The sequence below is a fragment of the Bordetella hinzii LMG 13501 genome (assembly GCF_001548475.1).
GTDB classification, from domain to species: domain Bacteria; phylum Pseudomonadota; class Gammaproteobacteria; order Burkholderiales; family Burkholderiaceae_B; genus Bordetella; species Bordetella hinzii.
The window spans coordinates 114308-171978 of the sequence record NZ_LRUJ01000005.1; the positions used below are offsets into that span (position 1 = coordinate 114308).

The following is a 57671-nucleotide window of genomic DNA, read 5'->3' on the forward strand; positions in this document are numbered from 1 at the left end:
AACTACCACATCGCCCACTTTCACAGCGGGCGCGTTTTCACCACGGACCGCACTGACTATTCCTCGCTCGTTCAGCCCGCTGCCCTCGAATTCAAGCGTGATGCCCAACTCGGCTGCCGCCCAGGTAATGAATTGGCGAACACTGTGCTGAACCCCCGTCGCAACAACGAAATCCCTGGCGGTTTCCTGCTGCAACATCATCCACTGCATGCGTACATAATCTTTGGCATGGCCCCAGTCGCGAAGGGCATCCAGGTTACCCATATAGAGGCAGCGCTCCAGCCCTTGGGCTATATTAGCCAAGCCACGAGTAATTTTTCTTGTCACAAAAGTCTCTCCGCGCCGCGGCGACTCATGGTTGAACAAGATACCGTTGCAAGCATACATGCCGTAGGCTTCTCGATAGTTCACGGTGATCCAGTAGGCATACAGTTTGGCCGCAGCATAGGGACTACGGGGGTAAAAGGGGGTTGTTTCTTTTTGCGGGATCTCCTGCACTAGCCCGTACAACTCGGATGTTGACGCTTGATAAAAACGAGTTGTTTTCTCGAGCCCTAGAAACCGGATCGCCTCAAGCAGTCTCAGGGTGCCCAACGCATCAACGTCAGCCGTATACTCGGGGGACTCGAAGCTTACGGCGACGTGACTCTGAGCCCCCAAGTTATATACCTCGTGAGGCTCGACCTCGGCAATTATTCTCGTCAAGTTTGACGAATCAGTTAGATCGCCATAATGAAGCCTTAAACTGGCTTTCCCACTATGTTGATCTTCATAGATGTGGTCAATCCGATGTGTATTAAAGGACGAAGCTCTCCGTTTGATCCCGTGAACCTCGTAGCCTCGTTCGAGCAAAAACTCCGCCAAGTAGGAGCCGTCTTGACCGGTCACTCCGGTAATTAAAGCCTTTTTACGCATAGAACACCAACACGAAATGAATTTGGACAGGTGAAGTTCACCTGGACGTATAGGTCAAAGCAACCTGGGCACTACCGGGAGGCAACTTGCGGCGCCGATAAGCTACTACTTCTTTGCTGAGTCAGATCATAAAATTTATCTAGCAATTCGCCGGCCACTTTTCGCGCGTCGAAATTAATTTTCGCAAAAGCCATCCCTTCCTGCCCGATGCGTCGGATCGCGTTGCGATCGAAGATCATACTCATGGATTTCGCCCATTCAGCAGGATCCTCTCCATCAATCAGAATCGCGTTTACACCATGCTCGAGCGATTCGCCGAAACCGATCTTCGTGCTCAAGATAGCCTTACCAATCAGCATGGCCTTTACCAAGCGAGATGGAAGCCGGTACAAGTTAAATCTGTCAGGAAGTCCGGGCGAACAAATGACATCGGATAGCACCAAATAGCGCATATACTCGTTATCGTCGGGGGCGCCCAAATCAATAAACTGAATCCGCACGTCCAAAGTTTGTCGCGCGAGCTCTGAGACGTTTAGTTTTGAACGCCCAGACACTACAACCAGGGAAACGTCATACCTCCCTTCCCGCTCGCAAAGAATATTCAGCGAGCGGAGGAACAGCTCGAACTCTGGGGAGTAGTCATAAATCGTGCCGCCTAAAAATAGAACGACATTCCCCTCTTTTACTGGCCCCAGCCGCTCCTGTCGAATAGGCGCCAATCGTTGTTCAGTCAACTCTCTCATATCAGCGACCGGCGGCACGACCATAGTCGGCGCCCCGAACTCGTCTGTAAGGCGGCGGGCAAATGGATGCCAGATCGCGGTGTTTAGCGATGAGCAGTGATAACAAAGTGCCCGTAGCAACGGGTCTACCCAACGATCATAATCGGGATTCATCAATACCTTGGCTGTATGAACCCAGTCGTTGAGCTTAATGAATTTCAGAATCTCATGGTGAGATAGACGCGGTTTGTCCAGAACCTGAATCAGGTCTTTATTTGCTTTCGGATGGCGCGCCAGATAAACCTGAACATCGTCATCCTCGGACTGCAATGCCAGTTTCGCATTGGTCAAATACAGCGCCTCAAGGGCCGCTCTTTGAGCCCGTGTTCGTACGCCATTTTCGTATATGACATCGGGCGCAAAATCGACTATCCGCTTCCTCAGTGTTTTCGCCAGCCGGACCCCGTCAAACTCTATTTTTAGCCATTCGATGCCTTCATAGACTTTATTTTCATAGGCTTCCGCCAATACCAGGACCTCGGCATCCAGTTTTTTTAGCTCAAGCGCCAGAACCTGAAAGTAACGACCGGTAGCTCCAAAACGCCCCGATGGGATAATGAACAATATCTTCAGTCCGCTTGTTTTGGCGCTGATCTTTCTGTGTCCTTGTATAACAGAGACTGCCGGAGGCTTATTTTGATGCAAATGATCAAGAAGTTGCTCCAGTTCACAAGGCCGCCCGACATCGATGGCGTACCTACTATATTCGATATAAAAAATATAGAATAATTCCTGCAGACTCCGTTTTCTCCGCGGACGCAACGGCTTCACATGATCTGTTGTCAGGCCCCAGCCGGTGTAGAAAGAAACGCCAAAACAATGCACCTCTTTACCCAGCATAAGCGCTTCGAAGCCCAACTGGGAGACGCACACAAAAACCTTATCAACTTCAGATAGCACATTGAACGGATTGATATCGCTTTTCAACAGATATACGTTCTTGGGCAGCTCCTTAGGCAGAATTTTGGATAGGCAGGATTCTTTACCGCCGCCTACTGCGTCTGGATGGAGCTTCACCAAAATATCGTGTTCAGTATGTTCGAGCGCATACTCCCACATCCTCTGAAACGAATCTTGATTCGCCAGCCCCATGGAAATCGAAGCGTCGCCAAACCTTTGATCCACTAGTAGGATTTTTTTCCGTGCCGAAACTTCGATAAGATCGGCAAGCGGAATGTCGGGCGCATGATTGTATTTTGTCAGTTTACGTTCGATAATTGTCTTGATTAGAGAGTCCGCGCGGCTGGCATCCTCGGATGAGATAGCAAAATCTTCCGAGTTGAGATCTCGCTCCATAGACGACTCGTTGCGAGCATCGTAATACATTGTCCCGGGGCATAGAATTATCGAGTGCTGAATCGAGTCATTCAATGCCAGGTCGAACGAGGAGATGAAGCCATACTCCATTCTGATCACGGGGCGCGACGCGCGACTCGCTGCCTCCTCAACAGCGAGGTTTCCGGCACCTTTCCCCATCCCAAATGCATAGAAAAAATGCGCGCCGCCGAGGTCATCCGCTTTGGCTGAGAATTTCAACGGTCCAGCTCCAAGCATGGTGGGGACGAGGGTATTCATCCCGGCTGGCTTCCACGGAATTGCGGTTACCAAATCTCTACTAGTCAATGCCATAGGGCTGGGAAGCGGGGCAGCCGATTGACTCTTGGACTGGAAGTTGATCCACAATCTTTCCAGGCCGTCAATCATTGAGCGTCTCTTCTGCCGAATAGTAAACAGCTCAGCAAGACTCAGGACACCGAGTTGATGGAGTAACCGGTCCTTTGTAATTGGGTCGACCCCCCCAATATTAAGTAGGACATCGGTATATATTGAATGGAACATTACGCACCCCGCGGCCTGGAAAACAAAATATTTTTTAATCGACGTCAGACAATTTTTTCGTACCAATCATCCCATTTCATCTCGGTACGTCGATAACCGTTTCTTGTCATAATATTAAATATATCTTCTCGACGAGCACCGAAATTATGCTCGATGGTTAAGTACCTCACATCCCAACTTGAAAATGGGAATCCACTAAGCACTTCGTACTCGCCGCCTTCTATATCAATACTTATATAGTCTATGGTGTGCGGCGCCTCATGTTCTTTCAACAAGTCATGAAGCGATATTGTGCGCAATTTTGCGGTCCGACCTAGATCGCGATACAGCCGGCGCTTATCCCCGTGCTTATCGTCTGACATATGTTTTTCATTCCCGCCATACACATCCGCAAAAATAAACTCCACCTCTTCGCCGGTGTTTTTACCTATACATGAGTCGACTACGGTACAGCTTCGGTTTATCTTCAACCTAGAGAAAAATTCTGGATTTGGCTCCGCGCATATACCCGTCCAGCCATATTTTTTCTCGAGCAACCAGGTATTGCTCAGCAGCACTCCATCCGTCGCGCCGAATTCAACGAAATACCCGCCTCGTTTGAATTTACATTTTTCGATTACCCACATATCTTGACCCAGTTGGGACATTGACCCTGTTTGAGCATGCCGCTTCGAGGTCTCATTCTCTATGGGCCCAGATTGCGATAGCGCGGCGCTCAATAGGCCTCGCTGCTGCGCAAGCGCCAACTCGCCACGAATAGTGCGCAGTTCACTTGAAAATATTTCAATTTCGGCAGTAGCCGGTCTGCCAGCCGACATTTCCTTGAGTTGGGCTTCCATAACCGCATATGCGTCCTGTATGTTGCCGGCTTCGATGTTGGCCAACATCAGATCGGCTTGCGCTCTGGCCAGTGGCTGTTCATCACTCGATTGGCAAGCCGCAGCGAGGACTAATTGTTTTATGGCCGCTCGAGGATCTTGCAGCGCCAGTTCTGCAACGGCAAGATGTCTGTGTATGCTGCTAAATAGCAGTTGAGCCGCATCCTCCAAAGATGCGCCCCATTCACGGGCCTGCTCAATGCATTCCATACCTTGGGCCCTCGAACCACCCCGAATTTTCGCCACGCCCAGGTACAAAGCAAGACGGGATCTGTCGGTAGTCTTCTCTATCTGGGTCAACTTGACGGCCTTAACCGCATCCCACCGTCCGGAGGAGCATTCGTCTATTATGAACTCAGAGATATTCTTCTGATTTGTTGTATGCATCCTCGGCCTTGCATTCGAGAATTAACGGAGGTTCTCTTGCATGAAGATCTGTTTTAGCAGATCGACTTGAGAAGAGGCGCGTGTAATTTGTTCCTTGGCTATGGCCTGCTGATTTATTTGTCGAGCGATAGAGTCGCCGATGTCAGCTATACGTCGTTTCAATTTCTCGATTTCATCGCCATGTTTTTTGACGATAGCTTCAAGTTGGGCCATAGTTTCTGCCATGCTGGAATCAACTGCACCCACTTTTCGGGAAGCATCCTGTGGCTGCTCGGGTACCACTATCGCTTTTGCATCTACCCCGGAACTTCCCTCTGTTTCCCCCGGCACTACGGTTTGCGCCGCTTGGCTTCGTACATACAATGCATGACCTACTCTCGGATGGTCGCTCGACTGCGTAATTGCGTGATGGAAACCTAGTCCGCTTAAGCTGGAATCCACGGCCTCCTGCCCGCAACGCGACAGCAACTCGTCCGGAATAGATACGACCGAGCTTGGGATGACGACACGAGCCAGTACCACGTTGACCCGATCAAGAAGTGCTGTCGCGCCTCGAAGCATCTCGCCGCTCGGCATACAGTCGATGATCAACCAGTCGCTAGGGAACATCGCCAGAAGTTGCTTCAAAGGCGTGCCCTGAACCTCTCGTCGCGCTGTCGTCTTCAGGTTGGCCCATAAGGGAATCAAATCTTCCGGCGCCAGAATTCCGCTCTCGTCGATCAGCGATGATTTAAAGAAGCTGAACTGGGATGCGGTTTCGGCGACCACCGCCTGCCGTGTTTGGAACCGCCCCTCTTTGGTGGCTAATAGTTGCCGCAGAGCTTGGTACTGATCGTCCTCGGCCTCGATAAAGACCTTTTTGCCACACTCCATTTCTTGGACGAAGCGTGCTAGATCACCGGATCCGTCTCCAGCGCCCACCAACAGCACACTGGCAGGACGGTATACCGCCTGAAGAATTCTTAACCAGTCCCTTAGCACTGGATCAGCCCTTTGAGCGTTCAGCATCGCCTTCCTCATACTGTCTTCTGTTTGCGATCTTTCTTGAATTTCTTGGCTTCTTTCAGAAGCGCAAATGGCAGACCAAGCCATGCAAGCGGTCGGTTTCCACGCTCGACAAGAATCAATCCAAGCCGATATGAGAGATGCTGCTTGACACGCTCCGCCTCGTGCGAATCGGAGAATTCATTCAGAGGCGGGAGCCCCTCCCCGATAGATTGCTTGCGCCAGAACTCCCTCGTTTCTCGCGCAACTCTCCACGGCAAACTGATCGTAGCGCCGTGTTGAACTACTAGACTGCCCAAGCGATACGGAAGATCCTGTTTCACGCGCTCTGCAGCCCCACGACGAAGCGGCGCAGTCTGTGACACAGAGCGAATTGTTTTTATATTTTCTTGAGCTCGGCGCTCCAATTCGTCCTGCAATTGTGCTATCTGGTTTACTAACAACTGAGCTTTGGCCTCGGCCAGTTCGTCGACCGCACCTGCCGCATGCTGCGCGCTATGTGTTTCCAACAGCTGCATTTTTCGCTGTGCCTCTGCAAGCGCGCCTTTGTAACCTTCGGCCAATTTACGCGATAGCGCCAACTCCGCCTCGTAGCTATCAGCCCTCCTGGATGCCGATTCGCTCGTGACTGCCATTTGCCTGAACGCTTCCTCCTTAGACCGTAGCTCCTGGTCGACATACCTCAAAGCCTCGTCTTTAACATGCAGCTCATCTCGGCTTTGCTGGAGAGCCTGTAGACTGACTTCGAGGTCGCTTTGCATCGCGTGCAGCGCCGACTCTCGCATGTGTAGCGCCTGGTTCGTCCGGACTAATTCTTCGTGGCTATATTGCAGTTCTAGCAAGGTCGAATCGAGTGCTTCTGCCTTTGCCTGGGCTTCTTCCTGAGCCTGTTTTATTGCCAGGACTTGAGCTTGGATCTCCGCCTCTTTGGCTTGGATGTGGTCATCCTGAGCCTTCAAACGGCTGTTCACTTCCAGGCTATATGCGCCAAGCCGGGTAATCAGTAACTCAAGTGCCCGGCGTTCGCCTTGCATCTGGACCCATGCATCCAGCGCGCTCTCCTGGATGGCAGGCGTATTCTGTCCTGCCTCCAACGGAAGATTTGCGATCGCCTGGAGCTGATCGTATAGCTTCCAGCATTCAGGCCTGGCTCCGATGACTTGTCCAGCCAGGTATGAATCCGCGCGACCAAGCTTCCCCGATATCTCAGGAATCTCAATTTTTGCGGCCTCAAGCGCCACTAGAAGGTCGGGCGGCAAAGAGCTGGACAACTGTGCAAGAGGCAGCGCCTCGGGCCAGGCCACGTTGTCTTTGTAAAGAAGTTGTCCACCCACTCGCGCCTGCAATTGTTCCAAATAGCTTTCAAGTGCCAAAGGGACCTGTTGCGAATGAACGAGCAGACATCTGTCCGGATGCGTCAGATAGAATCGGCGGATAGCGTTGTTATATGCCAGCCAACTATTGATCCGTTCATGCGCGTCGTCTGCAGACCGAACAGAGCCGCCAGCACACCCGCTCAATAGACGGCCTGGGCTGTCATATACCAGCACAAACGTCATACGCGGTTCTAGTTCTCGCCAGAAATCCAGCAGGTAGACAGTGTTGGGGTCTGCCCAACCCCAGACAGACTGACCGATGTTTGCCAGAACGAGATCTAAGGCAAGCCCGTTCCATATGGGCCCCACCTGAAGCTGTGCAAACGGGCTTTCCGCAGCATCTTCGACGATCCCGTGCGCTCGGCAAATTATCTGCGTGATCTCTGCTGGCGCCAGGCCATCTTTTTTGGATGGTCGAGGGCGCGCCATACCACAGCGAGAGAGAACATCCTCGACCTGATACAAGCCCGAATTTTCGTGCCCCAATATCGCTATTTCGTTCATTTTATTATTCCGACGCGCCGCCCATCGGCAGCACATAGAGTACTCGAATGATTTTTTTCGAATCTATCCGCGTTGGTAGGCCTGAATCCCGGCTTCTACATCCTCATACTCTTCGACAAATCCTTTCTTCAACAATAGTACGTAATCGCACATTGCGCGGACCTGCCCCATACCATGAGAAATAAGTAAAACATTCGCCGTACCAATCCTGTCATGAAAAACCGCGGCGGCTTTCTCCCGGAAATGGGCATCCCCCACCGACATAGCCTCATCGATTAAATAATAATCAAAATCAAAAGCGAAGCTGAGTCCAAAGCCGAGCCTGGCTCTCATCCCAGACGAGTACGATTTCACTGGCTGGTCAAAATATTGGCCGATTTCGGCGAATTCTTCCACATATCGTATAACTTGCTTCATCCTCTCGCCTGAGGCTCCATATACCCTGGCGACGAATTTCGTGTTCTCCCTGCCCGTCAGCGACCCTTGGAATCCACCGCTCAATCCCACCGGCCACGAAATAGTTTTGTTGGTGTAAATAGTCCCGCTATCGGGGGTATCTATTCCGCCAAGAAGTCTCAGCAAGGTGGATTTTCCAACTCCATTATTTCCCAGAATCGCGACATTTCGCCCTTCGGGGATTTTCAATGACAGATTACGAAAAACGTACGATCTGCCTTTGCTGGACTGATACGATTTCGTAACGTTTCTGAGTTCTATCATATGGCCACCAGATTTAGGCGACGCGCGCGATAAAGGGCCAATCCGACAAAAATCAAACTGATCGCCCAACACCAGGGATAGTAGAGATTGACGTCAGTAATTTTCGGATAAACAGAAAACAAACTTTGATGCATCCCCTCGATAACGTGCAGAAACGGGTTCCATAATATCCATTCAAGATACTTTTTCGGAATCATCCACACCGGGACTATTACACCAGATATAAAATATAGGGGAGTAAAGGCCAGCCTGAATATGGTTTTCACTTCAGGAACCGCCTCTCCCACAATGCAGAAAAGCAATGCCAAACCGAAGGACATTGCGATACCCGCCCCTAAATACGCAAACCATGCAAGGGGTTTATGAATGGCAAAGGCATAGCCGCCCCACGCACTCAGCACCAGCATGACGAGAGCGTATATACAGAGCATCAACGAAGACTCGACAATTACCCGAGAAAAAATTGCGTCGAACGGTTTTATCTGCCGATAGGAAAACAATGCCTTGTTGGCGCTTACAGCCTCCATACCTTTCAAGGCTACGTTCTTGAACAACAAGAACGGAATCACGCCTGCGGCCAGAAAAACCGGCAGTTGGACAAGATATCCTTTGTGAGCCCGGATCAAGGTGTAGATGCTGATCAAGATGACAATATGGGCCAGGGGCTCGAAGATTAGCCAGAACGCCCCAAGTCGATTTGCGCCCAGACGCCCTCGCACTTCGCGAAGTACCAAGGCGAAAATTACATCACGAAGAATAATTAGCGGAGGGCGTTTATTCATTTTTATGAATTATTAAAAATCCGCGTTAATAGTTCGACCCAACACCAACACCTGCACGATCGGCGAGATTATTTTCTGCCACTCGTACACAGCGGCATTGGTGACGTAAACTGCATCCTCCGGTTGCACCAAGAACTGTCGCGCCAGAAACATTGCCGCGGGTTCCTTAAGATTTAGGCGAAAGACCTTCGCCTTGGGCGGCTGTTCGCTTGATGCCGCCGGGCCCATTTGCTCATCCAGACGGAACACAAACACGCCGGCCGAATCTGCCTTCGTCTCATTCAATCCTTTTACTGCGCCCAGCACCTCCAAGAGGCTAGGATTATTGGACGGCAGATCGTGTAATCCGGGGTCGCCGACTGCTCCCATCGCTACGAACCGCTTGCGCGCCCGCTCTAAGACAACCTCGGCACCAGGTGGAATCACTTGGTTCTTGCCCGCGAGCAGGTCTTGATAATTGAAGTTATAGGAAGACTCTCCAGTACGCACGACGACACGAATCAGGTGTGGCTCGAGAACTGGCCCACCGGCGCGATTTATTGCATCCAATAAGGTAAGCGGCCCTTGCAACGCGGAGAACCGGCCTGGTGTCTTTACGGCGCCTGCCACCAAAACCGATCCAGACAAATCGCCAGTTAGGGAAACCTGAACTTGCACATCGGAAGTCATCCCCTTCAAACGCTTCCGTATCAGGTCCTCGACTTCTGTCGGGCTGAGCCCCACCACATGTTGCCGTCCGACATATGGCAGCGAAATTATGCCTTTACTGTCCACACGCACGTTGTCAAATACGGTCCCCCCGACAGTCAAGGGAGCGAATATCGCGCCTTCCTGCGCAGTGTCGGCGATCATTACTCGGAGCACGTCGCCGGGAACCAAATGAATATCCGGAACGGCGGGAAACACGACGGACTTTCCCGGATCAACCTCCGGGGCACGAATATAAGGCGCGATGGTCTGTGCGGTGAGGTCGATGACCACGTAATCCTGAGACTGGTCCTCGTTCATAATCGCATGTCTCGACGGACCCGCAGAGGAAAGAATACTTCCACAGCCGGCCAATGCAAGAAAGGAAGCCAAAGCGGCTGCGCGTACAACAATTGGAAAGTATTTGCTGTTCATGGGTTACCCAGAAGTCCGTCAATCCCGATGATCTTGAATAGTCGCGATAATAAACCTAACAATTCCATACATCAGAATTAAAATGACGAACAACGTAGCTAGGTTATATATCCGTTCCGGATAGATAGGACTATCTGGCATATTGGGAGAAACCACTGTCACTAGACTGCGGATTTTTTTACTTGCTTCGATCCGAGCAGATTCGACAGAGCCAACTGCAAATTTGTAGGCTTCTTCGGCTATTGCCGCATCTATTGTCAGATTTCTATAACGAGAAGCCACAACATTCAGTTTATCTCCTCCTGCTTGCGACACGAGGCGTTGAGTCTCGGCCGAGAGCTGCTGCTCGATGGCATAAATGCGATTTTTCTGCTGTCTCACCTGCGGGGTATTGGAATCCAGCGTCGCAGTCAGCCCTTTGAGCGTGGTGCGTTCCTTCGTGAGCGTCGCCTCCAGTTCGGCAATTACACTAGCACGCGCCTTTGCTGCAGCTTCGGCATCAAGCAGGTTGTTGTTGCTTTGGAAGTGCAGCATTTCTTCCCGCCTATCCTCGTAGGCTTTTCGAGCTTTGGCCAATTCATTCTGCGAAAAGGCCATTTGTTCCCGGGCCATGCGATGTGATATTTCATTCACAAAGCGCTCACTTTCGCCAAGAATCACTTTCAGAACCTGGTTGGCAAACTCCGGTTCAAAGGCTTGCACCTTGACGGAAAGTAGCCCCGTTTCTTCGTCGAAACTGGCGGTCACAAGCCGGCGATAATAATCGAGCCTATCCTCTTCCGGAGCTGTCTTCGTAAGCCAGTACAACGGGTCAGACCACCGACCGGAATAATGATCCGACCAATTCAATTCGCGTTCCAACACGTCGAGCATGTCTTGCGACGTGAGAAACTCACGCAAATAGAGAGTCTCCTCCCGCGACGTCGGGTTCAGCCCCGACAGCATGACGGCGAGTCCAGGCATCTGGGGCGCCTCGTTATTACCCACTTGTCGCACTGCGACCTGTGCAGCGCTGACGTAACGATCAAACGCAAAGACGACGTAATAGACCGTCGCCAAGATCATGGGGACTATGACTATGCCGACAAATAATTTCTTGGCGCTAATTTTTTCTAGATTCATTTTTTGTAATATATCCAGCAGCCGCGGCCAGTATTGCCCTTTTTGCCGCAAACCCTATCGGACCGATTTGGGAGTCGAGTGTCAAAGATCTAGGTTATTTCCGGTGCAAAGGTTCGTACCGCCTCCCGGGCAGATTCGTGAATTTACTCTCCACTCGCCACTTTCCATTAGTCCACACTTGCTCAGGAAAAGCGCTGCTAGCGTTGAAACGTTGAGGGTTCTCGCTTCATTCTCTTCGCCTTTGCGGTTATGCCAAATCACGTAATCCGATCGGCCCGAGACCGCCCCAAGATGTCGATATACTTTTGGCATAATCGGCACATGATCCCCGAACAGGCAAAGCCCGATGGGTTGCTTTGCCGACCCAAAAAAAGAACTTAATTTTTTGAACATCAAATCGGCATTACGAAGGTGATGCAAATATGCCACTAGGTCCTCGCAGTGCTTTGGAAGCTTGCCGACGATTACGTCCGCCTCTTTTTCTCGATCAATCTTTTCCCAGTGCAGAGGGCCGTGGTTCTCCATTGTGATGACATGAACGAAAACCGGGCGTTTATCTCCGTTGCGCTGTAATAGGTCTATCACGAAGTCGGCTAACGCGCTGTCGCCAACATAGGCCCCTACTCGCTCCGCCCGTTCGAACGCCCTCAGGTCTATAAATTCGTCGAATCCTAGCGCAGGTAGTACGCGATCTCGGCGATAGAAGTTCCCGTAATATGGATGCACACAGATAGTTCGGTAACCAATTGCCTTTAGGTAATTCGCGAGAGTGGGAACTCCATGTCTTCCAAGCCGACGATATGGGTTAAATCGATGCACACCCAGATCATCGGGGTTCATCCCGGACAGGAAGGCAAACTCCGTTCGGACGGTGTTGGCCCCTCTCGCAGCCACCTCTAGCTCTCCGTGCGCCAACGCTCCGGCACGGAGCTTGTCGAACTCGCTGAGCACATCCGGTTTAACGACCGAATAAGCACGCCGTACGTCGAAAAAAGACTCGCTCTGGATGCTTATAAGGTCAGGCAGTTCTGCGCCTAATGGAGGGAACGGCACCGAAGAAAATGGTGCTTGCTGTTGCATCCGACTGATCGGTGCCCTCTCCGCGCTACCATACGCCCATAACGCTGGAACAAGTCCTAGCTGCCGCACATCTGCGGCTGCGTCAAAATTAACGACCAGCCGCCTCCCTGCCCACCAAGCGAGCAGCAGGCCGGCGGCGCCGATGCCCAGCACGACCGGATAGAACCGCATTAAAGGCACACCCGGGCGTATCGTCGATGGAAGGTCGATCGACACACGATGCCAGGCAGTACCCCCCGCTGTAATAGGCGCCTCAAAGACCAACCCCGACCACAACGCCAGCCCATAACCGCCCGCCGCGGCCAGCGCTCCCCACCAGCCCAAAAAAGGCAAATACAGCCGGGGATGTTTTATCGCGTCGGTGAAATACTCGAAATCGGGGTAAACGAATGGTTCCTGCAGGGCCTGGTACTTGGCCCGGCTGACCAGGATGATCACCAGTTGTATGGCCAAGACATTAGCCACGGCAAAATATGGCCGGCGGAACAAGGCCAGCTCCAGCGCGAAAGCGATCAGCCAGACGCCTAGATGCGTGAAGTTGGCGGCCCAGGGCCGCCCCCAGGGCGCCGCGGGGCGGGGCAGCAACAGACACTCCACGGCCCAGCTGAGCAGCAGGCCGAGAAAGAACGGCGGCAACAGAGGGATCCAGAAGGCCTCAAGCACCGTAGCCCATCCTGCGCAGGATCCAGCCGGACACGGCGGGATGGATGACGGCGAGGAGGAAAGTCCCCAGGTTCAGCGGAAACGGAAAGCTGATGCGCGCCTTGTTGGCGGCCAGTCCTCGGCGAATGACGCGCGCGGCCTCGGGCGCGGTCCATAGAAAGGGCTTGGGACCAGGCATGTCGAAGCACATCTGCGATTCGACATAACCGGGCATCACCACGTTGACGCGCACACCTTGGGCAGCCAGATTGTCGCGCAGCGCCTCGCCATAGACTTTCACCGCGGCCTTGCTGGCGCTGTAGCTGGGAGTCTCGGGCAAGCCGCGCCAGGCGGCAAGCGAGCTGATGAGAGCAATCTGACCGGCTCCACGCTCACGCATGGCAGGCAGCACGCCATGCACGGTGGCGAATACCGCGCGCACATTGACATCGAGCAGGCGTTGTACGTCCGCCCACGCTTCCCCGGCGTTGCCGGCACCGACATTGATATTGACGCCCGCATTGGCGATGACGAGATCAAGGGCATGGCGCCGGGAGACGTCAAGCAGCCATCGGGTCAATGCTTCATGATCGCGCACGTCCAGCGCCTGGATCTCCACACGGGCGCCCAAGGCGGTGAGTTCCGCTTCGAGCTCCTGCAGACGGGCCTGATTGCGTCCTTGAAGGATGAGGGTCTCGGTGCCTGACTGTGCATATTCACGCGCGAGAGCAGCACCGATGCCGCCGGTCGCGCCCGTGATCAACACACTGTCGGGTACTCCGCGCCGAGTACCATTTGAATTCTTCATGCCCCCATCCCGTCAGTGCCTGCCTATGTCCAATCGGGAGGACGGCAAAAGAGCTGGAAGACCGCATGGATCGCACCGCACACGCTAGAGCCGCCCACGACGCACGTGAAGCGGGGGCAGGCAGACCTAATAAAGAATTGCAATTCTCTGAAATAGGACACGGTGGGCGGATGCTGCGGTTAAGGACCTGTTTTGCCTTCTAACTGGAAATCCCGGAACGTTCTGGCGTGCTAGGCCTCGGGAAGGCAGCATTGTAATGCACCGTAGGACAGATTTCTCTTTAATTATGATTAATTGAAACTATTTATTTAGTGACAAGGTATTTTTGTCAATATAGGGATCCTTCTAATCTGAACTGGACGGGGGACCCACTCTCCCGGGGCTGACCGGCAATATGCCCAAAATCAAACCCGCTTTTGATGACCGGCGCACAAAAGCAAAAACGCCACACATGAAACATGTATGGCGTTTTTTGCCGCTCTAGGCTGCCTGGGACAAGGCGCCTGGAGCAAGATTTGGTGGTGGGTCGTGCGCGACTCGAACGCGCGACCAACGGATTAAAAGTCCGCTGCTCTACCGACTGAGCTAACGACCCGACCGAAGCCCGAAATTATGGCCGATGCCGGCCCTTTTGTCAAAAGACGGCTTGCGGGCAAGAAAAACCCCGCCTCAGGGACGGGGTGGCCGGCAAGCGGCGGGTCGCGCGGGATTACCAGGCGGCGATGACGGCGCCCTTGTACTTTTGCAGGATGAACTGCTTGGTGGCGTCGCTTTGGTAGATGCCGATCAGTTTCTTGATCTCGGGGCGATCCTTGTCGGCGCCCCGCACGACCAGCACGTTGGCATAGGGCGAGTCCGGCGCTTCTTGGGCGATGGCGTCCTTGGCCGGATCCAGGCCGGCTTCCAGGGCGAAGTTGGTGTTCACGGCGGAGGCGTCGGTGTCATCCAGCGAACGCGGCAGCTGGGCGGCATCGAGTTCGATGAAGCGCAGTTTCTTGGGATTTTCGACCACGTCGATGGGGGTGGCCTTCAGGCCGGCTTCCGGACGCAGTTTGATCAGGCCCTTGGACTGCAGCAGCAGCAAGGCGCGGCCGCCATTGGTCGGGTCGTTGGGGATGCCGATGCGCGCGCCGTTCTGGAGCGCGTCCAGCGATTTCACTTTCTTGCTGTAGATGCCGATCGGGAAGATCACGGTCTTGGCGACGCTGACCAGGCCGTATTTGCGGTCGGCGTTGGCGTTGTCCAGATAGGGCTGGTGTTGGTAGCTGTTGGCGTCCAGGTCGCCGGCGGCCAGGGCCACGTTGGGCTGGACGTAGTCGGTGAATTCGATCACCTGCAGCTTCAGGCCTTGCTTGGCGGCCTCTTGCTTGACCACTTCGAAGATCTGCGCGTGCGGGCCGGCGGTCACGCCGATCTTCAGCGGCTTATCCTGGGCCAGGGCGGGCTGGGCCAGCACGGCGGCACCCAGGGCAAGGGTGGCCAGGGACTTGAGAAACTTGATGCTCATATTGCGATGGGTTCCGGTAGACGAGAAGGGAAAAGCCATGATCAGCGATGCGACATGCGCCGCACCAGCCAATCGCCAAAACTCTGTACGGCTTGCACGAGGATGATCAGGACCAGCACGACGGCCAGCATGACTTCGGGCAGGAAGCGCTGGTAGCCATAGCGGATGCCCAGGTCGCCCAGGCCGCCGCCGCCGATGGCCCCGGCCATGGCCGAGTAGCCGATGAGGCTGACGATGGTCACGATGGTGGCGGCGACCAGGCCCGGCAAGGCTTCGGGCAGCAGGACTTTGCAGATGATCTGCAGGGGGCTGGCGCCCATGGCGCGGGCCGCGGTGATCAGGCCCGGGTCGACTTCGCGCATGGCGTTCTCGGCGATACGGGCCATGAAAGGAATGGCCGCGACCGACAGGGGCACGATGGCGGCGGTGGTGCCGATGGAGGTCTGGGCCACCCAGCGGGTAAACGGGATGATGGCCACCATCAGGATGACAAAAGGCACCGAGCGCGTGGCGTTGATGATGACGCCCAGCACATGGTTGACGGACAGGTTCTGCAAGAGCGCCCCGCGGCCGGTGACGATGAGGGTGACACCCAGGGGGATGCCGACCAGGACGGCGATGCCGCCCGCCACGCCGACCATCAGCAGGGTCTCAAGCAGCGACGTGATAAGCAGATCGATCAGTTGCGGGCTCATGGGCAATTTCTTCTATGGTGATGTCATGGTCGGCCAGCGCGGCGAGCGCGCCCTGGACCGCCTGCGGCGCGCCTTGCGCCAATACGAACAGCGTGCCGACGGCCACGCCCTGGATGTCATCCACACGGGCCTGGATGAGGCTGATATCCAGCGCGTGCTCGCGCGCGAGATCGGAAATCAAGGCGCCGCCCGCGTTTTTGCCCGTCAGCGACAGGCGCCACAGGCGCACGGCGCTGCCCGGCCGGGCGGCGGCCTCGGCGGCGATGCGCTCGCGCACCACGGCCAGCGTGCCCTCGGTCAGGTCGGATGCCGTGGCCGCCGACACCATGGCCCGGGTCACCTCATGCTTGGGCGAAGCGAAGACATCCTGGGTGCGGCCGATCTCGACGACCTGTCCGTGCGACAGCACGGCCACGCGGTCGCAGATTTCGCGCACCACTTCCATCTGGTGCGTGATCATCACGACGGTCACCCCCGTCTTGCGATTGATGTCGCGCAGCAGCGCCAGGATGTTGTGCGTGGTTTCGGGGTCCAGCGCCGAGGTGGCTTCGTCGCTGAGCAACACGTCCGGGTCATTGGCCAGGGCGCGCGCGATGCCCACGCGCTGCTTCTGCCCGCCGGAAATCTGGCTGGGATAGCGGTCGCGCAGATGCTCCAGCCCGACCAGGGCGAGCAGGCGCTCGACCTTGGCCGGGATGTCCTGGCGCGGCACGCCGGCGATTTCCAGGGGCAGGGCCACGTTGCCGTAGACCGTGCGGCGCGACAGCAGATTGAAGCCCTGGAACACCATGCCGATGCGGCGGCGCTGGCTGCGCAGCTGGGCTTCGGTCAGGCCGGTGAGTTCCTGGCCGCCTATGCTGATGGCGCCCTGGTCCGGGCGCTCCAGCAGGTTGATGCACTGGACCAGCGTGCTCTTGCCGGCGCCGCTGGGCCCAATAATGCCAAAGACCTCGCCCTGCTCGATCAGCAGGTCGATGCCCCGCAAGGCCTCGAAGCGGCCATGCGGCGTGGCATAGGTCTTGGATAGATTTTGGATATGAATCATGGCATGTGATTTTGTCTTGCCGCCCTTCTGAAGAGAACGACTGTTTATTCCTCTTTTAATAACCAATGGTTATATAGAAGGACGTAGACCCGAACCACGCACGGGCGCGGATCGGGTCAGGAGGAAACCGTCGGAAAGAGACCGGCCACAGGGCCGGTATCGGATCAGCGGGCTCGGGAAATGCGCACTTCCGCCCCACGCCGCTTCACTTCCAGGCCTTCGGACGGCAGGATGCGCAGGCCTTCCAGCCCCTTGATGTAACTGGAGCCCTGCATCTGCATCACGCGGATTTTATTCCGCATGACGACCGGGTTGTGGACCGGCATGCCAAACATCCAGACTTCATCGAGGATGCGGGCCGAATTGAACTCGCCCGTATGCTGGGCCACCGGCCCCAGGCAGAGCATATGCCCCTCGCGGCCGAACACCGGGAACTGGCCCAGGCCACAGTCCAGCGTCCACGTCGTGCCGCCCTCGTAGCGGTGGCCGGTGTTCAGATCCCACCAGGCCTCGCCCTTGGGCAGATACACGCGCACCTTGCCGCCCGGCTCCAGTATGGGCGCCACCAGCAGGGCCGGGCCCAGCAGGTATTGCAGATCCCAGGCATGGGCGTCGGGGTCGTTCGGGAAAGACATCGCCATCGAACGCTGCACCGGCAGGCCGGTGCGCGCGGCGTCCTCGATCGCCCCCAGCACATAGGGGATAAGACGATAGCGCCATTGCATCCAGGTCTGGACGTGCGCCAGCGTCTCCGGGCCGAAAGCCCAGGGCAGCAGCCCCGGCACGCCCTGGAAGCTGAAGTTGGCGGAGAACACATTGGCGGTCAGCCAGCGCACATACAGCTCGGGGGTCATGCCCTCCAGGCTGGCCGTGGCCGACCCAAGGTTGTGCACCTGGACCGGAAGCCCGCTGGCGCCTATCGACAACGCGGTGCGCAAGGTGTGCTGCAGGCCCGCCCAATCGTTGCTCACCTGCGGCCCGGACTGCCAGGGCAGGCGCTGGGCGGCCGGAAACAGGTCGGTGCTGGGCACCACGCCCTCGGGCGGCACCTTGTGCCCCGCCACCGCGTCGAACAGGGCGCGGCGCGCCAACAGCGGGTAGATCGTGCGCAGCGCCGGGCCGGTCTCGCCGTTGCGCGCCGACACGCCGTCGGGGATGGCGATCTGGGCATTGCAGGCCGGCGTGTCCAGGCCGTCGTCGACCAATTGCCGATGGCGTTCGACCCAGAGGGCATAGGCATCGCGGTAGGTCAGGTCCAGCAGGCCGTAAGGCTGGCCTGCCGTGGCGTCATTGCCGTCAAAGACCTGCGCGCTGCCGTCGTCGCGCGTCAGCAGCCAACCGCGGTCCTCGAGCTCTTCGAAAAGCGGGGTGTGCTTGAGCACGGCCGGAAAGCCATGGCCGGCGACGTGCGCATGCAGCTTATGGAACAGCGCCAGCGTCTGGCGCGCATCCGGAAAACGCGGGGCGTCCCATTCGATGGCGGATTTATCCGCCTGGAAACCCCAGGCGGCGGGCAAGGCCAGCGTCACGGCGTCCAGCGCCACCTGCTGGGCGCGGAATTGCTCGACCAGCGCGGCCGTCTCGGCCGGCATCTGGCCCGCCGCCTGCTGCAGCCAGGCGCCCATGGCCCAGAGCACAGGCTGGCCGGCGCGGCCGGTCAGCGCGGAATACTGGTTGAGGATTTCAGCGGGGTCGCCGGCGAACAGAAACACGTCGAGCACCGGGTCATCCAGCGTCAGCACGTAGCTGTCCTCGTCCGGCGCCACGCCCACGCTATGTTCCACACGGCGCACGGTATTGGCGTAGACGCCCCAGCCGCGGGGGCTCCAGGCCAGCGGCAGGGCGCGGTGCTCGGGATCATCCGAAACCACGGATTCCTGGCGGCGGTTCAGGTCGCCCGGCGTTTCGCCCAGGCCATAGACAGCCTCGCCATCGCGCAGCGCGAAAGCCACCGTCCACACCGCTTCGTCGGCCTCGTCCAGGGCGTTATGCCCGAAAGGCGGATTGTGCGGAGACAGCGAGGAAGCGAGGACCTCGGTCTCGCCGCGATACAGGGCCAGCCGCAAGGGATCCGTGCGCAGTTCCAAGGACACGTCGCCCTGGGTGATGCGCCAGCCTTGGGCGTCGTCACGCGGCGCGATCGTCGCCTCGCCGACTGCCTCCTGGCGCGCCAGCAGCATTTCCGCCACGGCGCGCGCCCGCGCGCCGGGTTTGTCGTCCGTCAACAGACTTGCCTCGCCACCGCGCAGGCGAAAGACGCCCGGCGCATGCGCCTCGACCACTAGATGCAAGCCACCGCCTGCGTCAAAGTCAATGCGGCTGGAGCGGGATGTCAGCAACTCGATGGTATCGAGTTGGTTAGTATGAGCAAAGTCGTACTTCGGCGGCACAGAGCATCCCCCGGCTTTAGCCAAAAACCAATAAAAGTCGTTATTTTGACGGATTTGGCCCCCGAAATAAACTCGGTCCCTGTTTCGCCCTTGAAGTCGTATTTCGGCCGGGCGCCACCATCCGCCGGCAAGCGGCGTTGCGAGTACGTATTCACTCTACGCCCAGGATGGCTTTTTGAGGGCAAATCGGGAACAAAAATCCATTAACGGCTTTTAATTTTCCCTAAATAACGACATATCCCCGCTCAACGCGGGGCGATCGAGGCCAGCAAATCGGTCTCCAGCGGCAGGGGTTCGCCGCAAAGCCGCGCCGCGATCACGTCCCCCATGAGCGCCGACCAGCTCAAGCCGCGGGAAGCATAGCCGGTGGCCAGGCTGATGCCGGGAGCTTGCGGCAGCTCGCCCACCGCCGGCAGCCGGCCGGGCAACACGGCCCGCCAGCCGGCCCAGCCGGACAGGGCGTCCGGCAGCGCGACCAGTGGATCGCCCAGCAGCCCCGCCACCTTGTCCAGGTTGGCTTGCCGGCCCGCGCGGCTGATCTCGCTGGCCGACGCGCCGTGGACATAGGTGCTGCCCGCCACGCAACAACCCTCGACGGCGGGCAGGAGATACCCCTCTCCGGCGATGATGCAGTGGGGCCCGCCGCCAAGCAGCGCGGCGGGTATATGGCTGACCTCTCCTGCCAAGGCATGCATCTGCGTCAGGCGAGGCAGGCCGTCGAGCAGCCCGCTGTCCTGCAGGACGGTCCGCGCGCCCAAGGCGTTGGCCAGCACGATCTGCTCCCCTTCCGCGATAAGCTGACCCTCGGCGTCCAAGGCCTGCCAGGCGTGGGCGCCGCGGACCAGCCGGGCCACGCGCCCGGCGATGCGCGTGATCGCCGGCCGGGCCAGCAGGGCGTCGATCAGTGCCTGCGGACGCACCAGCAGGCCGTCGCCGAAGTACAGCCCGCCGCGCGCCACCGGCAGGCCCGCCAGCGCCGCGGCTTCCTCGCGCCCCACTTCGCGCACCCACTCCGGCGGCAAGGCCAGAATGCGCAGGGTTTCGGCCAGGTCCGCGGTGCGCCCCGCGTCGCGCTCCAGGTGCAGCGTACCCACCTTGCGCACGGCCGCCAGCCCCGTCCAGCGGCGCACCGCGCGCTGGCTGCCCGCGCGCGCCAACCGGGCCCGGGGATTGTCGTCGCGGGCCAGCACCGGGGTCAGGGCGGCGGCCAGATGCCCGCCATGCGCGGCGGCCGGCTCGGCCACCAGGTTGACATCCAGGCCGCGCAGGGCCAGGGCATGGGCCACGCCGGCGCCCGCCAGCCCGGCGCCGACCACAATCACGGGCTGGCGCGGCGCTTGCACGGGCCGGGGAGCATGCCTGGCCGCCCAGGCGGCGCGGCGCCCCACCGTCATGTGATGCTTGCCGCCGAACCCGGGCACGCGCTCGATTTCGAAACCGGCCTCCTGCAAGGCCCGGCGCACGGAACCGGCGCTGCTCCAGGTCGCCAGGGTGGCCTGGGCATGGCCCAGGCGCAGCAGACGGCGCAGCAGGGCCGGCTCCCACATGGCGGGATTCACCTTGGGCGCGAAGCCGTCCAGGAAAAAGGCATCCACGCAGGCCGACACACGCGGGACCATCTGCTCGATGGTGCCGAAGGCCAGGGTCAGCGTGACCGCCCCGGACTCGAACTCCAGCCGGTGCAGGCCGGGCAGCAGCGCCGGCCATTGCCCGGCCAGTTCACGCGCCAGGCCGCGCAGGGCCTGGGGCACCTGGCTCTCGCACAAGCCGCGATAGGCCTCCCGCGAAAAGGGATGCCCCTCGATGGACAGCATGTGCAAGCGGCCGCAACGCGCCGGATCCTCCCGCCAGGCCTGCCAGAGCGCCAGAAAATTGGTCCCCAGGCCGAACCCGGTTTCGCACACCGTGAAGGACTCGCGCCCGCGCCAGCGCTGCGGCAGGCCATTGCCCTGCAGAAACACGGCCCGCGCCTGGCCCAATGCATCGGTGGGGCCGTTATAGACATCGCCGTACTGGCGGCTGAACAGACGGCCGTCATCGTCCAGGTCGGTAAGCGCAGGTGTCAGAGGAATGTAAGCGGAAGACATGAAATTTGCGGACATCCAGTCCGCCCATCAGCAATGCGTTGGCCTCAAACCACGCCAAAAGATTAAATTGTCGTGAAAAAACAGCGTCCGAGTTGCCTGGGCTTACACTCGACTCATGCATAGCTCAGAGACTCTCTCCCCCAAGGCGATGCTCGATCTCGGCGCCGCCATTGACATCGCGGTGAGCGCGGCACACGCGGGCGCGGCCATCTTGCAGTCGTACGCACATCATCGCAGCGACCTCATCATCGATCACAAGGCCCGCAACGACCTCGTCTCGCAGGCCGACCGCGAAGCCGAGGCCGCCATCCTGGAAATCCTGCGCGAACGCAGCCCGGCCTTCGGTATTGTCGCCGAGGAAACCGGCGGCGCGGCCCAAGGCCCGGCGACCTGGTATATCGACCCCCTGGACGGCACCACCAACTTCCTTAGCGGCATTCCGCATTACGCCGTCTCCATCGCCCTGGTGGCGCATGCCGGCACCCAGGCCTCGCCCGGCGCGCCCCTGCAAGAAGACACGCCCGTGATCGGCGTGGTCTACGACCCCAATCGCGAAGAGCTGTTCGCCGGCGTCTACGGCATCGGCTCCTGGCTCAATGGCCGGCGCATTTCCTGCTCGCGCACGCCGCGCCTGGAAGACGCCGTGCTGGCCACCGGCTTCCCCTTCCGAGATTTCTCCTTCGCTCCCGAATACATGCCCATGCTCAACGACGCCATCTGCCGCGTGCGCGGCGTGCGCCGCATGGGCGCGGCGGCGCTGGACCTGGCCTGGGTGGCTTGCGGCCGCTATGACGGCTACTGGGAAATGGGCCTGGCGCCCTGGGATGTCGCCGCGGGCACCTTGATCGTGCGCGAAGCCGGCGGTGTCTGCCGCGATATGGACCGCCAGGACCCCTGGCCGATCGCCGGCCGGCTGGTGGCGGGCAATCCGGCCGTGTGCGAATCCTTGCACGACATGATCACGCCCCACCTGAAGCTGCCTGCCTGAAGGCGCCCGGGGCATTCCCGGGCGCGCGGGCTCATCCCCGGCCGGCCAAGACCTCGTCGCGCAGCTCACGCCGCAGGATCTTGCCCACGTTGCTCTTGGGCAGTTCATCGCGGAATATCACGGCGCGCGGACGCTTATAGCCGGTCAACCGGCTTTCGCACCATTTGAGAATGTCGGCTTCGCTGACCGAAGGATCGCGCCTGACGACATAGGCGCGCACCGCCTCGCCCGAATGCCCGTCGGGCACCCCGATCACGGCGCATTCCTGGACCCCCGGGCAAGCGGCGATGACCGCCTCCACCTCGTTCGGATAGACCTTGAAGCCCGAGACCGCGATCATGTCCTTCTTGCGGTCGACGATGCGCGTATAGCCGCGTTCGTCCATGATCCCGATGTCGCCCGTGCGGAAGAAGCCGTCGGCCGTCATGACCTGGCGGGTCTCCTCCGGCTTCTGCCAATAGCCCACCATCACCTGGGGGCCGCGTATCGCCACTTCGCCGCGTTCGCCCAGCGGCACTTCATTGCCCTGGTCGTCCAGGATGGCCACGTCGGTCGAAGGCAACGGCAGGCCGATCGACCCGGAATACGCGCTCGAATCGGTGGGATTGACGGTGGCCACCGGCGAGGTCTCCGACAGGCCATAGCCTTCGATCAAGGGATGGCCGGTGATCTGCAGCCAGCGCTCGGCCACGGAAGGCTGCACCGCCATGCCGCCGCCCAGGGTCAGGCGCAGGCCGGAGAAATCCAGGGCGGCAAAAGCCGGATTGCCGGCCAGCGCGTTGAACAAGGTGTTGACGCCCGGAAAGACATTGACCGGCGCGCGCTTCCAGGCCCCGATCAGGGCGGCCTGGTCGCGGGGATTGATAATCAGCAGATTGCGCATGCCGGCGTACATGCCGAACAGCCCGCACACCGTCAGGGCGAACACATGATAAAGCGGCAAGGCGCTGATCACCGTCATCTGCGGACCGCCCAGGTCCCCCAGCACCGGCCGCGCCATGGCGGCGACCTGCAAGACGTTGGCAACCAGATTGCCATGCGACAGCATCGCCCCCTTGGGCACGCCCGTCGTGCCGCCGGTATATTGCAGCACCGCCAGGTCGTTCATGCCCAGCGCCGGCGCCGAGAAGCCCCCGCGGGCGCCTTCCTGCAGGACGCGCAACCACGGCCACGCCCCATCCACATGCCATGCCGGCACCAGCTTCTTGATATGCCGCGCCGCGAAATTGACCAAGGGCGCCTTCAGGCCGCCCAGCAAGTCGCCGGGGCCCACCACCACCACGTGCTTGAGCGCGCCGCGATTGCCCACGGCCTGCAAGGTGGCCGCGAAGTTCTCCAGGATGACGATAGTCTCCGCGCCGCTGTCGAGCAGCTGTCGCTCCAGTTCGTCGGCCTTGTACAGCGGATTGACGTTGACCACCACCATGCCGGCCCGGAAAGTGCCCAGCAACGCCACCAGATAGGCCGGCACGTTGGGCATCATCAGGGCCACCCGGCTGCCACGGTCCAAGCCGCGGGCCTGCAGCCAGGCGGCGAAGGCCCGCGCCCATTCGTCGATCTGGCGAAAGCGGATATCGCTGCCCATGGCCGTGCAGGCGATGCGCCCGGCATGGCGTTGGCAAGCCTGGTCCAGCAGGTCGGTCAGCGAGGTATAGGGTTCGGTGGAGATCTCGGCGGGAACGCCCTGCGGATAGTGCGCGAGCCAGGGTCGCAGCATGGTGTTTGCCTCCATTTAGTTTGTTTTTTGTTTGATGATACCCTTCAAAAGTTCCTGCTCCTACATAGAGATTCCCGCATGAAGATCCTCGAACCCATCCTCGCCTGGCGCGAAGAGATCGCCGCGCTCAGGCGCGATATCCATGCGCATCCCGAACTCGCTTTCGAAGAATTCCGCACTGCCGACCTGGTGGCCCGGCGCCTGCAGGATTGGGGCATCGAAGTCGATCGCGGCCTGGGCGGCACGGGCGTGGTCGGCATCATCAAGGGCAACCAGGCGGGGCCGCGCGCCGTAGGCCTGCGCGCCGACCTGGACGCCCTGCCCATGCAGGAGGTCAACACCTTCGCGCATGCCAGCCAGCACAGCGGCAAGATGCACGCCTGCGGCCATGACGGCCACACGGCCATGCTGCTGGGCGCGGCGCGATATCTGTCCCAGCACCGGGATTTCGCCGGCACGGTCTATGTCATCTTCCAGCCCGCCGAAGAGGGCGGCGGCGGCGCCAAGCGCATGATCGACGACGGCCTGTTTACCCGCTTCCCCATGGACGCGGTGTTCGGCATGCACAACTGGCCCGGCATGCGCGCCGGCCAGTTCGGCGTCACGGCCGGCCCCATCATGGCTTCGGCCAACGAGTTCGTCATCCGCATCACCGGCAAGGGCACGCATGCCGGCATGCCCCATCTGGGGGTGGACCCGGTCATGACAGCGGTGCAATTGGCCCAGAGCCTGCAGACCATCATCACGCGCAACCGCGCGCCACTCGAAGCCGCCGTGCTGTCCATCACCCAGATCCATACCGGCAGCGCCGACAATGTCGTGCCCAACGATGCCGAGATGCGCGGCACCGTCCGGACGTTCACGCTGGAAACCCTGGACCTGATCGAGCGCCGCATGGAAGAAATCGCCCGGCATACCTGCGCGGCCATGAATTGCGACCTCGAGTTCGAGTTCATGCGCAACTATCCGCCCACCATCAATCACGCCGCCGAGACCGCCTTTGCGGTCGAGGTGATGCGCGACATCGTGGGCCGCGACAATGTCTTCGACAAGGTCACGCCCACCATGGGCGCGGAAGACTTCGCGTTCATGCTCCAGGAGAAACCCGGCTGCTATGTCTGGATAGGCAATGGCAGCGGCGACCATCGCGACGCCGGGCATGGCGCCGGCCCTTGCATGCTGCATAACGGCAGCTATGACTTCAATGATGAGCTGATCCCGCTGGGTGCCACCTACTGGAGCCAACTGGCGCTCAAGTGGCTGGCGCAGCCGGCCGCGCCTCAGACGGCCGCCTGACAGGCGGCCAGGAAACGCCGTGCCGCGCGCGAGCAGGCTTGCGCGTGCGGCACCAGGATGCTCAGTGTGCGCGTCATGGCCTCGGGCGCGATGCGCAGCGCGGCCAGGGTGCCATCCTCGTGGCGCATGGACATCACGGACACGAAACCCACGCCCAGCCCGGCGCGCACGGCCTGCTTCACGCCCTCCACGCCGGCCAGCTCCAGACCCGCCACCACGGGCAGCGCAGCCTGCTCAAAAGCCTGTTCCACCAGACGCCTGACGCCCGAGCCCGGTTCGCGCATGACCAGGGGTAGCGCCGCCAGTTCCGCCAGGGTCGCGCTGCCGCGCCGCGCCAGCGCGTGGTCGGCGCGCACGATGGCCACGACTTCGTCGCGCCGCCAGGCATGGACTTCGGTGTCGGCGGGCAGGCCGGCGGGCACCTGCCCTTCAATGAAGGCCAGGTCCAGCAGGGGCAGCCGCTCCACGATCTGGCGGGTGTTGCCATCGGACAGATGCAGACTGACCGAGGGGTAGTCCGCCCGGAACTGCGCCACCAGGGCAGGCAGCAGGTAGCTGGCCGGCGTCGTGCTGCCGCCCAGGCGCAAGGATCCGGTTTCCAGGCCGCGCCAGGCATCGCGCATGGCGCGCGCCTGCCCATAGACCTGACGCAGTTGCCGGGCGTGGGCGGCCAGGCGCTCGCCGGCCTCGGTCAGGGCGATGCCGTGCCCGCTGCGGCGATACAACGGCTCGCCAAACCATTCCTGCAACATGCGCAGCTGGCCTGACAGCGCCGGCTGGGACAGATGCAACTGCTGCGCGGCGCGGCTGATATTGCCGAGGTCGGCCACACAGGCAAAGCTCAGGAGTTGCTCGGGTGTCATAGAAACTATCGGAAATTCTTATATTACATATAGAAAATAAAGATTTTTCAGATAACTGGCAAGGCCGTAATATTTCCTCCAGTTATTTAGTTATCCCCTACCCATGTCCACCGCAGCCCTTCCCGCTCCCACTCCCTGGCGCGACAAGCTCAACGGCGTGCTTTTCGTCGCCCTCATGGCCGGCGCCGTCGTGCAACTGGCCGATATCCCCGCCATCAAGCAACTGGGCTTCTCGCCGCTGGTGGTCGGCATCGTGTGCGGCATGCTTTACGGCAACTTCCTGCGCGGCACCATGCCGGCGGACTGGGGGGTGGGCGTCAATTTCACCGCCCGGCGGCTGTTGCGCATCGCGGTGGCCTTCTACGGGCTGAACATCAGCATCCAGCAGATCATGGCCGTCGGCCTGCCCGGCCTGGCGGTCTCCGTGGCCGTGGTCGTGGGCACCCTGGTCATCGGCACCGTGGTCGGCCAGCGGCTGCTGGGGCTGGACCGCGACACCGCCATGCTGACCTCGGCCGGCAGCGCCATCTGCGGCGCCGCGGCCGTGCTCGCCTTCGAGCCCACTCTGCGCGCCGCGCCCCACAAGAGCGCCGTGGCCGTGGCCACGGTAGTGCTCTTCGGGACGCTGTCCATGTTCCTGTACCCGGTGGCCTACCACGCCGGCTGGCTCGATTTCGATACCCAGGCCCTGGGCATCTATATCGGCGGCACCATACACGAGGTCGCCCAGGTCGTCGGCGCGGCCAGCAATATCGACCCGGCCACGACCGAAGTCGCCACCATCGTGAAGATGACCCGCGTGGCCCTGCTGGTGCCGGTGCTGCTGGTGTTGGGCATGTGGCTGCGCAGCCGCAGCAGCGGCGAGTCCGCCCACGGCGGCGGCCGCCTGCCGGTGCCCTGGTTTGCGGTCGGCTTCCTCGCGCTTGCCATCGTCAACTCGCTCAATATCCTGCCCGCCGAACTCGTCACCGCCATCCGCCGCCTGGATGTCTTCGTGCTCACCATGGCCATGACGGCCCTGGGCATCGAAACCCGCTTTGCGCAAATCCGCAAGGCCGGCCCGCGCGTGCTGGCGCTGGGCTTCATTCTGTACATCTGGCTGCTGGCCGGCGGCTACGGCATCGTCAAACTGGCCGCCTGATCGCCGACCCCGGGTCCCCGTAACACGCCCGGGTCGCTTTTTTCCTGCATAATCGGTCGGTTCGCCATCAGGAGCCGGCCATGACGACCAAATCCCAGTTCACCACCCTGCCTGCCGGCCGAGAGCCCGTCTTGCGCGTCATGCCGATGCCGGCCGACGCCAACATCCATGGCGATGTGTTTGGCGGCTGGATCATGTCCCAAGTCGATATCGCGGGCTCCATCCCGGCGGCGCGCCGCGCCGCGGGACGTGTCGCTACCGTGGCCGTCAACGCCTTCCAGTTCAAGAAACCCGTTTTCGTCGGCGACCTGCTGAGCTTCTACGCCCAGGTCGTCAAGACCGGGACCACGTCCGTCACGGTCGAAGTCGAAGTCTATGCGCAGCGCCAGCGGCTGGACGCCGAAATCGTCAAAGTCACCGACGCCACGCTCACCTACGTCGCCACCGACGAGGCCCGCCGCAGCCGCCCGCTGCCCACCCTCTGAGCCCACATTCGCATGACGCAGTCCGCCGCGCAAAAGACTCCCGCGACGCCCCGCCGCCTGGATCCCGAAGACGCCCAGCACGCGCTCGAAGAAGTCCAGGAGTGCCTGCGGCGCCAGCAGGTCGTGTTCGACCTCGTGCATCGCCAGGAACAAGGCGACCGCAAGGCCGGCCTGGTCGAAGACCTGGTTCATCGGCAGCAGCAGGTGGAATTGCAGACGCTGATCAACCGCCTGCACCCGGCCGATATCGCCTTCATCCTGGAGTCCCTGCCCAAGGACGAGCGCCAGCAGGTCTGGCAGCTGGTCAGCCCCGAGCACGACGCCGATGTGCTGCTGGAGGTCGAAGACTGGGTCCGCGAGTCGCTGATCGAGGCGATGGACCGCCAGGATCTCGTGGCCGCCACCGGCAATATGGATGCCGACGAGCTGGCCGACTTGGCGCCCGACCTGCCGCCCGACGTGGTGGCCGAGGTCCAGAAGGGCCTCACCGAAGAAGAGCGCGCGCAACTGCTCGAAGCCATGGGCTATCCCGAGGACAGCGTCGGCGCCATCATGGACTTCGAGATGGTCCGCGTGCGCGAGGATGTCTCGCTGGAAGTCGTGCTGCGTTATCTCCGGCGCCTGCACGAGCTGCCCGACCACACCGACCAGATCTTCGTGGTCGACCGCCAGGACAAGCTGCAGGGCGTGCTGCCCATCGCGGTGCTGCTGGTCAGCGAACCGGAAACCGAGGTCCGCTCGGTCATGAATACCGACTACCTCACGCTGGGGCCGCTGGATTCCGATGCCGACGCCGCGGGCGCCTTCGAGCGCTACGACCTCGTGTCCGCCCCCGTCACCGACGAGCAGGGACGCCTGATCGGCCGGGTCACCATCGCCGACGTGGTGGACGTGATGCGCGAGGACTCCCAGGAGCAGGCGCTCTCCCGCGCCGGCCTGCAAGAAGAAGACATCTTCGCGCCGGTGTCCATGGCCTTGCGCAACCGCGCGCCCTGGCTGCTCTTCAATCTCTGTACGGCCGCCACGGCGTCTTTCGTGGCTTCGCGTTTCGAGGGCACGGTCAGCCATATCGTGATCCTGGCCTTCCTGATGTCCATCGTGGCCGGCATCGGCGGCAATTCCGGCAACCAGACGATGACCATGATCATCCGCGCGCTGGCGGTGGGCCGTATCACCGGACGCAATATTTGGCAGCTGGTCAAGCGCGAGATGCTGGTCACGCTCATGGTCGGCCTGTGCGGCAGCCTGGTTGCCGCGGCCTTCGCCTGGGCCATTTCGGACTCGCTGTCCATTGCCTTGGTGATGATGGCGGCCATGATCTGCAACATGCTGGTCGGTGCGGGCGTGGGCGTGCTTGTTCCCATGGTCCGAGCCCGTTTCGGCAAGGACCCCGCCATCGGCTCTTCGGTCCTGCTGACTTTCGCGACCGATTCCCTGGGTTTTTTCATCTTTCTCGGGCTGGCGACCATCTTTCTGCTGTAAAAACACGACAAGAGCCAGGGCCCGGCCGGTGTACATTTGATGCACCGATTTTGTCATCCGTTCCGTGTATTTCCGTCGTGCCCATCCCGTTTCGCCAATTCTTCGCCGCCCTTGTGCTCTGCCTGCCCGCGCTGTCCCATGCCTGTGACAGCCTGCCATCCTGGGCCCAATCCGCCTGCCAGCGCCTGGACCAGATCTGGACCGAAGGCGGCAATGATCTCTACGTGACCGGGTATTCCTGGCACAACCGCTCGATGTATAGCGCCGAGAAAATCCGCTCCTTCAATGAAAAGGCCTGGGGCGGCGGCTGGGGCCGCAGCATCTACGACGAGGACGGGGACTGGCAAGGCCTGTACGCCATCGCCTTTCTGGACTCGCACAGCAAGGTCGAGCCCATGGCGGGCTATGGCTTCCTGAAAATCGGCAAGCTCAGCGACAACTTCCGCCTGGGCGCCGGCTACACGGTGTTCCTGACCGCCCGCCACGACATCATGAGCTATGTGCCCTTCCCGGGCATCCTGCCCCTGGTCGGCGCGGGCTATAAAGACGCCATGCTCTACGCCACCTACATCCCGGGCGGCAAGGGCAACGGCAACGTGCTCTTCGTCTTCGGCCGTTGGCACTTCTGAGTGCCGGCGGGCTCAGCCGGCCGCCTGCACCAGCCTGCGCACCAGCGCGCCCAGGCGCCCATCGTCGATCCCGCTTTCGCGCAAGGCCTGCTCCGTCTGCACCACGTAGTCGAGGCAACGCCCGGACTGGCCCACCGCGCGTCGCACGGAGTCCAGCAGCAGGTCATCGGAAATGCCGCGCGCATAATCGCCGCAGCGGCGGTTAAGCAGAAACACCAGGCCGCGCACGGCGCTCTCGTCGGTCTCGCAACTCAGCCACCGGGGCACATAGGCGCCTCGCAGCATCTCGCGCGCCCACAGCATCCGGAAAGTCGGCACCACGTCCGCGGCGGCGATCCGATAGGCCACGCCCCGGCAGCAGCCGCCCCGGTCCAGGCCGAACACCAGGCCCGGGAGGTCCGGCGAGCCGCGGTGGTCATGCGACCACAGGCAAAGCGAGCGGTGATAGCCGCGCACCGTGGCCAGCCGCCTTTCCATCCAATTGAAGTTCGGCCGCCAGATGAGCGAACCGTAGGCAAACACCCAGAGATCTTCGGTGCCATTCCAGCCGAGCAGGAGGTCGTCGACTGAAGCAGGTTCGGCGCAGACTGCCGAGGAAGAGAACGTCATGGCGGGGAATGCGGGCGGCGACGGCCGTGTCAGGATGGGGGATATGCTAAGCCCGCGCCCGCGCAAATGCATTGCCACCTTGGCGGATTGGAAGCCACTGAAATAAAAATCTCATCCGCGCGCCCCGCCCTGGCTGAAAAAAAATTCTCCAGCCGGCGTTCACCCTCCGGGCAGCGGCAATTCCGTCGTACTTTTGATGACTTCCATCGAAAAACTGGCGCTGACATCCAGCAGGTCGACCGCTTCGATCAGGCGGCGGTAAAAGCGGTCGTAAGCCGCCATGTCCTCGACGACGACCTTCAGCAGATAGTCAATATCCCCCGCCATCCGATGGAATTCCACCACATTCGGCAAGGCCATCACCGCACTGATCAAGGCCTGGGTCCACTTGGCGTTGTGCTGGCTGGTCTTGATGGTGACAAAAACCGTGAGATTCAACCCCAGGGCGGCGGGATCCAGCAGGATGGCGTTGCGGGCGATGACACCATCGTCCTTGAGCTTCTGGATGCGGCGCCAGCATGGCGTCACCGACAGATTCACGTGCTCGGCGATCTCCGCCACCGACCGGGTGGCATCCTGTTGAAGCAGGCTGAGAATCTTGATGTCGGTCTGGTCCACGGCGCGTTTTTCCCCCATTAGCGTCCACACCCGGGACTGCAAGCCCGTCGCGGTGGCGGCCCCAATGTTGCCTTTTCCCCGGGGCGGCGTCCAGCCGTTGCAACCATGGGGCGCGCCCGGAAGCAGGAAAATAATTTCTAAAAACCCCTTGGGCCACCCAGGAATTGGCAAAACCTTTCTCCGCCAAGCTCCCTAGCATAGAGGCTATGACCCCTTCGACGCCCGATCTCATGCTCCAGACCGACCGCGCCTGCCCGCTGAACGACCTTTGCCGCATCGTCGATCACGCCGCGCAAAAAGCGGCCGCCAGCCTCCTGGCGGAGCTGGCCGAAGGCGTGGCGGCCGCCGATGGCATGCTGGCCTATCTGCCCGATGCGCTGCGCCAGGGCCATCCGGACCATTACACCCGCCACATCGCCTACGCGGATCCGCAGGGCCGTTTCACCATTGCCTATCTCATCTGGCGCCAGGGACAATTCAGCCCCGTGCATGGGCACAAGACCTGGTGCACCTACCGGGTGCTCCAGGGCCAGCTGAGCGAAAGCCACTACCGCTGGAACGCCCGCAGCGGGCAGGCCGAGCCGGTCGGCGGCAAGTTACGCCGGCCCGGCGAAATCGTTACCGCCATGCCCGGCCTGCAGCAAATCCATCGCCTGGGCAATGCCGAGGCGCAGACCGCGATTTCGCTGCATATCTACGGCGTGCCGCAGGCGGACATCGCCACGGGCGTGAATCTCACGGTCGATAGCGCCCTGGGCCTCAGTTCTCCAGGCTGATGTGGCTGGCCTTGATGAAGGCATCCCAGCGCTGGAATTCCCTCTTCACATAGGCGTCCAGCGCCGGGCCGTCCGAGCCCACCACTTCGAAACCCGCCTCCTCCAGCTTGCGCCGGACGTCGGCGTCCTTCAGCACCGTCTGGAAAGCCGCCGTCAGTTGCTTGATGACCGGGGCCGGTGTGCCGGCCGGCGCGAACATGCCGCTCCACGAATAAGCCACCAGGCCCGGGAAGCCGGATTCCGCCACCGTCGGCACGCCCGGCAGGTCGGGCAGGCGCTTTTCGCCGGCCACGGCCAGGGGCTTGATCTTGCCGGCCTGGATCTGGCCGCGCAGGGCGGCGAAACTCAACCAGGTCATGTCGGCCTGCCCGCCCACCACCGCTTGCACGGCCGGGCCCGCCCCGCCATAGGGCACGTGCAGCAGTTCGACCTTGGAGCGCTGCTTGAGCTCCTCCGGCGCAAGGTGGTTCAAGGAGCCGACGCCCGTGGACGCATAGTTGTATTTATTGGCCGGCTCCTTGCGGGCCGCCGCCAGAAATTCGGCCAGGTGGGCGCCCGGCACCTTGGGATTGGCCCCGATCACCAAGGGGAAGCGCACGGTCAGGCTGATCCCCGTGAAGTCCTTGAAGGTGTCATAAGGCAGGTTGGGTTTGACGGCTGGATTGATGGCGTGGTTGTCGAAACTCACCAGCAGCGTGTTGCCATCCGGCTCGGCCCGGGCCACGAAAGCCGTGGCGATCTGGCTGGCCGCGCCCGCGCGGTTTTCCACCACGACGGGACGCCCTTCCAAGGCCTGGGACAGGCGCGGCTGCATGATACGGGCCAGGATGTCGGTGCTGCCGCCCGGCGGGTAGGGCACCACGAGCACCAGCGGCCTTTGCGGGGCCGCCTGCGCGGTCACCAGGGCCGCGGCGGCGCATAGGCCGCCCACTATCTGCCTGAGCTTCATTGTTCTTCCTTGGATCTGGTCAAAGGGCTCGGCCCCCAACGCCTGCCCGCGCCCGGCGCCGCATGTTTGCCCGGGATGCGAGTAGAGCTAAGATGGTAAAGCTAACCCCGGGCCAGGAGGCAATATGCCCATTTCGATTTATCAAGCTTCGGCCCCCGTCTTCGTGCGCGGCCTGAACATTCTGGCCAGTCTGCTGGACAAGGCCGAAGCCCACGCCCAGGCCGAAGGCCTGGACCCCGCCATGCTGGTCCAGGCCAGGCTGGCCGAAGATATGTATCCGCTGTCCGGCCAGATACAGCGTGCCAGCGACACGTCCAAATTCGCCATCCAGCGGCTGAGTGGCGTGGCCGCCCCCAGTTTTCCCGACACCGAGTCCACGCTGGACGAGCTGCGCAAGCGCATCGCCGACACCATCGCCTATATCAAGAGTGTGGCGCCGGACAAATTCGATGGCGCAGAAGGACGCAGCATCAGCATCAAGCTGGGCGCGCTGCAGCCCAACTTCAATGGCCCGTCCTATCTGTTCACCTTTGCCCTGCCCAACTTCTATTTCCATGTGGCCACGGCCTACGATGTGCTGCGGCATGCCGGGGTCAAGATAGGCAAGCTCGATTACCTGGGCCCTTACGCGGCCAACTGAGTCCGCCGCGCCGGCCAGGCGCCTCAGATGCCGGTATTCAGCACATATTGCGAGCCGTCGCGGTCGGCCAGCGTCAGCGTGGTCAAGGCGGGAGTGGCCGCCGCGGCATCCTGGACCACATGGATGCGCAGATTGGCCAGCACGACGTCCCAGCCGTCCGCCTGGGCCTGGACATCGGCATCGGCCACCTGCGCCATGCGCCGGGCCAAGGCCTGGGCATCGGCCGCGCGAGCGTCGATACGCGCCAGGCGGCGCGCGCCATTGGGATGGTCCATGAACTCCGGCGCCCAGACGCACTCGGGCGTCAGGTGCCGGCAGAAATACATGCGGAAACCAGGGATGGGCTGCTCGGCAAAACGCACGGTATGGAAACGCGCCGGCATCTCGCGGCCGCCCACGCGGGCCATGCGCGTCAATTCCTGCACGGGATTGACGGCGAAACCGGCCTGCCTCAGACGTTCATAGGTTGCTTCGGCATCATCGCTGCGGAACACCAGGGCTTCCAGCCCCAGCGGCGAGTCGGCGATTTCCTTGCGCGCCGGCGGCGCGCCCGGCGGCCAGCCGAGCAGCTCGATATAGGTATCGTCCAGAACGATGAGCTGGTTGCACGAACCGAGGTTGTGCACCGCCTTGTCGCTCAGCCGGAAGCCCTGGCGCTCATAATGCGGCGCGAGCGCTTCCAGGCGGTCGCGCACCATGATGACCGCATGATCGAATGCCGTCGGGCCGCGCTGCATATCAGGTCAGCTTGCCGTGGCACTGCTTGTACTTCTTGCCGCTGCCGCAAGGGCAAGGATCGTTGCGGCCCACCTTGGGCACGACGTTGCGCACCGGCTCCTGGCCCGCGGGCGCATCGCTGGCAAGCGCTTCGTCGTAGTCAGAATGGTGGTACTGGACGTTCTGCACATGCGGTTGCGCCGCTTCGGCCTCGGCCTGCTCGACCTGTTCGGTCGACTGCACGCGCACCGTCATGACCACGCGCACGACATCGTCGCGGATGCGGTCCAACATGCCCGAGAAGAGCTCGAACGCCTCGCGCTTGTATTCCTGCTTGGGATTCTTCTGGGCGTAGCCGCGCAGATGAATGCCTTGGCGCAGGTAGTCCAGCGCCGACAGATGCTCGCGCCAATGCGTGTCGATGGCCTGGAGCATGATGGAACGCTCGAACTGGGCCCAGGACTCCGCCCCAACGAGTTCGACCTTGGCGCGGTGCACGTCGCGGGCGGCCTGCAGCACGCGCTCAAGCAGTTCTTCGTCGGTCAGGTTGGGCTCGGACTGCACCATCTCGGCCAACGGCAGCTGCAATTGCCAATCGCCCGCCAAGGCCTTCTGCAGCCCGGGGATATCCCACTGTTCCTCGACCGACTCGGCCGGCACGAAGGAACGGAACACTTCGGTCACGGCCGCGTCGCGCAGGCTTTCGACCGAGGCGCCGATGGAGCTTGCCTCCAGCACCTCGTTGCGCTGCGCGTAGAGCACCTTGCGCTGGTCGTTGGCGACATCGTCATACTCGAGCAGCTGCTTGCGGATGTCGAAGTTGCGGCCTTCGACCTTGCGCTGGGCGGTCTCGATGGAGCGGGTCACCATGCCCGCCTCGATGGGTTCGCCCTCGGGCAGTTTCAGGCGCTCCATGATGGCGCGCACGCGGTCGCCGGCGAAGATGCGCATCAGCGGATCTTCCAGCGACAGATAAAAACGCGAAGAACCCGGATCGCCCTGGCGGCCGGCACGGCCGCGCAGCTGGTTGTCGATACGGCGCGACTCGTGCCGCTCGGTGCCGATGATGCGCAGGCCGCCGGCGGCCTTGACGCGCTCGTTCAGCGGCTTCCATTCCTGGCGCACCTTCTCGATACGGGAGGTCTTTTCCGCCTCGCTGAGCGATTCGTCGGCATGGATCAGGTCGATCTGCTTGTCGACGCTGCCGCCCAGAACGATGTCGGTGCCGCGGCCGGCCATATTGGTGGCGATGGTGATATGGCCCGGCTTGCCGGCCTCTGCCACGATCTCGGCTTCGCGGGCATGCTGCTTGGCATTGAGCACCTCATGCGGCAGCTTGGCCTGCTTCAGCAGGCCGGAGAGCAGCTCCGAGTTCTCGATGCTGGTGGTCCCCACCAGCACGGGCTGGCCGCGCTCATGGCAGTCGCGGATGTCGTTGAGGATGGCGTTGTACTTCTCTTGGTTGGTCTTGAAGACCTGGTCGTTCTGGTCCTTGCGCTGCATCGGCTTGTTGGTCGGGATGATGACCGTTTCCAGGGTGTAGATTTCCTGGAATTCATAAGCCTCGGTGTCAGCGGTACCCGTCATGCCCGAGAGCTTCTCGTACATGCGGAAATAGTTCTGGAAGGTGATGGACGCCAGCGTCTGGTTCTCATGCTGGATCTTGACGCCCTCCTTGGCTTCGACGGCCTGGTGCAGGCCATCGGACCAGCGGCGGCCCACCATGAGGCGACCGGTGAACTCGTCGACGATGACGACTTCGCCGTCCTGGATCACATACTGCTGGTCGCGGAAGAACAGCGTGTGCGCGCGCAGCGCCACCATCAGGTGGTGCATCAGGGCGATATGCCGCGGGTCGTATAGCGATTCGCCCTCGGGCAGCAGGCCGACCCGCGAAAGAATCTTCTCGGCGCTCTCGTGGCCGGATTCAGACAGATAGACCTGCTGGCTCTTTTCGTCGACCCAGTAGTCGCCTTCGGGCTCGGGCTCATGCGGCTTGGGCTCGCCGGCCATGCGCTTGAGCAGCGGCGGCACGGCATTCATGCGCACATAAAGCTCGGTATGGTCTTCGGCCTGCCCGGAGATGATCAACGGCGTGCGCGCTTCGTCGATCAGGATGGAGTCCACTTCGTCGACGATGGCGTAGTTCAGCCCGCGCTGGCGCCGGTCCTCGACGCGATACTCCATGTTGTCGCGCAGGTAATCGAAACCGAATTCGTTATTGGTGCCGTACGTGATGTCGGCCCGGTAGGCAGCGATCTTTTCTTCGTTGGGCTGCTGCGGCACGACCACCCCGGTGCTCATGCCCAGATAGCGGTACAGGCGCCCCATCCACTCGGCGTCGCGGCGGGCCAGGTAATCGTTGACCGTCACCACGTGCACACCCTTGCCCGCGATGGCGTTCAGGTAGACGGGCAAGGTGGCCATGAGCGTCTTGCCTTCACCGGTGCGCATTTCGGCGATCTTGCCGTTGTGCAGCGCTATGCCGCCCAGCAGCTGGACGTCGAAGTGGCGCATGCCGAACACACGCTTGCCCGCCTCGCGCACGACGGCGAAAGCCTCGGGCAGCAAGTCATCCAGCGAGCTGCCCTTGGCGTGGCGGTCACGGAATTCCTGCGTCTTGGCCTGCAGCGCCTCGTCGGAGAGGGTGGCGATCTGGGGCTCAAGATTGTTGATCTGGACGACCAACTTGCGGTACTGCTTGAGCAGCCGGTCGTTGCGGCTGCCGATGAGTTTTTTGAGCAGAGAAACCATGCGTGTCGTGGACGGCCACGGGGCGCGGCACCCGCAAGCTACGCGGCGGCCACGCCCATGCCGATATTATCTGTGTATGGTTAAGCGGGAGCCCCCGCTAGGAAACAATCCAGTTTAACGCACTGGAGCGCTGCCGCGAACGCGGCCGAGCATCTCAGGGAGCAGCGGGGGTGGCGGCGCCCTTGCCCTGCTGGGCTTGGGCCACGACGGGCGCGACGGGATTCTGCGATCCCAGGAAGAGACGCGGATCCAGCGGCTGGCCCGCCAGGCGCACCTCGAAGTGCAGGTGCGGGCCGGTGGAGCGGCCCGACGAGCCGACGCGGGCCACTTCCTGGCCGCGCTCGACCACGTCGCCGGCCTTGACCAGTAGACGCGAGGCATGGGCATAACGGGTGATCAGGCCATTGCCGTGATCGATCTCGACCATGTTGCCGTAGCCGGGCTGGCCCTTGGCCAGCAGCACCACGCCGCCGGAGGCCGCCAGGATGGGCGTGCCGGGCGGGGCGGAGAAGTCCAGCCCTTCGTGCATGGCATAGCGCCCCGTCACGGGGTTGCGCCGCCAGCCGTAGGAAGAGCTCAGATAGGGATAATCCTTGATGGGCATGGCCGTCGGCACGCGGGCCTGCTCGGCCGAATGGCTGGTCAGCGCCGCATCCAGCAGCTTGAGGTTGTCGGCCTGCTCGGCCATGCGCGCCTGGATATCATCCAGCTGGCGGCCCAGGGCCTCGGCCGACTCGGGCGTGGGCGGCTGGCGATCGGTGAACAGATCGTCCATGACATGGGTGGCTTCTTCGAGCGGGGCCGGGGCGGCGGCCTCGCCGCCCGTATATTGCAGGCCGGCGATCTCGGCCACACGGCGCCCCAGGCCGTCTATGCTGACGAGCTTGGCCTGCAACATGCCCACCTTGGAGGCCAGCATATTGACGTTTTCGCGCAGGAAATCGGCATCGCGGTTGGCTTGCGAGCGCGCATACGAAGGCCAATCCACGGTGTAGGGCGAGGCCGACGCGCCGAACAACAAGCGCTGCATACCCGCGCCGAACATGGCGGCCGCCAGCAAGGCCAGCCCCATGAGCAAGGCCAGACGCCCACCGCCGACGGTGAAATGCCGGTCCTGCCCAGCCCGGGCATGCATAATCACTACCTTCAAGGTTGCATCCTATTATTATTGAACGGCATGAATAGACAACCTTCATCCCGCTCGCGTTCCTCGACCAGCAAGCCCGGCGAACGTACCGCTCTGGGCTGGCTGGGTCACGATATGCGCGGCGCCGGCGTCCTGGCGACGGCGCGGGCGCATTTGCAGATCCAGCAGGCGGTGGCAGCGGTGCTGCCGCCGGCATTGGGCGCGGTCTGCGTGGTCGCCAAGCTGGAAAATCAACGTTTGCAGCTGGCGGTCCCTGGGCCGGCGCATGCGGCCAAATTGCGTCAGATGGCCCCGCGCATCGCGCAGACACTTTCCTCGCAAGGCTGGAACCTTAACGAAATTAGCGTTCGCATTCAAGCCGGGATGCCGCGCCCTGGACAACGCGCACCCCGTCCCCCGAAAGAAGCGGTACCGCTGGGCGATGTGGCCCTCAAGGCGTTTGAAGACCTGCAGCAGCACCTGAGCCCGGGGCCCCTGGCGGATGCCGTGTCCAAGTTGCTACGTCACCATAAAGCCAAGGGCTGATACGTCCCTCGCGCCAATCCTCGGACTACGGGCGAGCTCCCTGGACGGAGGCATCGGGGTTCAAGGAATGGTTGATGGCGCGATTGGCGTCATCGACCATGCCATCGAACTCGCTGAAGAAGCGATTGACCGCCCTGGGCGCGTCCGCGATGCGTATGCCGCCTGCGGTATCGCCGGCCGCGCAAGCACTCAATAGGACGGTCAAAAGCCAAGGCCAGGACAGGCGCAGCATGATGCCCCCTCAAAAGCCAAGGGCCCTTGACGGGCCCCTGGTGCCGAGCCGCCGGGGCCCGGATGGAACGGAAAGCCGGCTCAGGCCAGCTTCCATTCGTGACGGAAGGCCTGCGGCGCCTCCGCCTGCGATTCATAGGTCACCAGTTCCCAGGCGTCTTGCTGCTGGAGCAGGGCGCGGGCCAGCTGGTTGTTCAGCGCGTGGCCGGATTTCTGCGCCACATAGCGCGCCACCAGCGGCTTGCCCAGCAGATAGAGGTCGCCGATGGCATCGAGGATCTTGTGCTTGACGAACTCGTCGTCGTAGCGCAGCCCGTCGCTGTTCAGGACGCGGTATTCGTCCATCACGATGGCGTTGTCCAGGCTGCCGCCGCGCGCCAGGCCCATGGAGCGCAGGGCCTCGACTTCATTGACGAAGCCGAAGGTACGGGCGCGGGCGATCTCGCGCACATACGAATGGGTGGCGAAATCGATCTCCGCGAAATTGGCGGTCGAATCGATGGCCGGATGGCGGAAATCGATGGAAAAGGCCAGCGCGAAGCCTTCATGCGGCTCCAGGCGGGCCCATTTTTCGTTGCGGCCCTCGCCCTCGCGCACCTCGATGGGCTTGAGCACGCGGATGAATTGCTTGGGCGCGTTCTGTTCGACGATGCCGGCCGAGCGCAGCAGATACACGAAGGTGGCGGCGCTGCCGTCCATGATCGGCACTTCTTCGGCCGTCAGATCGACATGGAGGTTGTCGATGCCCAGGCCCGCCAGGGCGGACATCAGGTGCTCGACGGTGGAGACGCGCACATTGCCCTGCTGCAGGACCGAAGCCATGCGGGTATCGCCCACCCCAGTCGCCTGAGCGGGAAGATCGACCACTTGAGGCAGGTCGACGCGGTGGAACACGATGCCCGTGTTGGGCTGCGCGGGGCGCAGCGTCAGCTCGACCCGCCGTCCGGAGTGGACGCCGACGCCAGTCGTGCGGACGAGATTTTGTATGGTGCGCTGTCGAAACATAATTGGTGCTTTTATGACCAGCCGGCCGGAGCGGTCTTCCCAATATCAGGAATAGGAATACCCTCGGCTTGATAGTTCCATTGTAACCCCGTGGACAAACCCATGCCACGCAAATGCAACAATATACGTCTCAGATCCGCCCCTAAATTTCGGGCGGCAAAGCTCCTGCGCCCGTCCGCCCTGGGGAGGGAGCGGACGGGCGTTGAGGGAGTGCCGCGCCCGTGGCGGAACGGGCGCCGCGACGCTTAGTCGGCCTGCTTGCGCAGGAAGGCCGGGATATCGAAGTGATCCATCCCCGAGCTTTCCAGCGCGCGCACCTGGGCCGAAGCCTGCGAACGCGGATTGCGCATCACCGACGGCATGTCCAGGCCGCGGTAGTCGCCGTTCTGGCCGGCCAGCATGCCACCCATCGGCATGTTGTCGGTGCCGGTGCGCAGTTCTTCGGCAGCCGACTGCACCAGTTGCGGACGCGCGGCGGCGCGGCCCAGGCCGGTCGCCACGACGGTCACGCGCAGGTTCTCGCCCATGGTCTCGTCATAGGCGGTACCGAAGATCACGGTGGCGTCTTCCGAAGCGTAGCTGCGGATGGTCTCCATGATCTCGCGCGTTTCGCGCATCTTCAGCGAGCGGCTGGACGTGATGTTGACCAGCACGCCGCGGGCGCCGTTCAGGTCCACGCCTTCGAGCAGCGGGCAGGCGATCGCCTTTTCGGCCGCCACGCGGGCGCGGTCGGCGCCGCTGGCGGTAGCCGTGCCCATCATGGCCTGGCCCTGCTCGCCCATGATGGTCTTCACGTCTTCGAAGTCGACGTTCACATTGCCTTCGACATTGATGATCTCGGCAATGCCGGCGCAGGCGTTGTGCAGGATGTCGTCGGCCGACTTGAAGCAGTCCTCCTGGGTCGCGTCCTCGTCCATGAGCTCATACAGGTTCTCGTTGAGGACCACGATGAGCGAATGGACATGCTTGCCCAGTTCGGCAATGCCTTCTTCAGCCATCTTCAGGCGCTTGTTGCCCTCGAAGCTGAACGGCTTGGTCACGACGCCGACCGTCAGGATGCCCAGTTCCTTGGCGACTTCCGCCACCACCGGACCCGCGCCGGTGCCGGTGCCGCCGCCCATGCCCGCGGTGATGAACACCATGTGGGCGCCGTTGAGCGCGGAACGGATCTCCTCGCGAGCCGTTTCGGCGGCCGCGCGGCCCTGCTCGGGCTTGGCGCCCGCGCCCAGGCCGGTGCGGCCCAGGCGGATCTGCACCGGGGCGTTGGTCGCCGCCAGCGCCTGGGCGTCAGTGTTGGCGCAAATGAAATCGACGCCGCTGACACCGCTGCGAATCATATGCGCGACGGCATTGCCGCCCGCACCACCAACACCAACGACCTTTATGACGGTCCCTTTGGTGTTGTTCTCAAGCATCTCAAAGTTCATCATGATGACTCCCTCACAAGTCCGATTTCCAAAAGCCGAAAATCCCCAACAACCTGTTTTCAATCGCCTCAATTCCGCAGCCGACTGGCTATCAATCCGCTACGGAGTTGAAACGCTCCCTCTTTCGCCACCGGCCCCAGGCTGCACGGCCGTTGACGAGGAATGGGCCCGCCCCCATCCCTGAATCAGTTCATGAACCACTCTTTCATGCGCGCCAGCAGGCTCTTGAAATTGCCCGTCTGCGCGGCGACCTTGCGGCCCCGCACGCGCTGCATGCGCGCTTCCTGCAGCAAACCCATGACCGTCGAGAAGCGCGGATTGCGCATCACATCGGCCAGGCTGCCTTCGTATTCCGGCACCGCCACGCGCACCGGCTTGAGGAAGACGTCCTCGGCCAGCTCTATCATCCCGGGCAGTTGCGCCGAGCCGCCGGTCAGGACCACGCCCGAGGCGAGCAGATCCTCGTAACCGGAATCCCGGACGACTTGCTGCACCAGCGAGAACAACTCCTCGACCCGCGGCTCGATGACAGCGCCCAGCGCCTGGCGCTTGACCTGGCGCGGACCGCGATCGCCCAGGCCAGGCACTTCGACGGTCTCGTCGGGGCTGGCCAGCACCTGCTTGGCCACGCCGTAACGCAGCTTGATCTCTTCGGCATCCGGCGTCGGCGTGCGCAGCATGGCGGCGATATCGTTGGTGATCTGGTCGCCAGCGATGGGAATCACGGCGGTATGGCGGATGGCCCCGCCCGTAAAGATCGCCACATCGGTCGTGCCGCCGCCGATATCGACCAGCACCACGCCCAGTTCTTTCTCGTCGGCCGTCAGGCAGGCCAGGCTGGAGGCCAGCGGCTGCAGGATCAGGTCCTGGACTTCCAGGCCGCAGCGGCGCACGCACTTGACGATGTTCTGGGCGGCGCTGACCGCGCCGGTCACGATGTGCACCCGGACCTCGAGACGCAGGCCGCTCATGCCGATCGGCTCGCGGATGTCCTCCTGGCCGTCGACGATGAACTCCTGGGTGAGCACATGCAGCACCTGCTGGTCGGTGGGGATGTTCACGGCCTTGGCCGTCTCGATCACGCGCGCCACGTCGGTGGCGGTGACCTCCTTGTCCTTGACCGCGACCATGCCGCTGGAATTGAAAGAGCGGATGTGGCTGCCCGCGATGCCGGTGTAGACGTCGCGGATCTTGCAGTCGGCCATCAGCTCGGCCTCTTCGAGCGCGCGCTGGATGGAGTTGACGGTGGTCTCGATATTGACCACGACGCCCTTGCGCATGCCGCGCGACTCGTGCTGTCCCAGCCCGAGTACCTCGAAGCGGCCTTCGGGCAGGATTTCGGCCACCACCGCAACCACCTTGCTGGTGCCGATATCGAGGGCGACGATTAGGTCCTTGATGTCACGGGTCATGGCGTCAATTTTTCTTGGCAGGTTTCGATTTGGAATGTGATTTGCTTTCTGACGGGGGCAGCGGCGCGAGGGCCAGCGCAAAGCCGTTCGGGTAACGCAGGTCCGCGCCCGTCACCGTGCGCCCCTCCAGACGGCCGGCCACCCCGGGCCAGACTTGCACAAAGCGTTGAATGCGCGCGGCGAACGGCAAGGCGCCCGGCAGACCATGCGGATCCGGCGCGTCCGCGCCCGGATCGCGGCCGAGATCCAGCGTCATGCCGTTGGACAGCACCGCCTTCCAGGCATAGCGCGGGCTGAGCTCCAGTTCCTTGACGTGCAGGTCCAGCGGCGCGAACCAGCGCGCCAGTTCGGCGTAGCGCTGCACCACCAGGCTCTCCGTGCCGTCCGGGCCGGCAAACTGAGGCAAGGCGTCCTCGTCCTCCAGCTCGCCCGTGTTGGCCGTGAACGACTCGCCCCAGGTGTTGATCATCTGGTTTTCGTTCCATAGCGCCAGGGGCTGCTGCTCCTCGATCCGCACGCGCAAGGTATTGGGCCAGATGCGGCGCACGGTGGCATGGCGCACCCAGGGCACCGACTCGAACACCTCGCGGGCCTCGTCCAGGTCCACGGTAAAGAAGTTGCCCTTGAACCGGCCCGCGATGGCCGAGCGCACCGATCCGGGCGACACATAGTGCAGCTCGCTGTCCGGCATGGGCTCCAGCTCGATGGCGGCCAGGTTGAAATACGGCCGTTGCGCCACCCACGCCACGCCGGCCAGCAGCAAGGCGGCGACCGCCAGCACGGCCAGCGTGTTGGCGATCAGATTGATGGTGCGAGCCTCGTTCCACACAGAGTGTCCTATTCTTTGGCGCGTGCCGGGGCACGCAGCTTGCAAGAGGCCTCGGCCAGGATCGCCACGCAGAGGTCGGCATAGCTCATGCCGACCGCGCGCGCGGCCATCGGGACCAGGGAATGGCTGGTCATGCCGGGAGACGTATTCATCTCCAGCAGCCAGGGCCGGTTTTGCGCATCGAGAATGAAGTCCGCGCGCCCCCACCCTTCGCACCCGAGGGCGCGATAGGCCTGGACGGCGATCTCTTCGACCTGCGCGGCGACCCCCTCGGGCAGGTCGGCCGGGCAGTAGTACTTGGTGTCGTCGGTGAAATATTTGTTCTGGTAGTCGTAGTTGCCATCAGGCGCCACGATTTCGATGACGGGCAAGGCCCGCGCGCCGCGGCCCGCACCCAGCACGGCCACCGTCAGCTCCCGGCCGCGCACGAATTGCTCGGCCAGCACGACCTCGTCGAAGTGCGACGCCGAGGCATAGGCTTGCTTCATGTCGGAATAACCGGCCACCTTGGTAATGCCGACGGTCGAGCCCTCATGCGGCGGCTTCAGGATAAGCGGCAGGCCGAGCCGGTCGGGCACCAGGCGCAGCTCGGTCTTGGCGTCGATTTCCTCGAATGCCGGAGTGGGCAGGCCATGCTGCAGCCAGATGCGCTTGGTCATGATCTTGTCCATCGCCACGGCCGAGGCGGCCACGCCGCTGCCCGTGTAGGGGATGTTCAAGAGTTCAAGTGCTCCCTGGATCGCGCCGTCTTCGCCGTAGCGCCCATGCAAGGCGATGAATACGCGGTCAAAACCGGCCGACTGAAGCTCGGCCAGGCCCTGTTTGCCGGTATCGAACAAGTGCGCGTCCACGCCGGCGCCGCGCAGTGCTTCGTGCACGCCCGCCCCCGACATGAGCGAAATCTCGCGTTCGGCGGAACGGCCGCCGTAAAGCACGCCAACTTTTCCGAAATGCTGTGTCATGCGTGCTCTCCCAACTGCGACGGAACCTTGCTGATCGAGCCGGCGCCCATGACGATCAGCACATCGCCGTCGCGCATGAAGTCGCGCACGGCCTGGGGCAGCTCGGCGACATCCTCGACGAACAGCGGCTCGACCTTGCCGGCCACGCGCAATGCGCGCGACAGCGCCCGCCCGTCGGCGGCCACCAGGGGCGGCTCGCCCGCGGCGTAGACTTCGGTGAGCAGAACCGCGTCCGCCGTGCCGAGCACCCGCACGAAATCCTCGAAGCAGTCGCGCGTGCGGGTGTAGCGGTGCGGCTGGAAGGCCAGCACGATGCGGCGGTCCGGCCAGGCGCCCCGGGCGGCGGCCAGGGTGGCCGCCATTTCGACCGGATGGTGGCCGTAGTCGTCGATCACGGTATACCTGCCACCGCCGTGCTCCTGCGACACGGGATAGTCGCCCCACTGTGTGAAGCGGCGGCCCACGCCCTTGAAAGCGGCCAGCGCCTGGCAGATGGCCTCGTCGGACACGCCCAGCTCGGAAGCCACGGCGATGGCCGCCAGCGCATTGCGCACGTTATGCAGTCCCGGCAGATTGAGTTCGACGTCGAGCGCCGGCAACTCCGCATCGCGGTCGCGGCGACGCACGGTGAAACGCATGCGCGTGCCTTCGGCACGCACGTCCTCGGCGCGCACCTGCGCCTCGGGACTCAGGCCGTAGGTCGTGATGGGGCGCGACACGAAGGGCATGATTTCGCGCACATTGGCATCATCGACACACAGCACGGCCGAACCGTAGAAGGGCAGGCGCTGGGTGAACTCGATGAAGGCGCTTTTCAGTCGCGCCACATCGTGCCCATAGGTGTCCATGTGGTCGGCGTCAATATTGGTGATGATCGCCATCACCGGCAGCAGGTTCAGGAAGGAAGCATCCGACTCATCGGCTTCCACGACGATGAACTCGCCCTGCCCCAACTGGGCATTGGCGCCCGCCGAATTCAGCCGCCCCCCGATCACGAAGGTGGGGTCGAGTTCGCCGGCGGCCAACACGCTGGCCACCAGGCTGGTCGTCGTAGTCTTGCCGTGCGTGCCGGCCACGGCGATGCCGCGCTTGAGCCGCATGAGCTCGGCCAGCATGACCGCGCGCGGCACGACGGGGATGCGGGCCGCGCGGGCCGCGATGACTTCCGGATTGTCGCCGGCCACGGCGGTCGAGGTGACGATGGCGTCGGCGCCCGCCACGTTCTCGGCCGCGTGGCCGATGGAGACTTTCAGGCCCAGGTCGGCCAGGCGCCGCGTGACGGCCGACTCGGCCAGATCGGAACCGCTGACCACGTAGCCCAGGTTGAGCAGGACTTCGGCGATGCCGCTCATGCCCGAGCCGCCCACGCCTACGAAATGAATATGTTGAATGCGATGTTTCATGATTGACGCCTCGCTGCCGCCATGCAGACGTCGGCGATATGTTCCGCCGCGTCCGGACGCGCTTGCGCGCGCGCCCGCTCGGCGACGGCTTGAAGTTCTGTACGGTTGCGTTGCCCCAGCCATTCGGCCAGCCATTCGGGCGTCAGCGCGCTTTGCGCCTGCAGCCAGGCGGCCTGCGCATCGCTCAGGTAGCGCGCATTGGCTGTCTGGTGATCGTCGATGGCATGGGGGAAAGGCACAAACAGTGCGGCCACGCCGGCTGCCGCGACCTCGGCCACCGTCATGGCGCCAGCGCGGCAGATCAGGAGATCCGACCGGGCCAGCGCATCGGCCATGTCGTCGATGAAAGCCAGGCACTCGGCCTGCACCCCCGCCTCGGCGTAGGCGGCCTGCAGCGCCTGCAGATGCTGGGCGCCGGCCTGGTGCGTCACCACGGGACGCTGCGCCGGCGCGATCCGGGCAAGTGCCTGGGGCACCACGGTATTGAGCGCCTGGGCCCCCAGCGATCCGCCGACCACCAGGACGCGCAAAGGCCCCTGGCGCCCGGCGTAGCGCGGCGCGGGTTCGCCCAGCCGGCAGAGATCGGCGCGCACCGGGTTGCCGACATCCTCGGCGCCGGGCAATACATTGGGAAAGCCTGTCAGCACCCGGCTGGCCATGCGCGCCAGCCAGCGGTTGGCCGTGCCCGCCACGGCATTCTGCTCGTGGATCACCATGGGCGTGCGCCGCAAGGCCGCGACCAGGCCGCCCGGGAAGGCGACATAGCCGCCCATGCCCAGGACCACATCCGGCTTGATGGCCGACAAATGGCGCCAAGCCTGGACCATGGCTCGCGTCAACAAGAGCGGGAGCTTGAGCAAGGCCGCGGCGCCACGGCCGCGCACGCCCTGGAAACGCAGGGGAGCCAGCGCGATGCCACGCGCCGGCACCAGCTTGCCCTCCATCTTGTCGGGATTGCCCAGCCAGCGCACTTGCCAGCCGCGCTGGCGCAGGATGTCCGCCACGGCCAGGCCCGGCATGATATGCCCGCCCGTGCCGCCGGCCATGATGAGGATGGTGGGCGCGCTCATACGCGGCCTCCCCGCATCATCACCCGGTTTTCGTAGTCCACGCGCAGCAGCATGGCCAGGGCGCAGAGATTCATCACGATGCCCGAGCCGCCATAGCTCATCAGGGGCAGGGTCAGCCCCTTGGTGGGCAGCAGGCCGAGGCAGACGCCCATGTTGATGAAGGCCTGCACACCGAACCACATGGCCACGCCATGGGCCACGAGGCCGGCGAAGGTGCGCTCCATGGCGATCGCCTGGCGGCCAATGTCGAAACCGCGCTGCAGGATGATGCCGAACAACACGATGACCAGCATGACGCCGGCAAACCCCAGTTCTTCGCCCACGACCGCCATGAGGAAGTCGGTATGCGCCTCGGGCAGGTAATGCAGTTTTTCCACGCTGGCGCCCAGGCCGACGCCGAACCATTCACCGCGCCCCAGCGCGATCAGCGAATGCGACAGCTGGTAGGCGCTGCCATAGGCGTTCTCCTCGTTCCAGGGGTCGAGATAGGCGAACAGGCGCGCGCGGCGCCACGGCGACAGCCAGATCAGCATCAGGAAGGTGCTGACCAGCACGGCCAGCAGGCTGCTGAAATATTTGCCGTTGATGCCGCCCAGGAACAGGATGCCGATGGCGATGGCGACAATCACCATGAAGGCGCCGAGGTCGGGTTCGAGCAGCAGCAGCATGCCGACGCCGCCCAGCGCGCAAGCCATGGGCAGAAAGCCGCGCGCGAAGGCCTGCATATGCTCCTGCTTGCGCACGGTGTAGTCCGCGGCGTAGAGCAAGGCGGCCAGCTTCATCAGTTCGGAGGGCTGGAAATTAAGCGGCCCCAGCGGAATCCAGCGATGCGCCCCGTTGACCTCGCGGCCGATGCCCGGAATCAGCACGGCCACCAGGAGGACCAGCGACACCATGAACAGTGGCACGGCCAGGCGCTGCCAGACGCGGATGGGCACGGTCAGCACCAGGGCGCCGGCCACCAGGCCAGCCGCCATGAACAGCCCGTGGCGGATCACGAAATAGTAGCGGCCGTAGGAGGCATAGCGCGGCCCATCGGCCAGGCCAATGGAGGCCGAATACACCATGAGCAGGCCGAGCAGCAGCAGCGTCGAAGCCGCCACGATGAGCGGCAGGTCGCTATTGCGCATGCGCGTGCGTCCCGGACGGACGGCGTTGACGCTGGCGGTCAGCTCGGCAAACAGGCTCATGCCACCTCTCCCCGGTCGCGGGCCAGCTCTTCGACCTCTTCGGCGAAGACCTCTCCACGGTGCGGATAGTTGCGGAACATGTCCAGGCTGGCGCAAGCCGGCGACAGCAGCACGGCATCGCCGGGCTGGGCCAGCTCGGCCGCGCGGCGAACGGCCTGGCGCATATCCTCGGCTGTCACGATCTGGACGCCGGTGGGCGCGAGCACCTCGCCGATGGCGGGGCCGTCCACGCCGATCAGCACCACCGCGCGCGCATGCCTGGCCACGACGGAGCGCAGCGGCGAGAAATCCTGCCCCTTGCCTTGGCCGCCGGCGATCAGCACCACCGACTGGCCCAGGCCTTCGAGCGCGGCCACCGTGGCGCCGACATTGGTGCCCTTGCTGTCATTGATGTAGTCCACGCCGCCGATATTGCGCACAAAGGCGGCGCGATGGGGTTCGCCGGCATATTCGCGCAAGGCGCGCAGCAGCGGCCCCCAGCCCAGATCCAGGACCCGGGCCAGCTGCAGGGCCGCCAAGGCATTGAGCGCATTGTGCACGCCGCGGATACGCAGGGCATCGACCGGCATCAAGCGGCTCATGCGGCCCTGGCCGCGCCGGGGCGGCGGGGCATCCTTCTTGCGGCGCACGGGCGGCGCCGGTTCATCGAAATCGCTGGGCTCGCAGGCCACCAGCCATGCCACGCCCTGGCCGAGCTCCAGGCCCATGTCGCCCACGCACGCCGGCAGATCGCGCCCGAAGCTGCGCACATCCAGGCTTCCGACATCGGGAACCATGGCGGTGGTCAGCGGATCGTCTCGATTGACGATGGCCACGCGGGCCATCTTGAGCAAACGCGCCTTGGCCTGCGTATAGGCCTGCATGCCGCCGTGCCAATCCAGGTGGTCCTGGGTGACGTTCAGGACGACGGCGGCATCCGCGTTCAGGCTGCGCGTGGTTTCCAGCTGGAAGCTGGAGAGCTCGAGCACCCAGACGTCGGGCAATTGGTCATGATCGAGGGCATCCATCAGCGAGGTCAGGGCGGCCGGGCTGATATTGCCGGCCGCGCGCGCGCTCAGGCCGCTGGCCTCGATCAATTGACGGGTCAGGGCGGTCACCGTGGTCTTGCCATTGGTGCCGGTCACGGCCAGCAGCCGGGGCCGGTAGTCACGCGCCTCGGCCAACTGGACCAGGGCACGAGCAAACAATTCGATCTCGCCCACCACCTCGATGCCGCGCGATGCGGCCGCCGCCAGCAGACTGGCCGTAGGTTCCTGCGCCGGCGCCAAGCCCGGGCTGAGGACAAGCTGGGAAACGCCGTCGAGCAGCGCCGGATCGAAATGCCCGGCGCAGCCCAGGTGGTACTCGACCGCGGCCTCGCGCAGGGCGGCGCGCAGGCCGTCCAGCCCTCCCGGCTGCGCGCGGGTATCCGCCACGCGAAGACGGGCGCCTTCGCGTGCGCACCAGCGCGCGGCGGCCACGCCCGTCTCGCCCAACCCGAGGATCAGGACAAGCGGCGCGTCGGCGCGGGAGGTATCTTCGGTGTTCATCGCAACTTCAGGGTCGAAAGGCCAATCAGCACCAGCATCATGCTGATGATCCAGAAACGGACGACGACCTGGGTTTCCTTCCAGCCGCCGACTTCAAAATGGTGGTGTAGCGGCGCCATCCTGAAGATGCGCCGGCCCTGCCCGTACTTGCGCTTGGTGTATTTGAACCAGGTCACCTGCAACATCACGGACAAGGTCTCGACGACGAACACGCCGCCCATGATGAAGAGCACGATCTCCTGGCGCACGATCACCGCGATGGTCCCCAGCGCGCCGCCCAGCGCCAGCGCGCCGACGTCACCCATGAAGACCTGCGCCGGATAGGCGTTGAACCACAGGAACGCCAGCCCCGCCCCGCCGATGGCCGCGCACAGCACCATCAATTCGGAGGCGCCCGGGATATACGGAAACAGCAGGTACTTGGAGTAATCGACGCGCCCCACCACATAGGCAAAAATGCCGAGCCCGGCGCCCACCATGACCGTGGGCATGATGGCCAGGCCATCCAGGCCGTCGGTCAGGTTGACTGCATTGCTGGTGCCGACGATGACAAACCAGGTCAAGGCCACGAAGCCCAGCACGCCCAGGGGATAGCTCACCGATTTGAAGAACGGCACGATCAGGTCGGCCCGCGTGGGCAGCGGCATACTGAAGCCACTGGCGACCCAGGCCTTGAACAGCGGCCACAACTCGGTGTTGGCCGGCGCGGACACAGCAAACGCCAGGTAGACCGCGGCCACCAGGCCTATCGTCGCCTGCCAAAAGAATTTCTGGCGCGCGGGCATGCCCTCGGGATCGCGATACACCACCTTGCGGTAGTCGTCCATCCAGCCGATCCAGCCGAAGCCGAAGGTCACCAGCAGCACCACCCACACGAAACGGTTGGTCCAGTCGGCCCACAACAGCGTACTGATGGCGATGGAAATCAGGATGAGGGCGCCGCCCATGGTGGGCGTGCCCGTCTTGACCAGGTGCGACTCGGGGCCATAGGCGCGCACGGCCTGGCCGATCTTCATTTCGGTCAGCTTGCGGATCACCCGCGGACCGGCCGCCAGCCCGATGAGCAGGGCCGTGGCGCAGGCCAGCACCGCGCGCAAGGTGATGTACTCCAGCACGCCGATCGCGCGCACATCGTCGGACAACCAACGGGCAATCTCAAGCAGCATGCTTGTCCCCCTGGCCCGGGGCCGTCTCGTTGTCGTTTACAGAAAAAGCCGTCACTACCCGCTCCATGCGCATAAAGCGCGAACCTTTTACCAATACGCTGGCCGGGCGCATGCCGCGCAACGCGGCAACGACTTCGTCTACCGATGCGCAGGCGCGCGCCTTCGCTCCGAATTCGGCCGCGGCCGCTCGGCTGGCGTCACCTAGCGTGAACAGTGCGTCGATCCCGTGATCGCGCGCGTACCCGCCAACCTCACGATGCATGGCGGGACCGTTGTCCCCGACCTCACCCATATCTCCGAGCACGAGCGCGCGCGGACCGGGCAGTTGCGCGAGAACCTCGATGGCCGCGCGTACCGAGTCGGGGTTCGCATTGTAGGTGTCATCAATGAGCAACGTACCGTCACTCATTTCTTTGCGTTGCATGCGTCCCTTGACCGCGGCAAAGGCCTGCAGGGCGCGGACCGCGCTCGTCAAGGGCGCACCGGCGGCCAGCGCGCAGGCAATCGCGGCCAGGGCATTGCGCAAATTGTGCGCACCCGGTACCGGCAGCGCCAATTCGGCGACCCCGGCGGGCGTTACCACCCGACACAAGGTGCCCGAGACGCCGGGCCGGATTTCTTCCGCATAGACATCCAGCCCAGGCTGCAGGCCAAAGCGCAGCACGCGCCTGGCGCCTGCCAGCCCGTCCCAGATGGCCGTGTACGGATCATCGCCGGGATAGACGGCCACGCCCTCTTCGGGCAAGGCGGCGATGACCGCCCCATTCTCGCGCGCCACGGCCTCGACCGTATGCATGAACTCCTGGTGCTCGCGCTGCGCATTGTTGACCAAGGCCACCGAGGCCTGCGCCATCGGCGCCAGCTGGGCGATTTCGCCGGGGTGGTTCATCCCCAGCTCGAACACGGCGGCGCGATGCTGGGCGCGCAGGCGCAGCAGCGTCAGCGGCAGGCCGATGTCGTTGTTGAAATTGCCGGCGGTCGCCAGCCTGTGCTCTTCACCCTGCCAGTCAGCCAGGATGGCGGAAATCATTTCCTTGGTGGTGGTCTTGCCATTGCTGCCGGTCACGGCGATCGCCGGCAATACAAACCGGGCACGCCAGGCCGTCGCCAGGCGCGCCAGCGCCTGGCGCGTCTCGCCCAGCACGAGCTGAGGCAGGCCGGCATCGGACACCGGATGGGCCACCACCGCGGCGCAGGCGCCCGCGGCCTGCGCCTGGGCCAGATAGTCGTGGCCGTCGAAAGACTCGCCGGCCAGCGCCACGAAAAGCTGGTTGGCCGCGATGTTGCGGGTATCGGTCGACACGCCGGCGACGTGCGGCAGCAGCAAGGCCGCGCGCGCCCATTCGCGGTCATCGAAGACCAGCTTGCGGCCGGCGATTTCCTGGTACGTTTCGTGTCCCTTGCCGGCCAGCAGGACAATGTCCTCGGGCTTGCTGGTCCAGACCGCATGCATGATGGCCAGGGCGCGATCGGCCTGGGATTCGACGCGGGCATCCGCGCCCACGCCCGCCAGCACCTGGTCGATGATGGCCTGGGGCGATTCACTGCGCGGATTGTCGCTGGACACGATGACGCGGTCAGCCAGTTCGCCGGCGATGCGCCCCATCTCCGGTCGCTTGCCCGGATCACGGTCGCCGCCGCAGCCGAACAGGCAAACCAGGGAGCCGCCCCGTGCCTGCGCCACGGGCCGCAGCGCCATGAGCGCGCGCGACAAGGCGTCCGGCGTATGCGCGTAATCGACCACCACCATGGGCCCTTGGCTGGGTATCGTCAGTTGCCCGAGCGCCGGCGCGGCCACGGCTTGCAGGCGGCCATCGACCGGCACGGCGGCCGCGACCTCGCGGGCCACCGCCGATACTGGCCAGCCCAGCTTGAGCAGCATGCCCGCAACCAGCAACAGATTGGAGACATTGTGGCGGCCCAGCAGGCGGGTGACGACCTGGGCCTCGCCCTGCGCGGTCTTCAGGGTGAAGACTTGGCCATGGGTGGTGGCCTGCAGGTCGCGGGCAAGCACATCGCCCTCGGCCCGTTCGGTCGAATAGGCGCTCGCGAATCCCGCCGGCAGCCTGGCCAGCAGACGACGTCCGGCAGGGTCGTCGGCGTTGATCACCGCGCCCTGCAGCCCCGGCCAATCGAACAGCAAGGCCTTGGCCGCCTCGTAGTTCTCCATGGTGCCGTGATAATCGAGGTGGTCGCGCGTCAGATTCGTGAAGCCCGCCGCCACCAGGCGCACATTGTCCATGCGCCCCTGTTCCAGGCCAATGGAGGACGCTTCCATCGCCACTGCTTGCGCCCCGGCGTCGCGCATGGCTGCCAGCCAGCGGTGCAGGGTGACCACATCGGGCGTGGTCAGGCTGCCACCCAGCGAACGGCCGTCCGGCAGCAGGCCGCCCAGCGTGCCGATGGTGGCGCAGGGCTTGCCTAGGCGGGTAAGCGCCTGAGCCAGCCAGTGCACGCAGGAGGTCTTGCCATTGGTTCCCGTGACGGCAAGCACGGTCAGGCTGGCGGACGGCTGGCCATACCAGCCATCGGCCAATTCGCCCAACATGCCCCGCAAGCCGGCCACGCCCAGCAGGCGGTCATCGCGCGGTACGGCCACGGCCAGGGCGTCGCTGTCATAGACCACCGCGGCCGCACCAGCGGCCAGCGCCTGCTCTATATAGAGACGGCCATCGCCATGCACGCCCCGGCAAGCGACGAACACATCGCCCGGGCGCAAGTCGCGCGAATCCAGCCGCAGATCGGCCGAGGCCGCCACCTGGCGGCGCAGCTTCTGTAATACCGGCAGCGAACTGCCCACGGCGGCACGGTGCATGCTCATCGCGCCCCCCCGCCTTCGACACCCGCGACAATGGTGGACTCGAACGGTGCATCGGGCTGCACGCCCATCAGGCGCAGCGTGCCGCCCACGATGCTGGAGAACACGGGCGCGGCGATGGCGCCGCCGTAATACCCGCCCACCTGCGGCTCGTCGATGGAGACGGCCACGACCACCTTGGGATTGGAAACCGGGGCGAAGCCCACGAAAGAACTGCGATACCGCTGCAAACTGTACTTGCCATCCACGATCTTGCGCGCCGTGCCGCTCTTGCCGGCCACCCGGTAACCCTGCACCTGGGCAGCCTTGGCGCCATCGGGGCCGGCCGCGGCCTCCAGCATGGCACGGATCAGGCCGGCGGTTTTGGGGGTATAGATCTTCACGCTGGTCGGATCGCTGTCGCGCTTGACCAGGGTCAAGGAAACCATGTCGCCATCGCGGGCGAACACCGTATAGGCGCGCGCCACTTGCAGGAGCGACACCGACAGGCCATAGCCATAGGCCATGGTCGCCTTCTCGATCAGGCGCCAGCGATCCCAGGGACGCAGACGTCCCGGCGCCGCGCCCGGGAAGCCCAGCTGCGGCGCTTGCCCCAGTCCCAACTCCGTGAAGCGATCCCACATTTCGCGGGCCTGCAGCTTCTCGGAAATCATGGTCATGCCGATATTGCTGGAGCGGCGCAGCACGCCGGCCACATCCAGCACGCCGTTGCGGCTGACGTCGCTGATCGTCGAACCCTGGTATTGGAAACGCCCGTTGCCGGTGTCGAAGGTGGTCGACGTGGTGATGCGGCCCAGATCCAGCGCGAGGGCCGCCGTGAAGGGTTTCATGATGGAACCCGGCTCGAAGGTATCCGTGATCGCCTGGTTGCGCAGCGTGGCGACCTTCCAGTTCTCGCGCCGGTTGGGATCATAGGAAGGCAGGTTGGCCAGCGCCAGGATTTCGCCGGTATGCACGTCCAGGACCACGGCCGTGGCGGCGCGCGCCTGGTGTTTGTCCAGCGCGGCCTGCAATTCCTTGTAGACCAGGTATTGCAGCCGGGTATCGATGGACAGGCGCAGGTCGCGCCCGTCGACCGGCAAGGTCACCGCCTGCACGTCCTCGATGACACGCCCCAGCCGGTCCTTGATCACGCGGCGGGTGCCGGGGCGGCCGGAGAGCTGCTGGTTGAAGGTCAGCTCCACGCCCTCCTGGCCCTGATCCTCGACGTTGTTAAAGCCCACGATATGGGCGGTCACTTCGCCTTCAGGGTAATAACGGCGCGATTCCGGCTGCTGGTGTATGCCCGGCAGCGCCATCTGCTTGACCTTATCGGCCACATCCATCGGCACCTGGCGCTTGATGTAGACGAAATTCCGGTCCTCGTCCGTGAGCCGGCGGCGCAGCTCGGCGGCCGGCGTATCCAGCAGCTTGGCCAGCGTGTTGATCTGTTCGGGCGTGGCGACCTTGGCGTCCTCGGGAATGGCCCAGATCGCGCGCGCCGGCACGCTGGACGCCAGCACGACGTTGTTGCGGTCGAGAATCTTGCCGCGCGTGGCCGCCAGGGTCAGGGTGCGCTCATAGCGCCGCTCGCCCTGCTGTTGCAGAAACTCATTGGACAGGCCCTGCAGGAACAGGGCGCGGCCGGCCAGCACCAGGAGCCCGGCAAACAGCAGTATCAGCACCAGGCGCGCACGCCACATGGGCAATTGCCCACGCAGCACCGGATTGTCGAAGAAGGGCACGCGCTTCATTGCGCGCCTCCCGCCACGGCGGCCGGCTGCACCATATATATGGTGCGGTCGGGCACGATGGGAATCATCTTGAGCTCATCGCGCGCGGCACGGTCGACGCGGGCATTGCGGGCCAGTTCGGCACGCTCGAGCTGCAGGCGGCGCCAGTTGGTGTCCAGATCTCGGGCCTCGGCCTGGCCGCGGCCCAGCTCTATATAGAGTTGGCGCGACTGATAGCGGCTCGTCACCAGGGAGATGGCGGAGAGCATCAACAAGGCGGCGACGATGAGGCTGGCACGGCCCATTAGCGGCGCCTCCCCTTGATGGCTTCGGCCGCGCCGGGCACGCCCGGCACGAATCCGGCCGCGCCGTCCGGCGGCAGGGGCTGCGAAGTCCGCTCGGCCGCGCGCAGGATGGCCGAGCGCGAGCGGGCGTTGCCGGCGACTTCCTCGTCATCGGCAACGACCTTGCCCAGGGATTGCAGAATGGGTTGGGGGAGTTCGCTTTCCCGCAGGGGCAGGCGCGGATGCGCGGCCGCGGGCCTCGCGGCCGCCGCGATGCACTGCTTGACCATCCGGTCTTCCAGCGAATGAAAACTGATCACTGCCAACCTCCCCCCTGGGGCAAGCAGCTCTATAGCTGACGCGAGGGCGCGCGCGAGCTCTTCGAGTTCCCGATTGATGTAAATCCGTAGAGCCTGAAAGGTGCGTGTGGCCGGATGCTGCCCCTTTTCGCGCGTGCGGACGGCGCTGGCGACGCACTCGGCAAGCTCGAGCGTGGTGCGCAGCGGCCGTGTTGCGCGGCGAGCAGCAATCGCCTTTGCAACCTGAAAAGCAAACCGTTCTTCGCCATAATCTGCGATCACCTCCCGCATCTCTTCCACACTGGCTTGCGCCAGCCAATCCGCAACCGTGGGACCACGGCTCGTATCCATACGCATGTCCAGCGGGCCTTCTCGCATGAACGAGAACCCCCGGCCGGCATCATCAATCTGGGGCGACGACACGCCCAGATCCAGCATCACGCCATCGATCCGATCGATGCCGCGCGCCGTCAATTCCTCGGCCATGGTGGCAAAGCCCCCATGAACCACCTGCACCCTGCCATCCTCGGCGGCCAGGGCCTGCGCCACCGCGATGGCCTGGGGATCCTTGTCGAACACCACCAGCCGGGCTTGCGGCCCCAGGCGCCGCAACAGCTCGCGGCTGTGCCCACCGCGGCCGAAAGTCCCATCGACGAAGACACCGCCCGCGCGCCGGCCCTCGGCCGCCGCCGCATCCTGGGAGCGCTTGCGGGAAGCCCCCCTGCCGCCGAAATCGGCTTGCAACAAGGCGTCCACCGTCGGCTCCAGCAGGACGGGCCGGTGCTCGAATTCCATAGTCGGTTTCAGAACGAAAACTGATTCAACACGTCCGGCATCCCCTGGGCCAGATCTTCCGCCTCGCGGCGGGCCAGGGAAGCGGCATCCCAGAGCTCGAAGTGCGTGCCCATGCCGAGCAGCATCACGTCGCGCGTCATTCCGGAAGCGTTGCGCAGTTCGGGAGCGATGAGCACCCGGCCGGAGCCGTCGATCTCAACGTCCTGGGCATTACCCAATAACAGTCGCTGCAGCGCGCGCGCCGACATCGGGAAAGCCGCGATCTGCTCGCGCTTCTTTTCCCACTCGGGTCGCGGATAGACCAACAGACAGCCGTCCGGGTGGCGAGTCAGGGTCAGCCGGCCTTCGGCCTGCGACACCAGGGCGTCACGATGCCGGGTCGGGATCGAGATCCGGCCCTTGGCATCCAACGTGAGCGCGCTGCTTCCCTGAAACACAGATTTGCCCCACTTAATTGCACAAATTCCTACTTTTTCCCACTCTACGGGAAGGCACAAGACGGGTCAAGCTGGCAGTT

At 63.0% G+C, this 57671-nt stretch carries 49 protein-coding genes and 1 tRNA gene (1 of these 50 cut by a window edge); 9 read left to right on the plus strand and 41 right to left on the minus strand.

Features of this window, described 5'->3' with window-relative positions:
• The 17 genes from gmd to mnmC form a co-directional block, all read right to left on the minus strand.
• Positions 1-915, minus strand: the 5' portion of a protein-coding gene (gmd, locus tag AXA74_RS05290; RefSeq protein ID WP_032979163.1) for a GDP-mannose 4,6-dehydratase. Its footprint begins 207 nt before the window's first position; 915 of the gene's 1122 nt are visible here — the first part of the coding sequence; the start codon lies at positions 913-915; its stop codon lies beyond the left edge, outside the window.
• 71 nt (positions 916-986) lie between these two features.
• The gene (locus AXA74_RS05295; protein WP_162266979.1) at positions 987-3401 is read right to left on the minus strand and encodes a capsular polysaccharide export protein, LipB/KpsS family; all 2415 of its coding nucleotides are present in this window, start codon (positions 3399-3401) and stop codon (positions 987-989) included.
• Between the two features lie 179 nt (positions 3402-3580).
• Entirely contained in the window at positions 3581-4714 is a 1134-nt protein-coding gene (locus AXA74_RS23815; protein ID WP_162266980.1) for an FkbM family methyltransferase, read from the minus strand.
• A gap of 108 nt (positions 4715-4822) precedes the next feature.
• Positions 4823-5821 (minus strand): hypothetical protein, encoded by a 999-nt coding sequence (locus tag AXA74_RS05300; RefSeq protein WP_126623621.1) that lies wholly within the window; start codon positions 5819-5821, stop codon positions 4823-4825.
• Complete coding sequence (locus AXA74_RS05305) at positions 5818-7686, minus strand: hypothetical protein (protein WP_126623622.1); 1869 nt, start codon at positions 7684-7686, stop codon at positions 5818-5820. Before AXA74_RS05305 ends, AXA74_RS05300 begins: the two co-directional genes overlap by 4 nt.
• A 63-nt stretch (positions 7687-7749) precedes the next feature.
• A complete protein-coding gene (locus AXA74_RS05310) occupies positions 7750-8331 on the minus strand; it encodes an ABC transporter ATP-binding protein (RefSeq protein WP_230588832.1) in 582 nt (193 codons plus the stop codon).
• A 71-nt stretch (positions 8332-8402) separates the two neighbouring features.
• On the minus strand, positions 8403-9188 hold the full coding sequence (locus AXA74_RS05315; RefSeq protein WP_032979167.1) for an ABC transporter permease: 786 nt from the start codon (positions 9186-9188) through the stop codon (positions 8403-8405).
• Between the two features lie 12 nt (positions 9189-9200).
• Positions 9201-10310: a polysaccharide biosynthesis/export family protein gene (locus AXA74_RS05320; RefSeq protein ID WP_051593961.1), complete on the minus strand. Its 1110-nt coding sequence runs from the start codon at positions 10308-10310 to the stop codon at positions 9201-9203.
• 18 nt (positions 10311-10328) lie between these two features.
• A complete protein-coding gene (locus AXA74_RS05325; RefSeq protein WP_032979168.1) occupies positions 10329-11432 on the minus strand; it encodes an ABC transporter permease in 1104 nt (367 codons plus the stop codon).
• A gap of 81 nt (positions 11433-11513) precedes the next feature.
• A complete protein-coding gene (locus tag AXA74_RS23820; protein WP_080700958.1) occupies positions 11514-13175 on the minus strand; it encodes an LTA synthase family protein in 1662 nt (553 codons plus the stop codon).
• Positions 13168-13962: an SDR family NAD(P)-dependent oxidoreductase gene (locus AXA74_RS05335; RefSeq protein ID WP_032979169.1), complete on the minus strand. Its 795-nt coding sequence runs from the start codon at positions 13960-13962 to the stop codon at positions 13168-13170. The genes AXA74_RS23820 and AXA74_RS05335 overlap by 8 nt, the downstream gene beginning before the upstream one ends.
• Positions 13963-14481: 519 nt before the next feature.
• Positions 14482-14557 (minus strand) — tRNA-Lys (locus AXA74_RS05340).
• A gap of 114 nt (positions 14558-14671) precedes the next feature.
• Positions 14672-15469 carry a MetQ/NlpA family ABC transporter substrate-binding protein gene (locus AXA74_RS05345; protein WP_029578527.1) on the minus strand — a complete coding sequence of 266 codons (798 nt, stop codon included), beginning with the start codon at positions 15467-15469 and terminating at the stop codon, positions 14672-14674.
• Between the two features lie 41 nt (positions 15470-15510).
• A complete protein-coding gene (locus AXA74_RS05350) occupies positions 15511-16164 on the minus strand; it encodes a methionine ABC transporter permease (protein WP_029578526.1) in 654 nt (217 codons plus the stop codon).
• Positions 16121-17209, minus strand: a complete 1089-nt coding sequence (locus AXA74_RS05355) for a methionine ABC transporter ATP-binding protein (protein ID WP_029578525.1) — start codon at positions 17207-17209, stop codon at positions 16121-16123. The genes AXA74_RS05350 and AXA74_RS05355 overlap by 44 nt, the downstream gene beginning before the upstream one ends.
• 164 nt (positions 17210-17373) lie before the next feature.
• Positions 17374-19599, minus strand: coding sequence for a glycoside hydrolase family 31 protein (locus AXA74_RS05360; protein WP_032979170.1), 2226 nt, complete (start codon positions 19597-19599; stop codon positions 17374-17376).
• 245 nt (positions 19600-19844) lie between these two features.
• Positions 19845-21686, minus strand: coding sequence for an FAD-dependent 5-carboxymethylaminomethyl-2-thiouridine(34) oxidoreductase MnmC (gene mnmC / locus AXA74_RS05365; protein WP_126623623.1), 1842 nt, complete (start codon positions 21684-21686; stop codon positions 19845-19847).
• Between the two features lie 115 nt (positions 21687-21801).
• On the opposite strand from mnmC, the gene AXA74_RS05370 reads away from it, so the two are divergent.
• Positions 21802-22674, plus strand: coding sequence for an inositol monophosphatase family protein (locus AXA74_RS05370; protein WP_029578522.1), 873 nt, complete (start codon positions 21802-21804; stop codon positions 22672-22674).
• Positions 22675-22705: 31 nt separating this feature from the next.
• On the opposite strand, the gene AXA74_RS05375 is transcribed toward AXA74_RS05370, so the two are convergent.
• Entirely contained in the window at positions 22706-24391 is a 1686-nt protein-coding gene (locus AXA74_RS05375; protein ID WP_185844225.1) for an AMP-binding protein, read from the minus strand.
• A gap of 78 nt (positions 24392-24469) precedes the next feature.
• Here AXA74_RS05375 and AXA74_RS05380 point away from each other — a divergent pair, with 78 nt between their 5' ends.
• Complete coding sequence (locus AXA74_RS05380) at positions 24470-25687, plus strand: M20 aminoacylase family protein (protein ID WP_029578520.1); 1218 nt, start codon at positions 24470-24472, stop codon at positions 25685-25687.
• Here AXA74_RS05380 and AXA74_RS05385 read toward each other — a convergent pair.
• On the minus strand, positions 25672-26550 hold the full coding sequence (locus tag AXA74_RS05385) for a LysR family transcriptional regulator (protein WP_029578519.1): 879 nt from the start codon (positions 26548-26550) through the stop codon (positions 25672-25674). The two genes, AXA74_RS05380 and AXA74_RS05385, sit on opposite strands and share 16 nt — an antisense overlap.
• 103 nt (positions 26551-26653) lie before the next feature.
• Here AXA74_RS05385 and AXA74_RS05390 point away from each other — a divergent pair, with 103 nt between their 5' ends.
• From AXA74_RS05390 to pagP, 4 genes are all read left to right on the plus strand, one after another.
• Positions 26654-27691: a YeiH family protein gene (locus AXA74_RS05390; protein ID WP_029578518.1), complete on the plus strand. Its 1038-nt coding sequence runs from the start codon at positions 26654-26656 to the stop codon at positions 27689-27691.
• Between the two features lie 80 nt (positions 27692-27771).
• The gene (locus AXA74_RS05395) at positions 27772-28176 is read left to right on the plus strand and encodes an acyl-CoA thioesterase (protein ID WP_029578517.1); all 405 of its coding nucleotides are present in this window, start codon (positions 27772-27774) and stop codon (positions 28174-28176) included.
• Between the two features lie 12 nt (positions 28177-28188).
• Positions 28189-29658, plus strand: a complete 1470-nt coding sequence (mgtE, locus tag AXA74_RS05400; RefSeq protein WP_029578516.1) for a magnesium transporter — start codon at positions 28189-28191, stop codon at positions 29656-29658.
• Between the two features lie 83 nt (positions 29659-29741).
• Complete coding sequence (pagP, locus tag AXA74_RS05405; RefSeq protein ID WP_032959640.1) at positions 29742-30287, plus strand: lipid IV(A) palmitoyltransferase PagP; 546 nt, start codon at positions 29742-29744, stop codon at positions 30285-30287.
• A gap of 12 nt (positions 30288-30299) precedes the next feature.
• Here pagP and AXA74_RS05410 read toward each other — a convergent pair whose 3' ends face one another.
• Both AXA74_RS05410 and AXA74_RS05415 read right to left on the minus strand, forming a co-directional pair.
• A complete protein-coding gene (locus AXA74_RS05410) occupies positions 30300-30896 on the minus strand; it encodes a gamma-glutamylcyclotransferase (RefSeq protein ID WP_029578514.1) in 597 nt (198 codons plus the stop codon).
• Between the two features lie 159 nt (positions 30897-31055).
• Complete coding sequence (locus tag AXA74_RS05415; RefSeq protein ID WP_032959639.1) at positions 31056-31514, minus strand: Lrp/AsnC family transcriptional regulator; 459 nt, start codon at positions 31512-31514, stop codon at positions 31056-31058.
• A 206-nt stretch (positions 31515-31720) separates the two neighbouring features.
• Between AXA74_RS05415 and AXA74_RS05420 the strand changes: the two genes are divergently transcribed.
• Entirely contained in the window at positions 31721-32290 is a 570-nt protein-coding gene (locus AXA74_RS05420) for a cysteine dioxygenase family protein (RefSeq protein ID WP_230588833.1), read from the plus strand.
• Here AXA74_RS05420 and AXA74_RS05425 read toward each other — a convergent pair.
• Positions 32274-33239, minus strand: coding sequence for a tripartite tricarboxylate transporter substrate binding protein (locus AXA74_RS05425; RefSeq protein ID WP_029578511.1), 966 nt, complete (start codon positions 33237-33239; stop codon positions 32274-32276). The two genes, AXA74_RS05420 and AXA74_RS05425, sit on opposite strands and share 17 nt — an antisense overlap.
• A 124-nt stretch (positions 33240-33363) precedes the next feature.
• Here AXA74_RS05425 and AXA74_RS05430 point away from each other — a divergent pair, with 124 nt between their 5' ends.
• Positions 33364-33879: a DUF1993 domain-containing protein gene (locus AXA74_RS05430; RefSeq protein WP_029578510.1), complete on the plus strand. Its 516-nt coding sequence runs from the start codon at positions 33364-33366 to the stop codon at positions 33877-33879.
• Between the two features lie 23 nt (positions 33880-33902).
• On the opposite strand, the gene AXA74_RS05435 is transcribed toward AXA74_RS05430, so the two are convergent.
• The 3 genes from AXA74_RS05435 to AXA74_RS05445 form a co-directional block, all read right to left on the minus strand.
• A complete protein-coding gene (locus AXA74_RS05435) occupies positions 33903-34616 on the minus strand; it encodes a VOC family protein (protein ID WP_032956915.1) in 714 nt (237 codons plus the stop codon).
• Position 34617: 1 nt separating this feature from the next.
• Positions 34618-37350: a preprotein translocase subunit SecA gene (gene secA, locus AXA74_RS05440; RefSeq protein ID WP_032979173.1), complete on the minus strand. Its 2733-nt coding sequence runs from the start codon at positions 37348-37350 to the stop codon at positions 34618-34620.
• Positions 37351-37504: 154 nt separating this feature from the next.
• Positions 37505-38485, minus strand: a complete 981-nt coding sequence (locus AXA74_RS05445) for a M23 family metallopeptidase (RefSeq protein ID WP_029578507.1) — start codon at positions 38483-38485, stop codon at positions 37505-37507.
• A gap of 126 nt (positions 38486-38611) precedes the next feature.
• Here AXA74_RS05445 and AXA74_RS05450 point away from each other — a divergent pair, with 126 nt between their 5' ends.
• Entirely contained in the window at positions 38612-39022 is a 411-nt protein-coding gene (locus AXA74_RS05450) for a flagellar hook-length control protein FliK (RefSeq protein ID WP_029578506.1), read from the plus strand.
• A 25-nt stretch (positions 39023-39047) separates the two neighbouring features.
• On the opposite strand, the gene AXA74_RS05455 is transcribed toward AXA74_RS05450, so the two are convergent.
• The 16 genes from AXA74_RS05455 to mraZ form a co-directional block, all read right to left on the minus strand.
• Positions 39048-39254 (minus strand): hypothetical protein, encoded by a 207-nt coding sequence (locus tag AXA74_RS05455; protein WP_029578505.1) that lies wholly within the window; start codon positions 39252-39254, stop codon positions 39048-39050.
• A gap of 80 nt (positions 39255-39334) precedes the next feature.
• Positions 39335-40258 (minus strand): UDP-3-O-acyl-N-acetylglucosamine deacetylase, encoded by a 924-nt coding sequence (gene lpxC, locus AXA74_RS05460; protein WP_029578504.1) that lies wholly within the window; start codon positions 40256-40258, stop codon positions 39335-39337.
• A gap of 245 nt (positions 40259-40503) precedes the next feature.
• Positions 40504-41688 carry a cell division protein FtsZ gene (ftsZ, locus tag AXA74_RS05465; RefSeq protein ID WP_032956911.1) on the minus strand — a complete coding sequence of 395 codons (1185 nt, stop codon included), beginning with the start codon at positions 41686-41688 and terminating at the stop codon, positions 40504-40506.
• 182 nt (positions 41689-41870) lie between these two features.
• Positions 41871-43097 carry a cell division protein FtsA gene (gene ftsA / locus AXA74_RS05470; protein ID WP_029578502.1) on the minus strand — a complete coding sequence of 409 codons (1227 nt, stop codon included), beginning with the start codon at positions 43095-43097 and terminating at the stop codon, positions 41871-41873.
• Positions 43098-43101: 4 nt separating this feature from the next.
• On the minus strand, positions 43102-43926 hold the full coding sequence (locus AXA74_RS05475) for a cell division protein FtsQ/DivIB (RefSeq protein WP_029578501.1): 825 nt from the start codon (positions 43924-43926) through the stop codon (positions 43102-43104).
• An 8-nt stretch (positions 43927-43934) separates the two neighbouring features.
• A complete protein-coding gene (locus AXA74_RS05480; protein WP_029578500.1) occupies positions 43935-44888 on the minus strand; it encodes a D-alanine--D-alanine ligase in 954 nt (317 codons plus the stop codon).
• Positions 44885-46291: a UDP-N-acetylmuramate--L-alanine ligase gene (murC, locus tag AXA74_RS05485; RefSeq protein WP_032964674.1), complete on the minus strand. Its 1407-nt coding sequence runs from the start codon at positions 46289-46291 to the stop codon at positions 44885-44887. Before murC ends, AXA74_RS05480 begins: the two co-directional genes overlap by 4 nt.
• A complete protein-coding gene (gene murG, locus AXA74_RS05490; RefSeq protein WP_029578498.1) occupies positions 46288-47361 on the minus strand; it encodes an undecaprenyldiphospho-muramoylpentapeptide beta-N-acetylglucosaminyltransferase in 1074 nt (357 codons plus the stop codon). The genes murC and murG overlap by 4 nt, the downstream gene beginning before the upstream one ends.
• Positions 47358-48551, minus strand: coding sequence for a putative lipid II flippase FtsW (gene ftsW / locus AXA74_RS05495; protein ID WP_029578497.1), 1194 nt, complete (start codon positions 48549-48551; stop codon positions 47358-47360). The genes murG and ftsW overlap by 4 nt, the downstream gene beginning before the upstream one ends.
• A complete protein-coding gene (gene murD, locus AXA74_RS05500; protein ID WP_032956903.1) occupies positions 48548-50080 on the minus strand; it encodes a UDP-N-acetylmuramoyl-L-alanine--D-glutamate ligase in 1533 nt (510 codons plus the stop codon). The genes ftsW and murD overlap by 4 nt, the downstream gene beginning before the upstream one ends.
• Entirely contained in the window at positions 50077-51246 is a 1170-nt protein-coding gene (gene mraY / locus AXA74_RS05505; RefSeq protein ID WP_029578495.1) for a phospho-N-acetylmuramoyl-pentapeptide-transferase, read from the minus strand. The genes murD and mraY overlap by 4 nt, the downstream gene beginning before the upstream one ends.
• On the minus strand, positions 51236-54067 hold the full coding sequence (gene murF, locus AXA74_RS05510; RefSeq protein WP_032956892.1) for a bifunctional UDP-N-acetylmuramoyl-L-alanyl-D-glutamate--2,6-diaminopimelate ligase MurE/UDP-N-acetylmuramoyl-tripeptide--D-alanyl-D-alanine ligase MurF: 2832 nt from the start codon (positions 54065-54067) through the stop codon (positions 51236-51238). Before murF ends, mraY begins: the two co-directional genes overlap by 11 nt.
• Positions 54064-55797, minus strand: a complete 1734-nt coding sequence (locus AXA74_RS05515) for a peptidoglycan D,D-transpeptidase FtsI family protein (protein ID WP_029578492.1) — start codon at positions 55795-55797, stop codon at positions 54064-54066. Before AXA74_RS05515 ends, murF begins: the two co-directional genes overlap by 4 nt.
• Positions 55794-56081: a cell division protein FtsL gene (gene ftsL, locus AXA74_RS05520; protein WP_029578491.1), complete on the minus strand. Its 288-nt coding sequence runs from the start codon at positions 56079-56081 to the stop codon at positions 55794-55796. Before ftsL ends, AXA74_RS05515 begins: the two co-directional genes overlap by 4 nt.
• The gene (rsmH, locus tag AXA74_RS05525) at positions 56081-57154 is read right to left on the minus strand and encodes a 16S rRNA (cytosine(1402)-N(4))-methyltransferase RsmH (RefSeq protein ID WP_029578490.1); all 1074 of its coding nucleotides are present in this window, start codon (positions 57152-57154) and stop codon (positions 56081-56083) included. The genes ftsL and rsmH overlap by 1 nt, the downstream gene beginning before the upstream one ends.
• An 8-nt stretch (positions 57155-57162) precedes the next feature.
• Positions 57163-57591: a division/cell wall cluster transcriptional repressor MraZ gene (gene mraZ, locus AXA74_RS05530; RefSeq protein ID WP_029578489.1), complete on the minus strand. Its 429-nt coding sequence runs from the start codon at positions 57589-57591 to the stop codon at positions 57163-57165.
• Positions 57592-57671 lie beyond the last annotated feature (80 nt).

Bases quoted from the DNA above. Each gene is read 5' to 3' on its own strand.
- AXA74_RS05320 (WP_051593961.1), bottom strand. From the start codon at position 10,310: ATGAACAGCAAATACTTTCCAATTGTTGTACGCGCAGCCGCTTTGGCT.
- rsmH (WP_029578490.1), bottom strand. From the start codon at position 57,154: ATGGAATTCGAGCACCGGCCCGTCCTGCTGGAGCCGACGGTGGACGCC.
- AXA74_RS05315 (WP_032979167.1), bottom strand. From the start codon at position 9,188: ATGAATAAACGCCCTCCGCTAATTATTCTTCGTGATGTAATTTTCGCC.
- AXA74_RS05410 (WP_029578514.1), bottom strand. From the start codon at position 30,896: ATGACGTTCTCTTCCTCGGCAGTCTGCGCCGAACCTGCTTCAGTCGAC.
- AXA74_RS05295 (WP_162266979.1), bottom strand. From the start codon at position 3,401: ATGATTGACGGCCTGGAAAGATTGTGGATCAACTTCCAGTCCAAGAGT.
- AXA74_RS05480 (WP_029578500.1), bottom strand. From the start codon at position 44,888: ATGACACAGCATTTCGGAAAAGTTGGCGTGCTTTACGGCGGCCGTTCC.
- lpxC (WP_029578504.1), bottom strand. From the start codon at position 40,258: ATGTTTCGACAGCGCACCATACAAAATCTCGTCCGCACGACTGGCGTC.
- AXA74_RS05445 (WP_029578507.1), bottom strand. From the start codon at position 38,485: ATGCATGCCCGGGCTGGGCAGGACCGGCATTTCACCGTCGGCGGTGGG.
- AXA74_RS05380 (WP_029578520.1), top strand. From the start codon at position 24,470: ATGAAGATCCTCGAACCCATCCTCGCCTGGCGCGAAGAGATCGCCGCG.
- mnmC (WP_126623623.1), bottom strand. From the start codon at position 21,686: ATGTCTTCCGCTTACATTCCTCTGACACCTGCGCTTACCGACCTGGAC.
- AXA74_RS05325 (WP_032979168.1), bottom strand. From the start codon at position 11,432: ATGAATCTAGAAAAAATTAGCGCCAAGAAATTATTTGTCGGCATAGTC.
- murG (WP_029578498.1), bottom strand. From the start codon at position 47,361: ATGAGCGCGCCCACCATCCTCATCATGGCCGGCGGCACGGGCGGGCAT.
- mgtE (WP_029578516.1), top strand. From the start codon at position 28,189: ATGACGCAGTCCGCCGCGCAAAAGACTCCCGCGACGCCCCGCCGCCTG.
- AXA74_RS05300 (WP_126623621.1), bottom strand. From the start codon at position 5,821: ATGAGGAAGGCGATGCTGAACGCTCAAAGGGCTGATCCAGTGCTAAGG.
- ftsA (WP_029578502.1), bottom strand. From the start codon at position 43,097: ATGACCCGTGACATCAAGGACCTAATCGTCGCCCTCGATATCGGCACC.
- AXA74_RS05350 (WP_029578526.1), bottom strand. From the start codon at position 16,164: ATGAGCCCGCAACTGATCGATCTGCTTATCACGTCGCTGCTTGAGACC.
- mraY (WP_029578495.1), bottom strand. From the start codon at position 51,246: ATGCTGCTTGAGATTGCCCGTTGGTTGTCCGACGATGTGCGCGCGATC.
- AXA74_RS05450 (WP_029578506.1), top strand. From the start codon at position 38,612: ATGCGCGGCGCCGGCGTCCTGGCGACGGCGCGGGCGCATTTGCAGATC.
- AXA74_RS05455 (WP_029578505.1), bottom strand. From the start codon at position 39,254: ATGCTGCGCCTGTCCTGGCCTTGGCTTTTGACCGTCCTATTGAGTGCT.
- AXA74_RS05430 (WP_029578510.1), top strand. From the start codon at position 33,364: ATGCCCATTTCGATTTATCAAGCTTCGGCCCCCGTCTTCGTGCGCGGC.
- AXA74_RS05515 (WP_029578492.1), bottom strand. From the start codon at position 55,797: ATGAAGCGCGTGCCCTTCTTCGACAATCCGGTGCTGCGTGGGCAATTG.
- AXA74_RS05390 (WP_029578518.1), top strand. From the start codon at position 26,654: ATGTCCACCGCAGCCCTTCCCGCTCCCACTCCCTGGCGCGACAAGCTC.
- AXA74_RS05435 (WP_032956915.1), bottom strand. From the start codon at position 34,616: ATGCAGCGCGGCCCGACGGCATTCGATCATGCGGTCATCATGGTGCGC.
- AXA74_RS05375 (WP_185844225.1), bottom strand. From the start codon at position 24,391: ATGCTGCGACCCTGGCTCGCGCACTATCCGCAGGGCGTTCCCGCCGAG.
- AXA74_RS05335 (WP_032979169.1), bottom strand. From the start codon at position 13,962: ATGAAGAATTCAAATGGTACTCGGCGCGGAGTACCCGACAGTGTGTTG.
- AXA74_RS05370 (WP_029578522.1), top strand. From the start codon at position 21,802: ATGCATAGCTCAGAGACTCTCTCCCCCAAGGCGATGCTCGATCTCGGC.
- AXA74_RS05420 (WP_230588833.1), top strand. From the start codon at position 31,721: ATGACCCCTTCGACGCCCGATCTCATGCTCCAGACCGACCGCGCCTGC.
- ftsW (WP_029578497.1), bottom strand. From the start codon at position 48,551: ATGAGCCTGTTTGCCGAGCTGACCGCCAGCGTCAACGCCGTCCGTCCG.
- ftsL (WP_029578491.1), bottom strand. From the start codon at position 56,081: ATGGGCCGTGCCAGCCTCATCGTCGCCGCCTTGTTGATGCTCTCCGCC.
- AXA74_RS05355 (WP_029578525.1), bottom strand. From the start codon at position 17,209: ATGATTCATATCCAAAATCTATCCAAGACCTATGCCACGCCGCATGGC.
- AXA74_RS05345 (WP_029578527.1), bottom strand. From the start codon at position 15,469: ATGAGCATCAAGTTTCTCAAGTCCCTGGCCACCCTTGCCCTGGGTGCC.
- ftsZ (WP_032956911.1), bottom strand. From the start codon at position 41,688: ATGATGAACTTTGAGATGCTTGAGAACAACACCAAAGGGACCGTCATA.
- murD (WP_032956903.1), bottom strand. From the start codon at position 50,080: ATGAACACCGAAGATACCTCCCGCGCCGACGCGCCGCTTGTCCTGATC.
- AXA74_RS05385 (WP_029578519.1), bottom strand. From the start codon at position 26,550: ATGACACCCGAGCAACTCCTGAGCTTTGCCTGTGTGGCCGACCTCGGC.
- murF (WP_032956892.1), bottom strand. From the start codon at position 54,067: ATGAGCATGCACCGTGCCGCCGTGGGCAGTTCGCTGCCGGTATTACAG.
- AXA74_RS05395 (WP_029578517.1), top strand. From the start codon at position 27,772: ATGACGACCAAATCCCAGTTCACCACCCTGCCTGCCGGCCGAGAGCCC.
- AXA74_RS05425 (WP_029578511.1), bottom strand. From the start codon at position 33,239: ATGAAGCTCAGGCAGATAGTGGGCGGCCTATGCGCCGCCGCGGCCCTG.
- secA (WP_032979173.1), bottom strand. From the start codon at position 37,350: ATGGTTTCTCTGCTCAAAAAACTCATCGGCAGCCGCAACGACCGGCTG.
- murC (WP_032964674.1), bottom strand. From the start codon at position 46,291: ATGAAACATCGCATTCAACATATTCATTTCGTAGGCGTGGGCGGCTCG.
- AXA74_RS05305 (WP_126623622.1), bottom strand. From the start codon at position 7,686: ATGAACGAAATAGCGATATTGGGGCACGAAAATTCGGGCTTGTATCAG.